General features: G+C 50.7%; 56 protein-coding genes (2 of these 56 cut by a window edge). 34 read left to right on the top strand and 22 right to left on the bottom strand.

Going from position 1 to position 57,671, the window contains the following annotated elements; genetic code table 11:
• The 7 genes from EHT25_RS22785 to EHT25_RS22755 all read left to right on the top strand — a co-directional run.
• Positions 1–358, top strand: partial view of a YheT family hydrolase gene (locus EHT25_RS22785; RefSeq protein ID WP_124877468.1) — the final stretch only. The gene continues 644 nt to the left of window position 1, outside the view; 358 of the gene's 1,002 nt are visible here — the last part of the coding sequence; the start codon falls outside the window, past its left edge; the stop codon is at positions 356–358.
• Between the two features lie 8 nt (positions 359–366).
• Positions 367–648 (top strand): nucleotidyltransferase family protein, encoded by a 282-nt coding sequence (locus EHT25_RS22780; protein ID WP_124877467.1) that lies wholly within the window; start codon positions 367–369, stop codon positions 646–648.
• 51 nt (positions 649–699) lie between these two features.
• Positions 700–990 (top strand): HepT-like ribonuclease domain-containing protein, encoded by a 291-nt coding sequence (locus tag EHT25_RS22775; RefSeq protein WP_374756170.1) that lies wholly within the window; start codon positions 700–702, stop codon positions 988–990.
• 9 nt (positions 991–999) lie between these two features.
• Entirely contained in the window at positions 1,000–2,904 is a 1,905-nt protein-coding gene (gene serA, locus EHT25_RS22770) for a phosphoglycerate dehydrogenase (RefSeq protein WP_124877465.1), read from the top strand.
• 115 nt (positions 2,905–3,019) lie between these two features.
• A complete protein-coding gene (locus EHT25_RS22765) occupies positions 3,020–3,355 on the top strand; it encodes a hypothetical protein (RefSeq protein ID WP_124877464.1) in 336 nt (111 codons plus the stop codon).
• Between the two features lie 6 nt (positions 3,356–3,361).
• Positions 3,362–4,438 (top strand): aminotransferase class V-fold PLP-dependent enzyme, encoded by a 1,077-nt coding sequence (locus EHT25_RS22760; RefSeq protein WP_124877463.1) that lies wholly within the window; start codon positions 3,362–3,364, stop codon positions 4,436–4,438.
• Positions 4,439–4,586: 148 nt separating this feature from the next.
• On the top strand, positions 4,587–5,243 hold the full coding sequence (locus tag EHT25_RS22755; RefSeq protein ID WP_124877462.1) for a putative outer membrane beta-barrel protein: 657 nt from the start codon (positions 4,587–4,589) through the stop codon (positions 5,241–5,243).
• Positions 5,244–5,309: 66 nt separating this feature from the next.
• On the opposite strand, the gene EHT25_RS22750 is transcribed toward EHT25_RS22755, so the two are convergent.
• Positions 5,310–5,723, bottom strand: coding sequence for a globin domain-containing protein (locus EHT25_RS22750; RefSeq protein WP_124877461.1), 414 nt, complete (start codon positions 5,721–5,723; stop codon positions 5,310–5,312).
• Between the two features lie 73 nt (positions 5,724–5,796).
• The gene (locus EHT25_RS22745; RefSeq protein ID WP_124877460.1) at positions 5,797–7,833 is read right to left on the bottom strand and encodes a M13 family metallopeptidase; all 2,037 of its coding nucleotides are present in this window, start codon (positions 7,831–7,833) and stop codon (positions 5,797–5,799) included.
• 333 nt (positions 7,834–8,166) lie between these two features.
• Between EHT25_RS22745 and EHT25_RS22740 the strand changes: the two genes are divergently transcribed.
• Entirely contained in the window at positions 8,167–8,715 is a 549-nt protein-coding gene (locus tag EHT25_RS22740; protein ID WP_124877459.1) for a GNAT family N-acetyltransferase, read from the top strand.
• On the opposite strand, the gene EHT25_RS22735 is transcribed toward EHT25_RS22740, so the two are convergent.
• Positions 8,706–9,053 carry a DoxX family protein gene (locus EHT25_RS22735; RefSeq protein WP_124877458.1) on the bottom strand — a complete coding sequence of 116 codons (348 nt, stop codon included), beginning with the start codon at positions 9,051–9,053 and terminating at the stop codon, positions 8,706–8,708. The genes EHT25_RS22740 and EHT25_RS22735 overlap by 10 nt on opposite strands.
• A gap of 158 nt (positions 9,054–9,211) precedes the next feature.
• Between EHT25_RS22735 and EHT25_RS22730 the strand changes: the two genes are divergently transcribed.
• Positions 9,212–10,009, top strand: a complete 798-nt coding sequence (locus EHT25_RS22730; RefSeq protein WP_124877457.1) for an SDR family oxidoreductase — start codon at positions 9,212–9,214, stop codon at positions 10,007–10,009.
• 25 nt (positions 10,010–10,034) lie between these two features.
• On the opposite strand, the gene EHT25_RS22725 is transcribed toward EHT25_RS22730, so the two are convergent.
• From EHT25_RS22725 to EHT25_RS22715, 3 genes are all read right to left on the bottom strand, one after another.
• On the bottom strand, positions 10,035–11,207 hold the full coding sequence (locus EHT25_RS22725) for a glutathionylspermidine synthase family protein (protein WP_124877456.1): 1,173 nt from the start codon (positions 11,205–11,207) through the stop codon (positions 10,035–10,037).
• Positions 11,208–11,276: 69 nt separating this feature from the next.
• Complete coding sequence (locus EHT25_RS22720) at positions 11,277–11,789, bottom strand: hypothetical protein (protein ID WP_124877455.1); 513 nt, start codon at positions 11,787–11,789, stop codon at positions 11,277–11,279.
• 90 nt (positions 11,790–11,879) lie between these two features.
• Positions 11,880–12,341 carry a cytochrome B gene (locus tag EHT25_RS22715; RefSeq protein WP_124877454.1) on the bottom strand — a complete coding sequence of 154 codons (462 nt, stop codon included), beginning with the start codon at positions 12,339–12,341 and terminating at the stop codon, positions 11,880–11,882.
• Positions 12,342–12,381: 40 nt separating this feature from the next.
• On the opposite strand from EHT25_RS22715, the gene EHT25_RS22710 reads away from it, so the two are divergent.
• On the top strand, positions 12,382–12,813 hold the full coding sequence (locus tag EHT25_RS22710) for a DUF4286 family protein (protein WP_124877453.1): 432 nt from the start codon (positions 12,382–12,384) through the stop codon (positions 12,811–12,813).
• Between the two features lie 30 nt (positions 12,814–12,843).
• On the opposite strand, the gene EHT25_RS22705 is transcribed toward EHT25_RS22710, so the two are convergent.
• Entirely contained in the window at positions 12,844–15,201 is a 2,358-nt protein-coding gene (locus EHT25_RS22705) for an efflux RND transporter permease subunit (RefSeq protein ID WP_124877452.1), read from the bottom strand.
• Between the two features lie 427 nt (positions 15,202–15,628).
• Here EHT25_RS22705 and EHT25_RS22700 point away from each other — a divergent pair, with 427 nt between their 5' ends.
• From EHT25_RS22700 to msrA, 7 genes are all read left to right on the top strand, one after another.
• Positions 15,629–17,929 carry a glycosyltransferase family 4 protein gene (locus EHT25_RS22700; protein WP_124877451.1) on the top strand — a complete coding sequence of 767 codons (2,301 nt, stop codon included), beginning with the start codon at positions 15,629–15,631 and terminating at the stop codon, positions 17,927–17,929.
• A gap of 95 nt (positions 17,930–18,024) precedes the next feature.
• Positions 18,025–19,515, top strand: a complete 1,491-nt coding sequence (locus tag EHT25_RS22695; protein WP_185731458.1) for a glycoside hydrolase family 130 protein — start codon at positions 18,025–18,027, stop codon at positions 19,513–19,515.
• A gap of 179 nt (positions 19,516–19,694) precedes the next feature.
• Positions 19,695–20,360 (top strand): caspase family protein, encoded by a 666-nt coding sequence (locus tag EHT25_RS22690; RefSeq protein ID WP_124877450.1) that lies wholly within the window; start codon positions 19,695–19,697, stop codon positions 20,358–20,360.
• 72 nt (positions 20,361–20,432) lie between these two features.
• Entirely contained in the window at positions 20,433–20,756 is a 324-nt protein-coding gene (locus tag EHT25_RS22680) for a hypothetical protein (protein ID WP_124877449.1), read from the top strand.
• Between the two features lie 799 nt (positions 20,757–21,555).
• A complete protein-coding gene (locus EHT25_RS22675; RefSeq protein ID WP_185731456.1) occupies positions 21,556–24,774 on the top strand; it encodes a SusC/RagA family TonB-linked outer membrane protein in 3,219 nt (1,072 codons plus the stop codon).
• 119 nt (positions 24,775–24,893) lie between these two features.
• Positions 24,894–26,450 carry a RagB/SusD family nutrient uptake outer membrane protein gene (locus EHT25_RS22670; protein ID WP_124877448.1) on the top strand — a complete coding sequence of 519 codons (1,557 nt, stop codon included), beginning with the start codon at positions 24,894–24,896 and terminating at the stop codon, positions 26,448–26,450.
• A 186-nt stretch (positions 26,451–26,636) separates the two neighbouring features.
• On the top strand, positions 26,637–27,302 hold the full coding sequence (msrA, locus tag EHT25_RS22665; protein ID WP_124877447.1) for a peptide-methionine (S)-S-oxide reductase MsrA: 666 nt from the start codon (positions 26,637–26,639) through the stop codon (positions 27,300–27,302).
• A 4-nt stretch (positions 27,303–27,306) separates the two neighbouring features.
• On the opposite strand, the gene EHT25_RS22660 is transcribed toward msrA, so the two are convergent.
• From EHT25_RS22660 to EHT25_RS22650, 3 genes are read right to left on the bottom strand one after another with little or no spacing between them, the layout of a single operon-like run.
• A complete protein-coding gene (locus EHT25_RS22660; RefSeq protein ID WP_124877446.1) occupies positions 27,307–27,582 on the bottom strand; it encodes a hypothetical protein in 276 nt (91 codons plus the stop codon).
• Positions 27,576–27,956, bottom strand: coding sequence for an outer membrane protein assembly factor BamD (locus tag EHT25_RS22655; RefSeq protein ID WP_124877445.1), 381 nt, complete (start codon positions 27,954–27,956; stop codon positions 27,576–27,578). Before EHT25_RS22655 ends, EHT25_RS22660 begins: the two co-directional genes overlap by 7 nt.
• A gap of 54 nt (positions 27,957–28,010) precedes the next feature.
• Complete coding sequence (locus EHT25_RS22650; RefSeq protein ID WP_124877444.1) at positions 28,011–29,012, bottom strand: carboxypeptidase-like regulatory domain-containing protein; 1,002 nt, start codon at positions 29,010–29,012, stop codon at positions 28,011–28,013.
• Positions 29,013–29,133: 121 nt separating this feature from the next.
• Here EHT25_RS22650 and EHT25_RS22645 point away from each other — a divergent pair, with 121 nt between their 5' ends.
• From EHT25_RS22645 to EHT25_RS22615, 7 genes are all read left to right on the top strand, one after another.
• The gene (locus tag EHT25_RS22645; RefSeq protein WP_124877443.1) at positions 29,134–29,523 is read left to right on the top strand and encodes a VOC family protein; all 390 of its coding nucleotides are present in this window, start codon (positions 29,134–29,136) and stop codon (positions 29,521–29,523) included.
• 71 nt (positions 29,524–29,594) lie between these two features.
• Positions 29,595–30,044 carry a hypothetical protein gene (locus EHT25_RS22640; RefSeq protein ID WP_124877442.1) on the top strand — a complete coding sequence of 150 codons (450 nt, stop codon included), beginning with the start codon at positions 29,595–29,597 and terminating at the stop codon, positions 30,042–30,044.
• An 18-nt stretch (positions 30,045–30,062) separates the two neighbouring features.
• Positions 30,063–30,416: a hypothetical protein gene (locus EHT25_RS22635; RefSeq protein WP_124877441.1), complete on the top strand. Its 354-nt coding sequence runs from the start codon at positions 30,063–30,065 to the stop codon at positions 30,414–30,416.
• A gap of 111 nt (positions 30,417–30,527) precedes the next feature.
• Entirely contained in the window at positions 30,528–32,159 is a 1,632-nt protein-coding gene (locus EHT25_RS22630) for an ArnT family glycosyltransferase (RefSeq protein WP_124877440.1), read from the top strand.
• Between the two features lie 50 nt (positions 32,160–32,209).
• Positions 32,210–33,154, top strand: coding sequence for a glycosyltransferase family 2 protein (locus EHT25_RS22625; RefSeq protein WP_229311747.1), 945 nt, complete (start codon positions 32,210–32,212; stop codon positions 33,152–33,154).
• A gap of 12 nt (positions 33,155–33,166) precedes the next feature.
• Positions 33,167–34,042 (top strand): lysylphosphatidylglycerol synthase transmembrane domain-containing protein, encoded by an 876-nt coding sequence (locus EHT25_RS22620; RefSeq protein WP_124877438.1) that lies wholly within the window; start codon positions 33,167–33,169, stop codon positions 34,040–34,042.
• A complete protein-coding gene (locus EHT25_RS22615) occupies positions 34,039–35,007 on the top strand; it encodes an SDR family NAD(P)-dependent oxidoreductase (RefSeq protein ID WP_124877437.1) in 969 nt (322 codons plus the stop codon). The genes EHT25_RS22620 and EHT25_RS22615 overlap by 4 nt, the downstream gene beginning before the upstream one ends.
• On the opposite strand, the gene meaB is transcribed toward EHT25_RS22615, so the two are convergent.
• From meaB to accC, 7 genes are all read right to left on the bottom strand, one after another.
• On the bottom strand, positions 35,008–35,982 hold the full coding sequence (gene meaB, locus EHT25_RS22610) for a methylmalonyl Co-A mutase-associated GTPase MeaB (RefSeq protein ID WP_124877436.1): 975 nt from the start codon (positions 35,980–35,982) through the stop codon (positions 35,008–35,010).
• 81 nt (positions 35,983–36,063) lie between these two features.
• Complete coding sequence (locus tag EHT25_RS22605; RefSeq protein ID WP_124877435.1) at positions 36,064–36,741, bottom strand: 2-C-methyl-D-erythritol 4-phosphate cytidylyltransferase; 678 nt, start codon at positions 36,739–36,741, stop codon at positions 36,064–36,066.
• Positions 36,742–36,822: 81 nt separating this feature from the next.
• The gene (gene queA / locus EHT25_RS22600; protein ID WP_124877434.1) at positions 36,823–37,866 is read right to left on the bottom strand and encodes a tRNA preQ1(34) S-adenosylmethionine ribosyltransferase-isomerase QueA; all 1,044 of its coding nucleotides are present in this window, start codon (positions 37,864–37,866) and stop codon (positions 36,823–36,825) included.
• A gap of 191 nt (positions 37,867–38,057) precedes the next feature.
• Positions 38,058–38,426, bottom strand: coding sequence for a hypothetical protein (locus EHT25_RS22595; protein ID WP_124877433.1), 369 nt, complete (start codon positions 38,424–38,426; stop codon positions 38,058–38,060).
• Positions 38,427–38,585: 159 nt separating this feature from the next.
• Positions 38,586–39,257: a 3-keto-disaccharide hydrolase gene (locus tag EHT25_RS22590; RefSeq protein ID WP_124877432.1), complete on the bottom strand. Its 672-nt coding sequence runs from the start codon at positions 39,255–39,257 to the stop codon at positions 38,586–38,588.
• A 112-nt stretch (positions 39,258–39,369) separates the two neighbouring features.
• The gene (locus EHT25_RS22585; protein ID WP_124877431.1) at positions 39,370–39,939 is read right to left on the bottom strand and encodes a hypothetical protein; all 570 of its coding nucleotides are present in this window, start codon (positions 39,937–39,939) and stop codon (positions 39,370–39,372) included.
• Between the two features lie 30 nt (positions 39,940–39,969).
• A complete protein-coding gene (gene accC, locus EHT25_RS22580) occupies positions 39,970–41,469 on the bottom strand; it encodes an acetyl-CoA carboxylase biotin carboxylase subunit (protein WP_124877430.1) in 1,500 nt (499 codons plus the stop codon).
• 224 nt (positions 41,470–41,693) lie between these two features.
• Between accC and EHT25_RS22575 the strand changes: the two genes are divergently transcribed.
• Both EHT25_RS22575 and EHT25_RS22570 read left to right on the top strand, forming a co-directional pair.
• Positions 41,694–43,004 (top strand): aminotransferase class I/II-fold pyridoxal phosphate-dependent enzyme, encoded by a 1,311-nt coding sequence (locus EHT25_RS22575; protein ID WP_124877429.1) that lies wholly within the window; start codon positions 41,694–41,696, stop codon positions 43,002–43,004.
• 154 nt (positions 43,005–43,158) lie between these two features.
• Positions 43,159–43,338 (top strand): BF3379 family histone-like protein, encoded by a 180-nt coding sequence (locus EHT25_RS22570; RefSeq protein WP_124877428.1) that lies wholly within the window; start codon positions 43,159–43,161, stop codon positions 43,336–43,338.
• A gap of 86 nt (positions 43,339–43,424) precedes the next feature.
• Here the strand turns inward: EHT25_RS22570 and EHT25_RS22565 are convergent, their stop codons facing one another.
• Both EHT25_RS22565 and EHT25_RS22560 read right to left on the bottom strand, forming a co-directional pair.
• A complete protein-coding gene (locus EHT25_RS22565) occupies positions 43,425–43,832 on the bottom strand; it encodes a MaoC family dehydratase (protein ID WP_124877427.1) in 408 nt (135 codons plus the stop codon).
• 15 nt (positions 43,833–43,847) lie between these two features.
• Positions 43,848–44,279 carry a YybH family protein gene (locus tag EHT25_RS22560; protein WP_124877426.1) on the bottom strand — a complete coding sequence of 144 codons (432 nt, stop codon included), beginning with the start codon at positions 44,277–44,279 and terminating at the stop codon, positions 43,848–43,850.
• A gap of 157 nt (positions 44,280–44,436) precedes the next feature.
• Between EHT25_RS22560 and EHT25_RS22555 the strand changes: the two genes are divergently transcribed.
• Positions 44,437–45,312 carry a diacylglycerol/lipid kinase family protein gene (locus EHT25_RS22555; RefSeq protein WP_124877425.1) on the top strand — a complete coding sequence of 292 codons (876 nt, stop codon included), beginning with the start codon at positions 44,437–44,439 and terminating at the stop codon, positions 45,310–45,312.
• Positions 45,313–45,358: 46 nt separating this feature from the next.
• A complete protein-coding gene (locus EHT25_RS22550) occupies positions 45,359–45,706 on the top strand; it encodes a translation initiation factor (RefSeq protein WP_124877424.1) in 348 nt (115 codons plus the stop codon).
• An 89-nt stretch (positions 45,707–45,795) separates the two neighbouring features.
• Here EHT25_RS22550 and EHT25_RS22545 read toward each other — a convergent pair whose 3' ends face one another.
• Both EHT25_RS22545 and EHT25_RS22540 read right to left on the bottom strand, forming a co-directional pair.
• Entirely contained in the window at positions 45,796–48,738 is a 2,943-nt protein-coding gene (locus EHT25_RS22545) for a M16 family metallopeptidase (protein WP_124877423.1), read from the bottom strand.
• An 86-nt stretch (positions 48,739–48,824) separates the two neighbouring features.
• Entirely contained in the window at positions 48,825–50,318 is a 1,494-nt protein-coding gene (locus tag EHT25_RS22540; RefSeq protein ID WP_124877422.1) for a peptide MFS transporter, read from the bottom strand.
• A gap of 135 nt (positions 50,319–50,453) precedes the next feature.
• Here EHT25_RS22540 and EHT25_RS22535 point away from each other — a divergent pair, with 135 nt between their 5' ends.
• Positions 50,454–51,092 (top strand): peptidoglycan DD-metalloendopeptidase family protein, encoded by a 639-nt coding sequence (locus EHT25_RS22535; protein WP_124877421.1) that lies wholly within the window; start codon positions 50,454–50,456, stop codon positions 51,090–51,092.
• 8 nt (positions 51,093–51,100) lie between these two features.
• Here EHT25_RS22535 and EHT25_RS22530 read toward each other — a convergent pair whose 3' ends face one another.
• Positions 51,101–51,685 (bottom strand): hypothetical protein, encoded by a 585-nt coding sequence (locus EHT25_RS22530; protein ID WP_124877420.1) that lies wholly within the window; start codon positions 51,683–51,685, stop codon positions 51,101–51,103.
• Between the two features lie 108 nt (positions 51,686–51,793).
• Between EHT25_RS22530 and EHT25_RS22525 the strand changes: the two genes are divergently transcribed.
• From EHT25_RS22525 to EHT25_RS22505, 5 genes are all read left to right on the top strand, one after another.
• On the top strand, positions 51,794–52,510 hold the full coding sequence (locus tag EHT25_RS22525; protein ID WP_124877419.1) for an SIMPL domain-containing protein: 717 nt from the start codon (positions 51,794–51,796) through the stop codon (positions 52,508–52,510).
• The gene (locus tag EHT25_RS22520; protein WP_185731455.1) at positions 52,507–53,454 is read left to right on the top strand and encodes a polysaccharide deacetylase family protein; all 948 of its coding nucleotides are present in this window, start codon (positions 52,507–52,509) and stop codon (positions 53,452–53,454) included. Before EHT25_RS22525 ends, EHT25_RS22520 begins: the two co-directional genes overlap by 4 nt.
• Before the next feature lie 135 nt (positions 53,455–53,589).
• Positions 53,590–56,061: a zinc-dependent metalloprotease gene (locus EHT25_RS22515; protein WP_124877418.1), complete on the top strand. Its 2,472-nt coding sequence runs from the start codon at positions 53,590–53,592 to the stop codon at positions 56,059–56,061.
• Between the two features lie 48 nt (positions 56,062–56,109).
• Entirely contained in the window at positions 56,110–56,526 is a 417-nt protein-coding gene (locus EHT25_RS22510; protein ID WP_124877417.1) for a VanZ family protein, read from the top strand.
• 204 nt (positions 56,527–56,730) lie between these two features.
• Positions 56,731–57,671, top strand: the 5' portion of a protein-coding gene (locus EHT25_RS22505) for a hypothetical protein (protein ID WP_185731454.1). 457 nt of this gene lie beyond the right edge of the window; the window shows 941 of its 1,398 coding nt (coding positions 1–941); it begins with the start codon at positions 56,731–56,733; the stop codon falls past the right edge of the window.

The following is a 57,671-nucleotide window of genomic DNA, read 5'->3' as shown; positions in this document are numbered from 1 at the left end:
CATGCCGGGGGCAATTCCGACGGAGGGATTGCAAAAAGTGCGAACTTTGCGGGAGTTTGACAATCTGTTTACATCCCAATTGCACGGTTTTCGCGACGCCGAAGATTATTACGAGCAGAGCAGCGCCTTGCAGTATCTGGATAAAATTGCGATTCCGACATTAATTGTTAATGCCAAAAATGACCCTTTTTTGTCGCGCGAATGTTTCCCGGAAGAATTGGCGCGTCAACTGCCCAACGTTTGGATGGAGTTTCCGACGCAGGGCGGTCATTGCGGTTTTCGACCAGCCGGTTCGAATCAAACGGTTTACTGGTCGGAAGAACGGGCCTTGCGGTTTTTGAAAGAACATTTGGACTGATCAAGAAAATGGAACAAGCCGTTATTCAGCAGTTTTTTTCGAATCAGCCTGTGCTACGAGCTTATCTGTTTGGTTCGGAAGCAAGGGGGGAAGCTCGCCCGGATAGTGATATCGATATTCTGGTTGAACTGGATGAACGCGTGGACATTTTCCAATTTGCGTCCATGAAAATTCAATTAGAAAGTTTGTTAAATCAGGAAGTTGATTTGGTTTCGACGGGCGGGTTGTCACCCTACGTACAGCCTTTTATTGACCAGGATAAGTTGCTGATTTATGAAAGGAAAAGTTAGCGAAAAGGCCCGGCTTTTGCATATGCTGGACGCTATTCAGCTGATTCAGGAATTCACAAACGGCCGGCGTATGAGCAATACATGGAAGACATAAAGCTTAGACTGGCGCTGGTTAAATTGCTGGAAATCATTGGCGAAGCCGCTAATTATGTTACAAAAGACACACAGGATAAATTTAACGAAGTAAAGTGGAATACGTTATATGTCGTGAGAAACATACTGGTTCATGAATACTTCGGAATAAATTATGATATCATTTGGCAGGCCATTATCGATAAAATTCCGGAATTGAAAGTTAAAGTAGAAAGTGTTTTACAGCAAATGTCAATTGACAGAGAGTAATCCTCCATTATGTTAACCAAAACGCTCGAACAGACGTATTTCGTCATTGATTTCGATAGCACCTTCACCAAAGTTGAGGCTTTGGATGTATTGGGTGAAATCTCATTGGCTGGTCACCGCGACCGGGAAGCCATTCTCGAAAAAATCAAGATCATTACCGACCGGGGCATGTCGGGTGAGATTTCATTGTCCAAGTCAATTGAACTCCGGTTGGAGTTACTGCACGCGCACCGCGACCACCTGCCGGCTTTGATTGAAACGCTGAAAACCGAAATTTCGGATTCGTTTCAGCGCAACCGCCAGTTTCTGACCGAAAACGCCGACCAGATTTACATCGTATCGAGCGGTTTTAAGGAGTTTATCGTTCCAATTGTTACTTCGCTGGGAATCAAGGAAGAAAATGTCTTTGCGAATACGTTTGTGTATGATGCCGACGGAAACATTGTCAGTTGCGACTGCGAAAATCCCCTGGCGACCGATAAAGGCAAGGTAAAACTGATCCGTGATCTGAAGCTGGAGGGTGATATTTACGTGATTGGCGACGGCTACACCGACTACGAAATCCGGGAATCCGGACTGGCAAACCGGTTTTACGCCTTTACCGAGAACGTACTGAGGCCGAAGGTCATTGAAAAAGCCGACCATATTGCGCCTTCCCTCGACGAATTTTTGTACCATAACAAGTTAAGCCGCAGTCAATCCTACCCCAAAAGCCGCATCAAGGTGCTGCTGCTGGAAAACGTTCATCCGGTTGCGGTGAAACTGTTTGAAAGCGAGGGGTTTAACGTCGAAATCCTGAAGGGAGCCCTCGACGAAGACGAGCTGATCGAGAAAATCCGGGACGTTTCCATTCTCGGTATTCGCTCAAAAACGCAGGTAACCAGCCGCGTACTCGAACACGCCAATAAACTGATGTGCATCGGGGCGTTCTGCATCGGAACCAACCAGATCGACCTGAAAACCTGTACCGAAAAAGGCATTGCGGTTTTCAATGCACCCTACAGCAACACCCGTTCGGTGGTGGAACTGGCCATCGGCGAGATCATCATGCTGGTGCGGAACATCGTCCCGAAGAGCAATAAAATGCACGAAGGCGTCTGGGATAAATCGGCCAAAAACAGCTTCGAGGTTCGCGGGAAAAAACTGGGGTTGGTGGGCTACGGTAACATCGGCACGCAACTTTCCGTGGTGGCCGAAGCGCTGGGCATGGAGGTGTATTTTTACGACATCGTGGACAAACTGGCACTCGGAAACGCCCGGAAATGCAAAACGCTGGACGAACTGCTTGCCATTGCTGACTTCATCAGTCTGCACACCGACGGGCGGGCCAGCAACAAGAACCTGATCGGCGCGCGGGAATTTGCACTGATGAAAGAAGGCGTTATTTTCCTGAACCTCTCGCGCGGTCACATCGTCGATATACCTTCGCTGGTGGAGGCCATTAAAAGTGGCCACGTAGCGGGTGCGGGGGTTGACGTATTTCCGTATGAACCGAAAACCAATAACGAGGAGTTTCTCAACGAGTTACGCGGTTTGCCCAACGTCATTCTGAGTCCGCACATCGGCGGCAGCACGGAAGAAGCGCAGGAAAACATCGGCAATTTTGTGCCCGGTAAGCTGTTGGAATACATCAACAACGGCAGCACCTACGGCAGCGTCAATTTCCCGGAGGTGCAATTGCCGCTCCTGAAAGATTCGCACCGATTGCTCCACATTCACGCGAATGTTCCGGGTATTCTGGCGAAAATCAACGCGATTTTTGCCAATTACCACATCAACATTCAGGGACAATACCTGAAAACAACCGAGCAGGTTGGTTACGTGATTACAGATATTGCCAAGGATTACTCGGACGAAGTGGTGAATGAGCTACGGAATATCGACAACACGATCAAATTCCGGTTGTTATATTAAGAGGAAAGAAAAAATGAGCGAGGAGATAAAAGGAAAACAAATGGATTGGCCCCCTTCGAAAGCCCTTCTGGTTGCTTTTATTCCTCTTGCGATTTTACTGGCTGCCGTACCTAAGATGTTTACCATCTACGAACGAAAGCAGATTCGGAAAAACAGTGCGATTACTATTGGTACAGTGGTCCGGTATGAATATGTCAGCACCAAATACCGGCAGTTTTACCGGGCTTGCGTTCAGTATTCGGTGGATGGAAAACCGTTTTCGGGCACGAGTAGGCTCAATCGCCGGTTAACGAAGCCCCAACTGAACGCGGTGCTGAATGAGAAGCTGCCGGTTATTTACGAGAAGGGCAATCCGGGCAATGGCGTCGTGCTTGCCAACGAGGAGCGGTTTGGAAATTTCGGGCTTATGTTTCCGGATAGTCTGCGCTGGACAGGACAATACTTTTATTGATCAACTATGAAACAAACCTACTTCACCGCCGGACCCGCGGAGTTATATCCGACCGTTTACCAACACCTGCAAACGGCGATGGATGAGCAGATTGGCTCGATTTCGCACCGGAGCGCCCGGTTTCGGAGTCTGTACCAGTTTTGCGACGAGCAACTGCGCGAGCTGTTGACAATTCCCGCATCCCACGGGATTTTCTTTACCGGCTCGGCTTCCGAAGTATGGGAGCGGATTCTGCTCAACTGCGTCGAACACGAAAGTTTCCATTTGGTGAACGGGTCGTTTTCGAAAAAATTCTGCGAATACGCGACTTCGCTTCAGAAATACGCCCACAAGCAGGAAAAACCGTTCGGCGAAGGGTTTGATTACGGCGAAATTGAGGTGCCGGAATATGCGGAATTGATTGCCGTGACGCACAACGAAACCAGCTCGGGCGTGCAGATCCGGCCGACGGATATTCATAAACTGAAACGCAGTAACGCCAAAAAGCTGATTGCGGTCGATATGGTTTCGTCAGCTCCGTTCCCGGATCTGGATTTCTCGCTGATCGACACGGCCTTTTTCTCCGTTCAGAAAGCGTTTGGCCTACCCGCCGGTCTGGGCGTTTGGATCGCCAATGAGAAGTGTCTCGAAAAGGCCGAAACCCTGAAGCATGGCGACCTGCACATTGGCGCGCACAACAACCTGCCGACTTTGTGGAAGAACTACAAAACCTACGAAACGCCCGCGACACCCAACGTGCTATTCATTTACCTGTTGGGGAAAATTGCGGAAGATTTCAACCGGATTGGCGTGGAAACCATTCGCCGGGAGACAGAAGAAAAGGCTAAAATGATTTATAAATTCGCTGAAAGTCACCCCGGGTTTTCACCATTCGTGAAAGAAGACCGCCATCGTTCGCGCACGGTGGTCGTGGCCAATACCCAGAAACCGTCTTCGGAAGTCATCAGCAAGGTGAAGGAATCCGGCATGGTGGTGGGGAGCGGCTACGGGCAATTCAAAGACACCCAGATTCGGATTGCGAACTTCCCCGCAACGAGTGCGGAGCAGGTTGCGCAGGTGATCGACGCGCTGGGAAAGGTTTAGTTTTTAGCGAATTCGTCGGAAAGAGCACCGGTTTTTACAGGGAAAAATCGCAAAACTGCGATGTGCCTTTGTAAAAACCGGTGCTTTTCCGTTGAAATAAACTTTATTCCTGCTGTCTGGTTTTAAGACTATATCTCAACGTACTCACATGAAAAGGCATATTCATCGGTTAATCAACGTATTGGCCATTTGTCTGCTAACAACCGTAGTTGTACAAGCTCAGGAAACGGATACCCTTCGGCGGGATGTTCCCCCAACTTCAGTACCCGATACCACGCAGCGAAAAGTAACAGCAACTTCCGACGATCAAAAATCCTACATCGACCGACCCGGCTCGCCCTGGTTCCAGCGCGGAGCAGCTCTGATTGGGGTTTCGCTGGGTTTTGCAACCGGAAAAGGGCAGGGCCTGTATACCGCTTTCAATCCCCGGGCGGCCATTTTTATCCAGCGGAGTCTGGCTCTCGGATTGCGGGGTGCGTTCGAAAGCCGGGCATCCACCAGTTACCGGGCCAATTCGGCGGGGGCCTTTGTCCGGTATTACCCGGTTCGAAATTCGTTTTACGTCTTTGGTGAAGGTGGTTTTAACATCGGGAAATTCCGTTCCAGCGACGTGGGGCCCAACGACCGACGCGGTTTTAGCAGCCTGAATATTGGGTTGGGGCTTGGCGTCAGGGCCACCGACCGCTTAGGAATCGAGTTGATGATCGAAAACAATTATTACGATAAAGCCCCGGCCTATGCAGGCAACAACCGGGGTCCTCAGATCAAACTCGGTGCGAACTTCCACATCAGCTCCCGCCGTTGATGTCCTCAGGTGTATCCATTTTGCCGACAGTTTAACCAACCGTCGGCAAAACAGCATACGGAAATGCTACAAACGAGATTTGAGACTATTCAGCATCAGTTGGGTAATCGTCCGATACAGATTTCGCCAGGCGATTTCCGTCTCGGGCGTCCACTGTTCTTGTAGCCTTTCGGCTAACGTCTTCATCAAGGCATCACCAACGGTATCGTAATCCACCGCAAGTACCCCATATTGGAAATGACGATGGGCCAGTGCCTTCAACTCCTTTTCGAGTCGATCGAACGGTTGCAGATTGTCGACTATGAACGTCATCATATCCATGAATTTGCGGATTTGCGGGCTTAAATTGGTACCAAACAAGAACCGCAGGGAAGGATCGTCCCAGAAAAGCGTTTGGTAAAAAAGGCCACCCGTTTCTTCCTTTTGAGGGAGGATGTGGTTCCAGGAGTGTTTAATCAATGAAATCTGACGTTCGTCCATTTCAATCCAATAAAAATAAAGTCTTCCGGTTTCCTTGAATTTCTACGAGAGAAACCAACGCATGAACCCATTTCTACCAGACGCGTGTCTGGTCCACTTCCGGCTTATACATTTTCTCGCCCGGTTTCACATTGAATGCCTGATAAAACGGCACAAAGTTGGTCAACGGGCCATTGACACGGTATTTGGCCGGCGAATGCGGGTCAATCTGGACGTAAGCCCGTTGCGTTTCGTCCCGGATTTTGATGCGCCAAACCTGCGCAAAGCCCAGGAAAAACCGCTGATTTGGCGTAAATCCGTCAATTTTAGTGTCAGATTTGCTCTGGTCAGTGAGTCTGAACGCGTCGAACGCAATGGCCAGACCGCCCAGATCGGCCAGGTTTTCGCCCAACGTCAGCCGTCCGTTTAGTTTCAGGTTATCCAGCACCGTGTAGCTGTTGTATTGATTGACCACCTGATCGGCTTTGGTGGTGAATTTGTCGGCATCCGATTTCTGCCACCAGTCGCGTAAATTGCCCTGCACATCGTACTGGCGGCCCTGATCATCGAAAAGGTGCGTCATTTCGTGTCCGATCACCATGCCGATGGAACCGTAATTGATGGCGTCGTCGGCGTCTTTGTCAAAGAACGGAAATTGCAGAATTCCGGCCGGAAACACGATTTCGTTGAACGACGGATTGGCGTACGCGTTGACTTCGGGCGGAGTCATCTGCCACTCACTGCGGTCGACGGTTTTGTTGATTTTGGCGAAATTCTCCTTCGTAGCGTGTTTGCGGGCACTCTGGACGTTTCCAAAATAATCATCGCGTTTGATGTCAACTTCCGAATAATCCTTCCATTTATCCGGATAACCGATTTTGTTCGTAACGCCGTCCAGCTTTTGCAAGGCAATCTTTTTCGTTTCCGGCGACATCCAGTCCAGCTTTTCAATGCGGTTACGGTACGCTTTCTGGAGATTGGTTACCAGCGTCAGCATCCGCTCTTTAGCTTCGGGAGTGAAGTACTTTTTTACCCACAATTGCCCCAGTAATTCGCCCAGATAGGTATCCGTATTTTGGGCAATCCGCTTCCAGCGCTCAGACTGAACGGGTTGGCCGTACAAGGTTTTGTTGTAGAAATCAAACCGGGCCTGCGCAAACGGTTTGCTCAGCAACGACGCGTTGAAGTCGATGTATCCAAATGCTGCTTTGTCTTTAATAACATCAATCGAAGTCGTTGGCAAAACCGCACTCAATGCCTGATAATATTCCGGCTGCCCCACCAAAACCGTATCTGTCTTCGCCGTCAGCGTTTCCAGAAATGATTTCCAGTCGATGTTGGGCGTCAGTTTAGTCAGTTCAGGTACCGACAGTTTGTGGTAGTTCTTGATCGGATCGCGCAGTTCGGCCGGGGCTTTGTGCGATTTGGCCAGCGTGGTTTCAAACGCCAGAATACCTTCGGCTTTTTTCCGAGCCGTCGTCGAATCCACGCCGGTCAACGTAAAAAGTTGGGTAATGTATTTCAGAAAAGCTGTTCGAACTTTCACCGTTTCGGCATCCGTCTTGAAATAATAGTCTTTTTCGGGCAAACTTAAACCGCTCTGAATAAAACTTAGCCGGTTGATGGTGCTCTGCCGGTCGTCGGGGCCGACGCCCATTCCGAACAAAACACCCCCCCGGTTAATTTCGTCGTCGGCCATGTAATGCAGGGCTTCTTTGTAATCTTTCAACCCGGCAATTTTCGCCAGTTCGGCTTTCAGGGGATCATAACCGCGTTTTTCGATGGTCACTGTATCCATTCCACTGGCGTAGAAATCGCCCACCTTTTGTTCGGTACTTCCTTTAGCGGCTCCGCTGGTGGCAGCTGCTTCCAGAATGGACTTGGTTTTTTTGTGATTCTCTTCGCTCAGTTCGTAGAAGGAGCCCCATCCGGTTTGGTCATCCGGGATTTTCGTGTTCTTGACCCAATTTCCGTTCGCGTAGGAAAAGAAATCATTGCCGGGAACGATGGTGGTATCCATGCCCGATTTATCAAAAAAAACCGTGCGGGTGGTTTCGTCTTTTTCGGTTTTACAGGCGGTGAATGATAGCATGCCGCCAACCGCCAGCAGGATCGAATGGGTGAATTTCATAGAAGGTTTGGTTCGTTGACTCTTACGGAAAAAAGTAAAAGTAGGATTTTTTGGAATTCGATCGATTACCGTAAAACGGGGGATATTGACCGTTGGTACAATTTCGGGAATTAAAAACCACCAAACGCTTTAACTCGACCGAATTAAGTTGATTTCTTAGTCGGTTATTTCTACTTTTAAGCCGGTTATAAAACAACTGCCTCTGTACATTTTGCTTCTTTCCGGCTCCTCGCCTGAACTGGTTTAACGATTGATGTTTCAGGACTGTCATCACTGAAAAAGGTGGTGCGGTTTTTTGTTGTCCTTATTTTCAATCGTTTATCAGTTACTTCAATGACTTCTCTGATTTCAAACCGCTTACAAATTATTCCACTTTCACATTCTGATCTCGAACAACTGTCCACCAGCCGGGCTGCGCTGGAAACCGCCCGGTGTCTGGATTTGTCCAACTTTGAACTCAATGCCGATGCCCGTTTTATGGCGGAATTTGAAGCGGCTCTCACACACTTTGTCATCCCGAATCTCGTCGCTCATCCCGACCAGTGGTTTTGGTTCACCCACTGGATTATTGTTCATCGTGACTTGAATTTGACGATTGGCGGCCTGGGAATGGCGGGTCCGCCGGATACCGCCGGTCAGGTGATGATTGGGTATTTTATGGACAAGAAATTCGAAGGAAATGGCTACGCAACCGAAGCTGTCAGCTGTTTTGTGGATTGGATTTTTCAACAACCCGACGTAAAAACCGTCATTGCGGATACGCTGAAGGAGTATAACGCGTCGCAGCGGGTGTTGCAGAAAACCGGTTTTACGTTCGTGGGCGAAGTGGAAGAAGGCGTCCGGTGGTTAAAAAAACGTCCGGCAAAACCGGTTCAGGTATAGCGCCACGCCCACCAGATCAAAACCAGTTGTAATGGGAGCCTGCCCCAGCGGACCCAGTTCGGTATGGAGGAAAATTTGTCGGCGGTTGCCATGTAAATATTGGCCGGAAAGATGGCGATTAGCAATAAAATCAGCCCCCAGGCTGCCAGCATCCGGGTGGCCGGAAACAGCAACCCAATGCCCAAAACCAATTCCGCAATGCCGCTCAGGACGACCATTAACGGGTGGAAAGGAATGTATGGGGGCATAATGCGGAGGTAGGGTTCGGGGCGGAACAAATGCAGGAAACCCGATACGATGTAAATCGCAGCTATACCGTAGAGACTCAGGCTGTTCATGGACGATCACACTGATTTTTGAAAGGAACAACCTGGGTTTTGAACGAATTCGGAAACGCTCATTTAATAGAGATTTTGAAAAGAAAAGACTGAATTTTCTAACAAAAAAGGCAGCGGATAGGTAGATAAGTCAGCAAGCGAACAAATCGGCTGACGATATGGCGAGTCAAGATAAGGAATTTACCGGAAAAGTAGCATTGGTAACCGGGGCAGGATCGGGAATTGGTAAAACTGCCGCACTTTTGCTGGCCCGAAAAGGGGCGAGATTGGCGGCATTGGGCCGGACGAACGACGAATTGCAGGAGACTGTCGGGCAGATTCGGCGGGAAGGAGGGGAAGCGATTGCCCTGTTGGCGGATATCTCGAAGCCCGCCGAAATGGAGAAAGCGTTTCGGGAAATTAAGAAGCAATTGGGCGGTTTGCACATCGTTTTTGCCAATGCCGGGATCAATGGCGTGTGGGCGCCCATTGAAGACCTGGAACCGGACGAGTGGGACAAAACCATTGAAATTAACCTGCGTGGTACATTTCTGACGGTGAAATACGCCATTCCGATGCTAAAAGAAAACGGCGGTTCAGTGATCATTACGGCTTCGGTCAACGGAACGCGCATTTTTAGCAACACGGGTGCCACGGCGTATTCGACCACCAAAGCCGGTCAACTGGCGTTTGCCAAAATGGCCGCACTTGAACTGGCGAAACACCGCATCCGGGTGAACGTCATTTGTCCCGGAGCCATCAAAACCGAGATTGACGACAGTACTCAAAAGCGCAAAATCGAGTCGGCCAAAGAACCGGTCGAATTTCCGGAAGGAGCCATTCCGCTGACCGACGGCCAACCGGGTACCAGCGAGCAGGTGGCGGAACTGGTGGTTTTTCTGGCATCCGATCGCGCAAACCACATCACCGGTACGCCCATCTGGATCGACGGCGGGGAGTCGCTGTTGATGGGGTAATGGGCTTGGTTAACCGCTGACGGGGCTATTCGACTACATGCCCCACAAACTGCGCGCCATTATCCAGAATGACGCCCCCGCGCCGGAAACCCAGCCCGCAGCCTTCACCCGCGAAAAACACGCCGGCCTGATACCGGTTTCCCGCGGCATCCTGCGGCAAGTCAACGTATTCCTGGTAGATTTTGGGATATTCGTCGTACTCGCCATCGGCTTGGGCTTTCACTTTTCCGTTTTCATCCATGATGCGAACGTTGGCTCCTTCCCGCCCGAATAACACCTTCTCCACGCACGGTCGGTCGGTCAGCGGTTTTGCTTCGGTCTGCAGCAGCAGCGGGTGATACGGATACAATTCCCAAAGCACTTTCAGGATGTATTTCGACTGAAACAGCAGCGAATAGGCTGGATTTAACACCAGTACTTTCCGCCGACGAATGGCTTCGGTCAGGATGTGGGCCAGATCGGGTTCTTCGTAACCGATGTATTCCCAGGGTAATAGTTTGAACCAGAAATCGAACCGGTCGAACTGTCCATTCTGGGGATTTTGTTTGAAAAGCCCTTCTTCGACCGAAAATTCAACCTTGTCGATGTATTCAAAATCAACCGTAAAACCGGCTTCGCGGGCAGCTTCTCCCAAAACCGCTACGTTACTGTCGTCTTCCGGAAAACCCCGCATGGCCGACAGCAGGAGGGTGGGTTGCAGGTCCTTATTCTGCTCCAGCACTTCGCGAAACTGTTCCACCAGCATTTCATATACGGTATTGAACTGGTGTTCTTCGTCGAGGCCATTGGCCCGCAAATGAGCGTATTGAACAACGGCGGTTTCGGGAATGCAGGTCGCCGTATCAGCGTTGAATTCGATCAGTTTAATGGGTTGGCCATCAATACCACCCGCAAGGTCAAAACGACCATACAGTTGGATGTGCCGGTCGTCGTTCCAGGAAAGCTTGATCAGATCAACCAGGTTTTGCGGAATTCCCAACTCATTGAACCGGTTCTGGTCGATGACCGTTTGCCCGGCTTCGACCAGCATTTCAAACAGTTGATTAGCCGCTTCGTAAAACGCGTCGGTTTCTTCTGGCTTCACAACCACCACTTCGTTGGTCAAATAAGGCACGGTATCGGTTCCGAGCATCCAGTTCCAGCCAACGTTCCGAAGTTGCTGATCCGGTGAAACGGGTAAAGAACGGGTCTTTATCATGAGGAGTGTGGTAACTGTATTCGGTTTACAGTTTACGGTACGATGGCTGATGCACGCAATTGGAACGCGTCAGCCACTGAATACCGTAAGCTGTAAACCGAATACCATAAACCGCTTAAAGAGTGAGGGTTTCGTAACGGTAAAGTAAATGGTTAAACCGGCTAAAAGCGCCGAAAGTCCATCACCAATGGGCCATTCGGGGGCAAAGAAAATCCGGTTCTGCTGCACGACGGCCTGGGTTTCGCCGTCGGTACTGCTCCAGAGCCAGCGGCTGCGGAAGACGTTCGAAGCATTGAACCGGAGCTCGCGACCGTCGTCGAACGTTACATAAAACCGCCCCCACAAACTGCTGCGAATCGTGGCGATGGTCGAACCGCCCAGGTCGGTGACCGCAATTGATCCCGACTTCGGCAGGCGCTGAATCTGGTAACTGCCAAAACGGGATTCGAGCGTAGCCTGAACGGGTCGGGTGATGGTTAAAACGGCCTGAGGTATTCCCAGTTCCGAATAAATCTCAAATCGTTCCGCCGGTGAAGGCTGAATCCAGTTCAGGACGGTTCGGTGTTGGGGCGCAGGTGGCATCGGAGGAACAAATAGCCGATCATTCAGCAGCGAACGAACCGTCCTGACGGAGAGTCTGTGGTACCTCACCAAGCCCGAAACCGCTCTTCATCAGAACCAGCCAGCGCCGGGAATGCGGAACGGCCACGGAATGGAAATCAGAATGGCCAGTAACCCCAACCCGTAAAACATGAAAACCGTCCGGTGTTTCTGAACCGGGCCGCTGAGTCGACGCGACTTGGACCGGCCGATGGTGATTAGCGCAACGGCAATCAGCATTCCAAAGATGTGCTCGATGGAATAAAACCGGTAAATAGCGGTCTTCATGATGGTGCCGACGTCAATTCCTTCCGCAAACCAGCCAACTTTGGGGCTCAGAAAATACAGAATCAGACCAATGGTAAATTGCGTGTGGGTCGCAATCAGAGCGAAGAGGTAAAGTTTGTTGTTACCGGGCGTGTATTCGTCGCGTCCCTGCCATTTGCGAAACGCCGTTACGATGGCTGCCAGCAATACGATCAATACAATCCAGCGGAGACCTGAGTGGGCGCGGACTAGTATAGTATAGAACATAGAGTGAGTAAGTTTTTCTGTTAGCAAAGAAACAACATTTGTGGCTAAGACGAGCGAGAATAGCCGCAAGATTCAGGACAAAAACGGCGAATTTACTGTTAATTTACTCGGCGGATGTATTTCGTTTCGTTCGATTCGTCCGTTATTTCCTTCATTCATCGATTCAAAAATGGTTCTTTACAATCTGACAATCAACATTGAAAAAACCGCTGAGCGGGCATGGCTAAACTGGATGCGGTTTGAACTCGTGCCACAATTTATGGCAACCGGTTTGCCGCTGGACTATAAAATTTTGCGGCTACTGACGGAGGTCGAAAATGGTGGGGAGACGTATACCTTTCAGTTTTCGTTCAAAGGGCGGATCGACTACTTCCGGTTTAATAAACTGCATGCCGACGAACTGCTAGCCAAGCTTCAACAGCAGTATTCGAATCAATACGTATTGTTTCAGAGCCTGCTGGAGGAGGTTTAAGAAAGTTTTGGGTTTTTGGTTTACGGTGGCTTACGCTGCACGTTCCTGCAACTCTTTCCGGTTTTGTCGTTTGTCGAGGGACAGCAGGAAGGCCGGGAGTAGAATCAGGTTGGCGGCCATGCCCATCAGCAGCGTGATCGACACCAGAACGCCGAGCGCAACGGTTCCCTGAAAGGTGGAAAACGCGAAAATGGCAAAACCGGCGAAAAGGATAAACGCCGTGTAAATCATGCTGATACCGGCCTGGTGAATGGTGTTGGTGATGGCTTTGGAAATGCCCAGCCCACGCCGGAGTTCTTCGCGATACCGGGCAATGAAGTAAATGGTCCCATCCGATGCAATTCCGAACGCTACGCTGAAAATCAGGATGGTAGACGGTTTTAACCGGATGCCGGCAAAGCCCATGATTCCCGCCGTGATGATCAGCGGGACAATGCGGGGCAGGGAACAAATAATGATGGTTCGGACGTCGCGGAGCAGGAGCGCCAGTAAGGCCGTTATCAGAACGACGGCCAGGTAAACGCTTTCCTTGAGGTTGTCGACCAGGTATTCGTTGCCTTTTGTAAAAATCGTGCTGCTTCCCGTAATGCGGACATCGTACATGTCGCCGTTGGAAACCCGTTTACCGGTTTCGCGATCGATGTTGAAAATGGAATCGACTTTGGGTTGCAGGGTAGTCAGCAAATGCCGGATGCGCACCGTTCCGACGTCGGCCATCTGGAAACTCACGCGGGTGTAGCGCCGGGTGCTGTCCAGAAAACCTTTAAAAACGTTCGACTGCCCTTTCATCTGCGGAGCGTAGCTGGCGAGTTTGGCCATTTCGAGCGCACCGGGGAGCACGTAATATTTCGGATCACCGCCACGGTAACCCTGGTACAGAAATTTGGCGGCTTCGACCACCGACAGCGGTCGCGTAAATTCCGGGTATTTTTCAAACTCACGCTGCAAAAGCCGCATTTTGGTCAGCGTTTGGGGTGTCAGCACCCGGCCCGGCTGGCGGGTATCGACGGACACTTCAAAGGGCAGAACCCCGCGAAAGCTTTGCTCAAAAAACTTCAGATCGGTATAAATCGGATCGTTTTTCGGCAAATCATCGACCACGTAGCCGACCGCTTTAATCTGCATGGCCCCGATCACACTGATGATCACCAACACGCCGATTAGGGCGTAAATCAGTCGGCGCCGGTGGTGAACAGTTCTATTGACCCAGTTCAGGAACGAAACCACCCAGCGGCTATCCATATGTCCCCGCTGCTTCGACGACGGCTCGGGTAAATACCCGAACACAATCGGAATCAGGACCAGACAAAGGGCGTACGTGACCACGACGCCCAGTGCCGCCACCAGACCAAATTGGGCGAGCATCGGACTGCTGGCGAAGTAAAACACGAAAAAACCGATGGCAGTGGTAACATTAGCGAAAAACGTCATTTCGCCAATTCGCTCGGTGGCGACGTTCAACGACCGGTTTTTGTCGCCGTGGATACTGAATTCCTCAAAATATTTATTAATCAGGAAAATCGTATTGGGAATGCCGATGACGATGATCAGGGGCGGGAGCAAACCGGTCAGCAGGGTAATTTTGTAGCCAAATAGGACCAGAAAGCCCAGCGACCAGACCACGCCAACCCCGACGATGCTGATGGCGGCCAAAACCGCCACAATGGATCGGAAGAAAAACAGCAGAATGACCGCCGTAACCCCGAACGCCAGCGCCATGAACAACACCATTTCGTTGCTTACCTTGGCCGTGAACTTGGTCCGAATGTAGGGCATACCGGACATGTGGACCGGAATATGGAATTGGGCTCCAAACGCCCGGACTTTTTTCTCAAGGTTCAGCACAATGCCAATCCGTTCCTTGGTATTCAGCTTTTTCTGATCGAAGGTAACGGCCATCAGGTGAGACCGACCGGCGCTGTCGGCAACGAAACCTTTGTAAAACGGCAACGAAGCCACAATTGACTGGATGCTGTCAACTTCGGCCTGGGTGGTGGGGGCGCGGGGCGCAAGGGGCAATACCTGAAATTGTTTGATGCTGTCGTTGCGAACAATCCGAAACAAACTGGCCGCCGACAGCACGGTTTGCACGCCCGGCGATTTTTTAATGTCCTGATTCAGCGCATACCAGCCGTTGAAAACCGGTAGCTTGTACAAATCCGGGGTTTCGATCCCGATCACCATGACGCTTCCGTCTTCGCCAAACCGCTTCTTAAACGTTTCGTACAGTTCAAAGTCAGGGTCGTTGGAAGGGAGAATCCGGGCAATTTCGTAGGAAAGCTGGATGCGGGTGACCTGATACGCCATAAAACCCGTTCCTACAAAAATAAAAATGAGCAGGAAAATGCGATTTTTTAAAATATAATCCGAAACGCGGTGCCAGAACATCAAGACAGAACTGAAGATGAAGGGTGCAAGGTACTAAATCGGGATAGTTTTTGAAAATGGACACTCAACCCCCCCGCCTGCTTCCTGTCCGGCTTGATTATGTACTATTTTTAAAAATTGGCTGAGAATCAACTGAATCGATTGGCTGCTGTCTGATAGTTTCGCTTTAGCCTTCCCAAAACCGGTCGCGGTTCCACTCATTTTAATGAAAGCGATCACCCAGAAAAACGGTCATACGATAACTAAATACACTCTGGTTCTAAACAACTGGGGATATTGCTGGTTTACCTTAGAGGATATACAGATTTACGGTCGTTCATTCTTTATTAAATAAAATCGGAAGCGCGTTGGACTGAATTCTTTACCATTATATCTTCGAATAGTTATGAATTATACTGCATTGCATAACCTAACCCCTAGCGTACACATGCCAACCAGTGTTGCCTTCATTGGCGATTACCTGCCCCGCAAGTGTGGAATTGCCACGTTTACTGCTGATTTGTACAAATCGTATACGACATTTTATCCGGAATCTTCGGCCATGGTAGTGTCGGTAAACGATGTACCGGAAGGCTACGATTATCCGGAAGAAGTTCGGTACGAATTTTATCAGCACGATCTGAACTCCTACAAAAAAGCCGCCGAGTTCCTGAATTCGATGAATACCGAAGTGGTGTGTTTGCAGCACGAATACGGTATTTACGGTGGAACAGCCGGAAATTACATTCTGACGCTGCTGCGGAATCTGACGATGCCGGTGGTAACAACTTTCCACACGGTTTTGCGGAATCCCGACCAGGACCAGCTGATGGTTTTGAAAACCATTGCCGACCTATCAGCGCGCGTGGTGGTGATGACTGAAAAAGGGCGGCAGTTCCTGAAAGATATTTACGATGTACCGGAAGATAAAATTGACGTCATTGCCCACGGAATTCCCGACATGCCGTTTGTCGACCCGCATTTTCACAAAGATCGGTTCGGCATCGAAGGCAAACAGGTGTTGCTGACGTTCGGGTTGCTGTCGCCTAACAAAGGCATTGAAAACGTCATCAAAGCATTGCCGCGAATCGTCGAAAAGTTTCCCAATACGGTTTATATTGTGTTGGGCGCCACACATCCGAACCTGGTTCGTGATCAGGGTGAAGTATATCGCGATAGTTTGAAAAAACTGGCTGCTGATTCAGGTGTTCAGAGTAATGTGTTGTTTTTCAACCAGTTTGTTGAGTTGGATAACTTGATGGAGTTTCTGGGGGCGGCTGATATTTACATCACTCCCTACCTGAATCCGGCCCAGATTACGTCAGGAACATTGTCGTACGCATTTGGCTGCGGGAAAGCCGTCGTTTCAACGCCCTACTGGCACGCTGAAGAATTACTGGCCGATGGTCGGGGTGTTCTGGTGCCGTTCAACGATTCGGAAGCCGTTGCTGATGCCATTATCAGCCTGATGAGCGACGAATCACTGCGACACGGCATGCGTAAAAAGGCCTATTTGCTGGGCCGAAGCATGATCTGGGAACGCGCCATGGAACACTATGTCAATGCATTTATCCGCGCGCGTCAACAGCCTATTGCGTTGCCGGGCAGCCCACTTGCGTTGCTGAATGGAAACGGAAATGGAACCTACAAGTTACCACCTATTCGGCTGGATCATCTGTACCGACTGACCGATTCGACCGGAATTATTCAACACGCCCGCTACCATTTGCCACACTACGAAGAGGGCTATTGCACCGACGACAACGCCCGGGCGCTGATCCTGACGGTGATGGTGGAAGAAGCCGGCCAAAGTGACCGGAAACTGGCCAAACTGGCTGATAATTTTGCGGCTTTTTTGAACTACGCCTTTATTCAGGGAAGGAGTCAGTTTCGCAATTTTATGAGTTATGACCGCCGTTGGCTCGAGGATATCGGCTCCGACGACAGCACGGGTCGCGCCATCTGGGCGCTGGGGTCCTGCGTCGGACGATCGTCGGATAAGAATCTGATTACCTGGGCAATGCCGATGTTACACCAGGCTTTGCCGACGCTGGTGGACTTGCCTTCGCCCCGTTCCTGGGCATTCGGAATCCTGGGAGCCTGTGAATACCTGAAGCGGTTTGGCAACGACCGGCTGGTCAAAACGATTTTGCAGCAGCTGGTCGATAAAATGATTGTTCGGTATAATGACGCTAAATCCAGGGATTGGCCGTGGTTTGAAGGCTACCTGACCTACGACAACGCCAAGTTGTCACACGCGCTGATCTGCGCCGGAGAGACCCTGAACGACGTAAAATTAACGGACATGGGTGTGCAGACCTTGAACTGGCTGATCGGTCTGCAGATGACCGGAAACGGCGTTACCACTACCGGTTATTTTCAGCCGATCGGTACAAACGGTTTTTATGTCAAAGGAGGAGAAAGGGCTTATTTTGATCAGCAACCTATTGAAGCTCAGGGGTCTGTATCGGCCTGTTTGGCGGCCTATCGCGTTACCCGCGAGGTTATCTGGTTAAAACGGGCCACGAAAATATTCAAATGGTTTACGGGCCATAACGACCTTGGTTTGTCGGTTTATGATCCCAATACGGGTGGTTGCCGCGATGGTTTGCACGTCGACCGCGTTAACCAGAACCAGGGAGCTGAATCCACGCTGGCTTATTTGATGGCTTTAACGGAACTTCATTTAACGCAAAAACAAATTTCCGATACCGAAGTCGCAAACACGGCACTAACATTGTTAGTTTAATCGTTGGAAGGGATAAATAATGAGGGGATGCAATGGACTTTTAGGAGCCATTCATTCCCTCATTGCTTAACTCTTCGTATTAACTTCAAGTAACCATGATAAAGGCAACCCGCACCGGTATTGTACTCCGCCCTGATCCCACCCGCGTTCTTTTTCGTCCGTTTGAAAGCAGCAGTTCGACGCGCACACTTAAAATAATTGCCCGGGTCAATGCGATGACCGAGGAAGAAGCTGAACGGAAACTGGGAGAAGTTATTCGCGAATTTGGCAGTCGACACTATAAACTGGAGCGGTTTTTTCTGAAACGCTTCAACCACATTAAATCCCAGTTACTCACCGACGAACCCCTCACACTCGAGCGAAAGCTGTTGCTGGGCGCTTATTTTACCATGGAATATTCGCTGGAGTCGGCGGCACTTTTCAATCCGTCGATGGTCTGGCATCCCGACCAAACCAACGTGCCGCCGGGTTTCAAGCGGTTTATTCTGAGCATGCGGGCAACGGGTGAAGGCCACATTTCATCGATCACGTTCCGGATGGGATACATCGATCAGGATAGCAAAATCATCCTGCGCAAACCGTCCCGCTATGTTACTTCCCCCGAAATTGTGCCGAATCACCGCTTCAACCGCCAGCAGTTTGAGCGGAAACTCTACGAACTCCGGCTGTCGAACCCCATTTCGGAAATGATGATGAGCGGTTTGGGCGAGGAGTTTGCGCTGGAAGAAATGGAGGACCGCTTAAAACGAGTGCTGAATCAATATCGGCACCACGCAGAATATGAGGCTATTGCGAGCAGTTTAAGGACTCTCGCCCGATCCAACTATGAGCTGGATTTTGAAGAGGATCAGAGCCTGGATGAACGCTGTATTTTTCCGACATCGCCCAACGAAACCAACGGAATTGAAGATGCCCGGTTCGTACGATTTGTGGAAGACGACGGCGAGGTGACGTATTATGCGACGTATACAGCCTACAACGGTCAGGTTACTTTTCCTCAATTACTACAAACCAAAGACTTTACGCATTTCAGTATCAGTACCTTAAATGGTGCCGAGGTGCAGAATAAAGGCATGGCATTGTTTCCCCGGAAAATCAACGGGCGGTATGTGATGCTTTCCCGGCAGGACGGGGAAAACATTTACATCATGTATTCGGACGATTTGTATTTCTGGCAAACCAAGGAAATACTGCTGAAACCGACTTACCACTGGGAGTTTGTTCAACTCGGCAATTGCGGTTCGCCCATCGAAACCGAGGCTGGCTGGCTCGTATTGAGTCATGGCGTTGGCCCCATGCGGAAATACGCGATCGGGGCCTTTTTACTCGATCTGGAAGATCCCGGAAAAGTGCTCGGTCGGTTGAAAGAACCGCTGCTGAGCCCGGACGAAAACGAGCGCGAAGGGTATGTTCCAAATGTGGTCTACAGTTGCGGGGGAGTGATCAACGGCAATGAACTCATTATTCCCTATGCCATGTCGGACTACGCCAGCAGCTTTGCTACCGTAAATGTGCAGGAACTTTTGGATGAACTGACGGGCAATCAGAAAGAAGTACCCGTCGATGCCGAAGAGCAAAGACTGTAGTTAGTTCACCGAATCGACCGCTCCAGTTTGAACTGGAGCGGTTTTTTTGTGTCGGCTGATGAGCGGTTTTTTGTGCATTTTGACTGATTACAAGAAGGATTGGTGTTATAAATGATTTTTTGTACCATTAAGCGGTGACAGAAAACCGGCCGTAATTTCACCTATGAAGCGTCAACGAATTGACAACCGGCTCCAGAAGTCAGGCTATTGGCTCTAATCCGTATCGATCGTGGACGCGTGGAACGGGCGCAACGGTTTTTGCCCCCGTTCAACCCGCCGTTGGTACGCGGATTATGTACGCCACCGAGCCGGGAAAAACCGCCTACGACGGCAACGAAGCCAACGGGCTGTTTACGAGCGAACTCGTCAAACACATCAGCCAGCCGAATGTCGATCGGTTTGACTTGGTCGACCGGATCGATCAGGGACTGGAAGAGATTCAAGCAGCCACCCTAACATTGAAGGGCCGTTACGGGGTGAATTCTACTTCAAAACGCAATGAGAAACCGCTTCGCCCGAAAAACGTACGGTTTTTGTTCCGTCGAATGCTGGCGGGAGCGGTTTTGCATTGGGTTATTGGGCTAACTCCAATCCAGGCTCAAACTTTTTACGCCATTTTGGTTGCGGATACGAACGACCCGGTTCTGGCCGATGTCTGTCAACCTGATCTGAATGTCATGCATCGACAAATGGTTCAAATGTCGGCCATTCACTATCAACTTACCGAACAGCGAATTACTTCGAATGATTTCGGTCAAAAAAACTGGAAGAGGTGTTGGAATCACTGCATCCCCAGCCTGACGATATCCTTTTCTTTTACTATTCCGGTCACGGGTACAACCTGAAAAACCGCCCGGGTCGGTTCCGATTGTGGATGCTCATAAAAAATGACGCGCGCGCGCGAGTAACCGGGCTTTTTGAGCATCCAAACCCGGGCTTCTGACGAAACGCTGGAACTGGCGGGGTATTCCGAAACCGCTATTTCATGGGAGAAGTTGCTTAGGGACACCCAGACGCAACTCTCGCAATACGGTCCGACCCGTTTCAAACAGTCGATCTATAAAGCCCGAATTTCCGAAACTACGATGTATTCTTCGCCCGATCGGCCATTGCCTATTCGCGACGGTAGGATGGAAAAAAATCTGCTCACGGGAAAGCAATTGCGAAATTTTCGGACGTTGACGGAACAAACAGTTACTGAATTTCACCGCTATCTTTTGGTAGTTGCCGATCCTGATTAGCAGGATAATATCCGGGAGTTGGCTATCGACAACTGAAACCGGGAAATTACCAGCAGGTTATAGCCGTTCAGGACACCCTTCGACAGAGTTCGAAAGCAGGGAAAAATCCGCTGGCTATTGAAATCAGAACCGACTAAGCCAAAGCTTTATCTCAGACTTGAAAATGGGTATACGGCGCTGGTGAATTCGTTAATGAATTTCCGCTCAGGTATAAAATGTACAGGTATTAAAACCGCAGTTACCGAAGACCGGATTCAACTGACTACCCGGGGAAATTAACCTAAGTATTTTAGTAAAAAGTGCTCAATGGTGCGCTTCAAATATCACGCGTAAACGGGCTTTAATTGTAAATAATACATTTATTATTTGACTCAAAAAGGTGCTAAATCATTCTGAATTCTCGTGAAGCTGAACAAAAATGCAACTATTTTTTTGGGAAAAATGATGTGCACAAACAATCGCATTTTAACTCCCAATGACTGTATTTTATTCGATGCTGAACTCCGTTAATAATAATTTAATTTGTTAATAAACTGATAATGAATGATTTATTGTTTTTTTACTTCAAAAACGGGCAAAAATCACATTAAAATTAAATTAAGGTCCTCGTGCGTTAATAAATAAAATTGGTTGATAAGTTCAAATAAAAAGAACATTATTAATATTTTTTACTAATTGTGGCCAATATTAGGAGAATTCAACCCAACATTTTATTAGTTTTACAAAAATTATTCATGTTCCCCCCCAACTAAATCTACCACTCTAAATTAAACTGCCGTTAAAACGGCCCAAAAAATCTATGGTAAAACTCTTACTACCGCAAGCCCGGCTTGTCAGGATGATGAGATTATCCATTCCTCAAATCCTGCTGGCTTCTGTCTGCATGAGTACTACCTTCGCTGCGAAGGACCCCAATTCGGGGACCAATTCCAAAACTGCTTTAGCCACCGCAACGGTAGACCGTACACTAACCGGGAAAGTAACTGATGAAACCAACTCGGCTTTGCCAGGGGTCAGCATTGTTATTAAGGGAACAACCCGTGGTACCGTAACGGATGCCAACGGCGCGTACAAAATTGAAGTACCCGAATCAGGCGCTACGCTGGTTTATTCATTTGTTGGTTATTTGTCTCAGGAAATTAATGTTGGTTCACGAAATTCGATCGACGTAAACCTGAAAGCCGACAATAAAGTACTGGAAGAAATCGTCGTCATCGGTTACGGTACAGCCAAGAAAAGTGACTTGACGGGTGCGGTCGGAACGGTCAAAGAAGCCGAACTGAAAGAACGTCCAGCCGCTTCGCTGACTCAGGCGCTGTCGGGCCGGATGCCGGGTGTGCAGGTCAACACCAACTCGGGTCGCCCGGGCGGTCGGACCACCATCCGCGTACGTGGTTTTAGCTCGATCAACTCCTCGAACAACCCGCTCTATGTAGTTGACGGCGTGATGTTGCCTCAAGGGAACGGAGCACAGTTTAGCTCCGCCATCGACTACATCAACCCCAACGACATCGTTTCAGTTGAAGTGCTGAAGGATGCCTCTTCGACGGCCATTTACGGAGCCAGAGGTGCTAACGGGGTGGTGCTGGTGACGACCAAAAAAGGAAAATCGGGCGAAGGTCAGGTGACTTATAATGTCGATTTCAGTGTCAACACCATTGGGCCCAATCGTCCCCACGTGCTGAACACAAAGGAATACATGGCCACGGAAGATCTGGCATGGGCGAACATGGCCAAATACGATCCCGTCGGCTGGGCCGCTGGTAAATGGGCGTATCTGAACCCGAAACTGCGCCGGATTGATCCGCGCGTGTGGAACTCCGACGGCAGCCCGAAATACGATACCGACTGGCTGAAAGAATCAAGTCAGAACAAATTGTCACAAAACCACCAGCTGGGTTTCAGTGGGGGTAACGACCGGACTCAGTACTCGATTTCACTGGGCTATCGTGATGATCAGGGCTTGATCAAAACCTCGTATCTGAAACGCTATTCAGGCCGCTTTACGATCGACGATCAGGTCAAAAAGTGGTTGAAAATCGGGGGTACGCTGAGCTACAACAACCAGTCGGAAAACATTGTGGATCAGGGTGATGCCGTCGCTCGTCAGATCGTGGAAGACTTCCCGTTCCTGCCGGTGAAATACGAAGACGGAACCTATGCCAACAACCGTGATTTCCCCTATGCAGAGGGAACGATGAGCTCGGTGCACCGTTTGATGGATACCAAATACATCCTGAATACGCAGACGACTTTAGGTAGTTTGTATTCAAACATCACCTTCGCGAAAGGACTGGAAATGCGCACCATTCTGGGGGCCAACATCCAGACCCAGGAGTTCAACAACTCGGTGACCCGGACGCTGAACATTGGTGGTAACGGTAACGCATCGACTGATAACCGGAAAGAATCGTTCTGGTCACTGGAAAACTATTTGACCTACAACAAGCAGATCAACGAAAAACACGCCGTCAACGCCCTGCTGGGGATTTCATGGCAGGAAACGAACGTGTTCAACATGGGGGGTAGTGTAAGCGGTTTTGCGACGGACTACTTCGGGTTCAACAACCTCGGTGCCGGTGCCACCAACCCCAGTGTACGTTCAGGTGCATCGCGGTTTGCGTTCAACTCGTACTTCGGCCGGATCAACTACAACCTGATGGAGAAATACCTGTTGACGGTGACGGGTCGGGTCGATGGTTCGTCGAAATTCGGGGAAAACCACAAGTTTGCTTTCTTCCCCTCGGCAGCTCTGGCCTGGCGGGCATCGGAAGAAGAGTTCCTGAAAGGCAACCCAGTGATCTCGAATTTGAAAGTTCGGACCAGCTTCGGTCTGACGGGTAACTCCGAAATTCCGGCGTACACCTCCCTGTCGCTGCTGAGCTCGAACTACGCCACTATTTATGGTGATGCCCGTGTATCAGGAACGGGGATCAGCCGGTTGGCCAACCCGGATTTGCGCTGGGAAAAAACCGCTCAGACCGACGTGGGTATCGAATTGGGCTTGTTGAAAGGCCGCATCAATCTGGAAGCGGATTATTATTACCGCAAAACGACCGACATGCTGCTGGATGCGCCGGTACCTCGTACAAGTGGTTACGCCACCATCCGCCGGAACGTGGGTTCGATGCAGAACCGTGGGTTTGAATTTGGTTTGAATACAGTGAACATCGACGCGGGCGGTTTCCAGTGGAGCACGACCTTCAACATTTCATTCAACCGCAACAAGGTATTGTCGCTGGCAACGCCTTCGGATATTTTCAACGTCGGTGGTCCGAACTTTACCAACCCAACGAACATCATTCGCATCGGCGAACCAGTCGGTTCGTTCTGGGGTCTGACCCGCGTGGGTGTCTGGAGCGAAGCGGAACGCGAAGAAGCCGCCAAATTCACCAGCTACCGAAACGGGTTGACGATTCTGCCGGGTGACATCAAGTACCTGGATGTCAACGGTGACAAAGCCATCACGGATGCCGACCGGAGCATCATCGGCAACGGTAGCCCGAAAGGCTGGGGTGCCTTCACCAACAGCTTCCGCTACAAGAACTTCGATTTGACGTTTGAGACCCAGTTCTCCTACGGCAACGACGTGATGATGATGAACCTGCACGCCAGTGAAGACCGTCAGGCTTTGGCCAACAGCTACACTTCGGTGTTGAATGCCTGGACGCCGACCAACCAGAGCAGTATGATCGCCGAGATTCGCGACACGCGGGCGGGTTACGTAACGAACGTGGACAGCCACTGGATCAAAGACGGATCGTTCCTGCGCGGTAAAAACCTGTTGCTGGGGTACACCTTCCCGAGCCTGGTGACCAGCAAACTGAAACTGAATCGTCTGCGGGCTTATGTATCTGTGCAAAACTTCTTCCTGCTGGTGGATGATCCAATCATCGGTGACCCGGAAGTAACGCCGACCAACCAGGGCGATGGCAACAGCGCATTCTCACAAGGGATGATGTGGCACAACTACCCCAAACCGACCACCTATATGTTCGGTTTGCAGATCGGTTTATAAGTTTATGGTATATGGTTTTCGGTTAGCTGACGCATTCATGTAGCGTGCGTCAGCAACCAAATACCGAAAACGGAAAGCCGCAGACCCTCATCAAGTACTCAAAAAACGATTTTACAATAATGAAACATATAGTGAATAAAGTGAGCAAAGTAGCCCTGCTGGGAGCTATTCTGCTGGGTCCGGTCGGTTGCAAGGATTTCCTCGATGAGCAGGCTCCTTCCAACCTGACGCCCGACAATTTTTACACCATCCCCGACCACGCCGAAGCCGCCCTGGCTTCGGTCTACGCCGACATGCGATTTATGGGCGATGGGGCCGGGATTTTCTCGTCGAACTGGCAATTGCTGGAAGCTCTGACCGGAACATCCACGACGGAAACCGCCCAGAACTCCGATTTGAACAACCTGTACGGGTTGGTACACGACGGCAACACGGTTCACGTGGTCAACTACTGGAACGGACTTTACAAAGTGATCGCGCAGGCCAATCAGGTACTCGACCGTGTGCCGGGCATCACACCGATGGATGCGGCTCAAAAAACCAAAATTCTGGGGGAAGCCCGGTTTTTGCGGGCTAATGCGTATTTCGCAGCGGTTCGGCTTTGGGGTGATATTCCCCTGATTACCAAGCCGCAAACGGCGACATCGGAAGATTTCCAACCTTCACGGACTCCGCAGGATGCGATTTACAAGCAAATCGTGGATGATCTGGTGGCGGCTGAAGCGGCCGGTTTGGCCTGGACGGATGTGTCGGGCCGCGTGAATCTGGCGGCTGTGAAAACGCTGCTGTCGAAAGTGTACCTGACGATGGCCGGTTTTCCGCTGAGCAAAGGGGCCACCCACTACAAACTGGCGGCTGATAAGGCCTTCGAAGTGATCACCTACGCCAATGCGAACCCGACGGCGATCGGACTGTTTTCGTCGCTGGAAGACGTGCATAAGGAAAGCACTGAAAACCGCCTGGAGCATTTGTTCATGCTGCAATACAACACGCTGGTGGCCGGAAATCCGATGGACAACATGTATCCCAACTTCAAACCGGTGACGTACAACGGTCCTGGGGGAACAGGTAGTACGGTACCGGTGCCTTCGTTCTATGCTTCCTACGAAGCTGGTGACTTGCGGGCGAAAGATCAGGGCTATTTCTACTCGACCTACTTCACCAATGGCAGTGGAGCTCCGTTCTCATTGGGTGCTAACTACGTCTTCAAACACTTCAACCGGACGTCAAATGGAACCTCGGGTGTACCAGGTACGCGCCAAAACAACCTGAACGTGCCGCAAATCCGGTATGCCGAAACACTGCTGATCTATGCCGAAGCGCAAAACGAAGTGGGCGCTCCGACGCAGGCGGCTTACGATGCCCTGAAGAAAGTTCGGGATCGGGCGGGTCTGACGACACCGGCTCTGGGAACCTATACGCAGGCAACGTTCCGCGAAGCCGTCTGGCGGGAGCGGTGGCACGAACTGTGCTACGAGCAGATCACCTGGTATGACATGGTGCGGCTGCGGAAAGTGTACAACGACAAAACGAATGGGTTCGACAACTTTGTGGGTCACGTCAACCCGAGTTCGAACCAGCCGTTGCAGGAAAAACATTTGCTGCTGCCGTTGGGCAAGCAGGAAATGCTGAACAACCCGAACCTGAAAACGCAGAATCCGGGTTATCCGAACTAATCTGTTTCAGAGTCAATAGAAAACGTCCCGATTGCATCGTCAGTCGGGACGTTTTTTTGTTGAAATAATCGACCGGTTTTGGTCATGGAAACTGATTTTGAGATCAAGCAACAATCCAGCCCGGCTTTGCGTTGATGAAGGAACGGGCCACTTGCCGCTGAAAGACTCTGAAAAAAACTTCGAATCATGAAAACCATACTTACGTTCCTGCTCATTATCGGGCAGTTTGCTGCGAATGGTGTGCAGGCACAATTGTTGGGTGCCAGCACTAGTTTTGCCAAACTCCCGACGCCAAAACCGGGTGAGGCCGTGGCCACCTTTGCGGGCGGCTGCTTCTGGGCACAGGAAGAAGCATTCGATCAGTTGAAAGGTGTTCGGGAAGTGATTTCGGGCTATTCGGGCGGAAACCTGCGGAACCCGACGTACGAACAGGTTGGCACGGACGAAACCGGCCACGCCGAGTCGGTGCAAGTGTATTACGATCCAAACGTGATCAGTTACAGTGAGTTGCTGGATGCCTTTTTTGCCGCTCATGATCCTACCACGCTCAACCGCCAGGGCCCCGATGTCGGGCGCGATTACCGCTCCATTGCTTTTTACCGAAATCCGACGGAGAAAAAGGCCATCGAAGAAGCCATTCAACGGGTGAATGAATCGAAGCATTATCCGAATAAGGTGGTGACGGAAGTAGTTCAGTTTTCGGTGTTTTACCCTGCTGAAACCTACCATCAGAATTATTGTAAACTGCACCCCAACCAGCCGTATATTCAGAATGTTTCCCTCCCCAAAGTGGAGAAGTTGCGGAAGGCAATGGCGGGCAAATTGAAGAAAGAAGGCAAATACACAATTTGATTTGCTACAAAACCGCCGGTTTTTGCTGGGTGATTTTAAAACCATAGCGGGTAAACCGGACTAAGTCCGCATAGCTTATCCAGCAAAATCCCTGACCACCCCAGCCTTTTCCAAAGCTATTGACTACCCGGAAAGCCCCACCGTACTCGGTATCGTCGTAACCACTGATGCAAAGGGCATGTCCACAGAATCGATTGTCGGCGGGGGCATCGTCTGCTGCTGGTTTCCAGCCTTTTCCGGCGAAATAAAATGAGGGCGGAACGACTGTCCCAATCACCACCGGCCCGTCGTCAGCGCGTGTTTTTTTAGGTTATAAATTTTCTTCCCGGCGGTTTCCTCCAGACCAAAAAGGCGTTCGTAGCCGGCAACCCGGAATCGGGCCGCCGTGGCATCGAAGGCTTCGGTTTTCTGTCCGCAGGACGGATACCGAAAGGTAGAGAACATTTTTTGCGCTTCCAGACGTTGCCCTGATTTTAGATAAGCCAATGCCAGGTACCACTGAGCGGCAGCCGTCCAATGGCCCGGCTGGTGTTGGGCAATGGCCGCGAGTTGACTAATCGCCGTTCGGGCGTCCCGTTGTTGCAAGCGGGTAATCGCATCGGCCAGAAGAACCGAATCTGAACTGGTTTGGGCCGAATGGGATGGTGCAGCCACCCGGTCAGGATCAAGCTAATGCCTGGCACAGCCTGTCGATTCGGGCTGTGCGACTTAATTCATTCGCTCGACTTTAATCTGAAGCGAGCCCCAGTTGCCCCGATTGGGCAGCGTCAGCGAATTGCCGGATTGGGTATCGGGCGTAAAAAGCAGTTTCGCCGAACCCGTCGCCGTTCCCGGCTTCATCCCAAAATTTGGATACAAATTGGCGTACCGTCCAACGGCTTCCATCCGCAGCGGTTTTCCGTCTTTCAGTTTCGCAGCGATGGTATACCGGCCTACCGGAATGTTCATGATGAGGAAATTATAGTTCTGAAGGCTCGCTTTTTTAGTGACCACAAACGTTTTGGTTTCGCCGTAAAAACCGGGCTCGTCCGGCGTGAGCGTTACCTGAATTTCAGCATTTTCGGGAATGTAGGTATCTGGATTATAGACGCTTGACGCATCGGCCACGTTGTAGGTGATGTAAAATGAACCACCCGCGTAATTGGTCGGGTCTTTGGGTTTCTGACTCACCAGATCTTTGTTATAGACGCCATACGACAACAAAACGAAGTTTTTTACCAGCCCATCCGCCGACGGAAAATTACCGAGTTTGCCGTCGGCCGCTCCCAGACTCATCACGGCACGGCCCTCGCCGTAATCAATTGTGTAACCGGCGGCATAAAATTCAGTAGCACCCCAGGGAATCGTAATTTCGTAGTAGCCGTTGGCATCGGTTTCGTCGGAAGCGCCGGAATACGAACCGCCCGTCGCCGTGGACCGAACGCCAATGTATGCTCCCTGCAACGGTTTTCCACTTAAATCAGCAACATAGCCCCGGACAATTCCCGGTTTTACCTTGAGTTCGGGAAAGTTAGGCATGCGGGGAACGGTATTTCCCATGACACTCACGTAATCGTCGGCGGCATTGAGTGTAAACGTCGATTGCCCGCTGACGACCGGCAGGGCGGGCTGATCACCCCAATTCGTCTTTTCGCCCCCGTTGACGGCATCTGGATCTTTGGAGCAACTGGCAACGAAAAAGGCTGCGATGTAAAGCCATTTGGAATTCATGAATAAGACTCGGTTATTGTCGAAGGCACAAAGCTAGCGCCGGACCCAGGTTCGCCGAAGACCTCTTATGTCAACACCGAGTCTGATTATTTAAGCAGCAGATTACTGATTTAAACTTCGAATGAAACAGAACATTGCCCAACTCGCGCTGGTCGTTGATGATTACGACGAAGCAATCCGGTTTTATACCGAAAAATTAAACTTCACACTCATCGAGGATACGGTTTTGTCGGAAACCAAACGGTGGGTCGTTATCGCTCCGGCGGGTTCGACGGGTTGCCGGTTGTTATTGGCCAAAGCCGCTAACGAATTGCAAAAAAGCCGGGTCGGTAATCAGACCGGCGGCCGGGTTTTTCTTTTCCTGCATACCGACGATTTCTGGCGTGATTATAAACAACTGGTTGAGAATGAAGTGGTTTTTGTGCGAGATCCGTCGAAAGAAGTATACGGAACCGTGGCGGTTTTTGAGGATTTGTACGGAAATCTATGGGATTTAATCGGGCCGGAATAGCATAAAATCATAACCTTTTTCCGGCTTGCTGGTTATAGCAGAGTGATTCTTATTAAAGCCGGTTCAACGTTATGGAAAAAGATAAAGGAATTGATGAACGGGACATTGCCGCGAAAGACAACCGCAATCGTCCGGAACAGGAAAATTCGGCCAACGGACTGGATAGCCTGGAGGTAACGGGTAGCGAGAATGGCCGGAATGACCGGTTTATCGGCAGCACCGATATGGACAGTGCGAATGGACTACTGCGGTTTAATGACCAGGATGATAAAAACCCGGCCGACGATGTAACGGAAGCGGGGCAGGAGAGCATTGCCGGAACAAAAACCAATACAAATACCGTGGATGTTACCACGCATGGCCCCGATGATTATGCATCGGCCGGGGAGGTTCCGACGCCAAAAGCGCAGAAAGAAGCCAAAAAACAGGACAAGGTGAGTAAAGCCGATCAGGCGCAGGAAAAGACCGAGGAGGATGTTGCCCATACCGGCACATCGACGGAGCACAAACCAGTTTATTAATTTTAACTCAACCACGTTATGAGCGTTTCAAGCAATTCACGAAAAGAAAGTACCGAATCATATGCCGCCCAGCAAATGGGTAATACCATGGGCGTTGCGCCGGAACTGAGTCAGTTATCAAAAACGGACCGTCCTGGTACTCAACTTCCTTCAGAAGCCAACAAGTCCAGCGATGTTGAGCTGGAGGATGTCGAACCGGTTGAAGCCCAGGCCAATCAGGTGAAAAATGATTCTACGGAATGGAGCGACGTCTCCGACGACGCGCTGGCCCGGGATGAGGACTCGAACTTACCGGATTCGACCTGGAAGAAAGACCGCGTTCCCGGTGCCGACTGGAACCGAGATACGGAGGAAGAAATCGGTCATTCGTAAAATCATATTTTGTATTTTTTAAAGCCCACACCTGGTGGGCTTTTTTGTTGGACGGCTATTATTCCCGGTGATTGGTATCGGCGGATTGCAAATCCGTTCTACCTTTACAGCATGCAAAGTCCTATCTACCAGCGACCGGTTTTCTGGCAACTGCTCAGTGTTGGCTTGTTGATTCCGGCTCTTTTCTCGTACCTCGGTTTTCTACCGCTCGACACCGGAACGGATGAACCCCGACGGGCATTGGTGGCGCTGGAGATGATATTATCGGGTGATTACCTCACACCGACGCTGAACGGGGAGTTGTATTTTAATAAACCACCCCTGTATAACTGGCTGATTGCGTCGTCTTTCCACCTCTTCGGCAATTACTCGTCCTTTGCCTTACGGTTTCCAATGGCGGTGTCGCTGGTGTTGTATGGTCTGACAATTTACCTGCTGGTGAAGCAGCATCTGGGTTCGCGGATTGCCTTCGCGGCTGCGTTGATGCTCGTGACCAATACCCGGATTTTATTGTACGATTCCATGTTGGGCCTGATCGATATCACCTTCTCATGGCTGACCTATACCGCATTTATTCTGGTCTATCATTTTGATCGAAAACGCAATTACTGGGCATTGTTTCTAGGCACATACCTGCTGACGGCGCTGGGGTTCATGATGAAAGGACTACCGTCGCTCGTTTTTCAGGGACTGACCTTGCTCGCCTATTTTCTCTACACTAAGCAGTTTCGGAAGCTATTCAGTCCGGCGCATTTTGCCGGTATTGGGCTTTTTCTGTTAATCGTTGGGAGTTATTACCTGGCGTATTTTGACCGTAACAGCATTTCGCCGGAAAAAATCATGACGGTTTTGTTCGACGAAAGTGCCAAACGGACGGTGGTGCAATTCGGGATTAAGGAAACCCTGCTCCACATGCTGACGTTTCCGTTCGAGATGCTGTATCACTACGCGCCCTGGATGTTCATGGTGATTCTGCTGGTTCGGAAAGGCGTCTTTAAGCGGTCAAAAGGGGAAGATAGAGATACAGGTGAAAAACCGCTCATTACCGGACATCCGTTTGTTCTTTTTAACGCCGTTGTTTTTGCCGTAAACTTCGTCATCTACTGGTCGTCTCCACAGGTTTATGCCCGGTATCTGCTCATGTTGCTGCCGTTGGTTTTTACCGTTTTTGCCTATGTCTATTACGAAAAAACCGCCCCGACCGACTGGCGACGCCGGGGCTGGGAAAGTTTTCTGGGGTTTATGCTGGTTGTGGTGACCATCGGAGCCTGGGTGCCGTTTTTTCACCCGGAAACGAAGGTGATACCCGGTTTGTGGTGGAAATGCGGACTCTTGTTTGCGGTTCTGGCGTTTATCGTTTACCACTACATCCGGCAACCGGAACACCGGCTGATCATTTTGATTGCCTTTCTGGCCATGTTCCGAAACGGTTTCAACTGGCTGGTTATTCCGCCCCGGCTGGCCCACCGCCAGGAATACAAGGATTCGTCGGAACGGATCGCCAGACAATCACTCGGACATCCTTTATACGGGTATAAACAGACAATCGGGAGCGACGGACAGACCGATGTGAACAGTTTTCATATTGAAGTAATACGGGGTGAAATTCTTCGAAGAACAGACAAAAAACTGCCCAATGCGCTGTATATCGCCGATTCGGTCAGTTTGGGCAATGAGAAGTACCGGACCCTGGCGGAATTTAACCTGTATGACACGCATCCCGCTAAACTAATTCGATTTTGAATCGTTCTGATTATCAGAGCTTTAGCATTGAGTTGAAAAAAATAATGTCTATGCAACCGTACCTTTCAATCGTAATCTGTGTCTACAACGAAGAGGGGAATATTTTTCCGATGATCGACCAGGTCGAGCGGGCGTTGATGGGGTATGATTTTGAAATTGTATACGTCAACGATGGGTCTTCCGACCGGACGCTGGCTGAACTGAAAGCCGTCCACAACGATCGGTTGGTGGTAGTTGACCTGCAAACGAATTATGGGCAGAGTCTGGCATTGGCCGCCGGTATCGACGTGGCAAAGGGGCAATTCATTGTTACCATGGATGGGGATCTGCAAAACGATCCCGCCGACATTCCCATGATGGTTCGGCTGGCCGAAGAGGGCGACTATGACCTGGTGGCCGGTATTCGGGCGAACCGGCAGGATGGCGCGTTGCTGCGTAAACTTCCCAGCCGGATCGCCAACTGGATCATCCGGCAGACATCGGGCGTTCACCTGAAAGATTACGGCTGTGCCCTGAAGGTATTCCGGGCTGATCTGGCCAAAAATCTCGGTCTATATGGCGAACTGCACCGGTTTATTCCGGTGTTGGCCCGGTTGGAAGGCGCACGGATGACGCAAACCGACGTACAACACCACCCGCGTCGAATCGGTCAATCGAAATACGGCCTGGGGCGGACTCTCAAAGTAGTCAGCGATTTGATTCTGATGCTGTTCATGAAAAAATACCTCCGAAAACCGATGCACCTATTCGGTAACTGGGGGCTTATTTCATTGATGGCGGGTTTGTTGATCAACGGATATTTGCTCATTCTGAAACTCATGGGCAACGACATCTGGGGACGGCCATTGCTGATTCTGGGAACTATACTCGTTCTGGCGGGTATTCAGTTGATTACCTTCGGGATCATGACTGAATTGCAAATGCGAACATACTATGAATCTCAGGATAAAAAACCGTACAAAATTCGGCGGATTTACAAATCTGAGTTGGTTTAATGAAATGAAGTAATGCCGGGCTATCTAAAAACCGCCCTTAAAATTGGGTTATCGGTATTGTCGTTCTGGCTGGTTTTTCGAAAAGTTGAACCAGAGCGGGTTTGGGAAGTCCTTGTTCGGGCCGATGTATGCTGGCTGGTGTTGGCAACGGTTTTATTCGTTTTGTCAAAAGTCGCATCGGCGGAGCGGTTACGGGTATTGTTCCAACGGGTCGATCTTCGGTTGCGTCGGTGGCCTAACCTGAAACTGTACTGGCTGGGCATGTATTACAATCTTTTTCTGCCGGGCGGCATCGGTGGCGACGGCTATAAGGTTTTTTTATTGAACCGTCTGACCGGAACATCGGTTAAGGTATTGATTAGTGCAACGCTAATTGACCGACTGATTGGTTTGTTGCCGCTGGTCTACGCACTGATTGTGTTTGTGGTGCTGGTTCCGGAAGTATCGCAATGGCTCGAATGGCAGATTGGCTGGTTATGGCTGTTGTCCATCCCGGTTTTGCATTTCGGCGCCAAAAGCCTGATGAAGCGGTTTATGCCGCTCTTTTACCCGGCTTTTGAACGTTCGATCGATTGGTCCGGGGTGGTTCAGGGGCTTCAAATGCTGGAAATTCTGGCTTTGTTGCAGGCAATTGATGCCCAGGGAAAACCGGAAACGTATGTGTTGCTCTTTTTGATTTCATCGATTGTTGCCACCATTCCATTCACGATTGGCGGGGCGGGGGCGCGGGAACTGACGTTTTTAATGGGCGCGCAGGCGTTGCATGTGCCCGCCGATGCGGCTGTTTCCGTTAGTTTATTGTTTTACCTGATCACGGCGGTTGTTTCGCTCACGGGTCATGTATACAGTTTTCAATCATCAACATTAACGAAAGACCTAAGTTCATGAACATTCTACTAACTGGTGGGGCGGGTTTTATTGGTTCTAACTTAGCCAAACAACTTCTGGAGGAAGGTCATCGGGTGATTTGTCTCGACAATCTGGATGGTTATTATGATCCGGATATCAAATGGCGGAATGTTCAGCAATCGCTGAATGAGCTGAATTACCATTTCCACGAAGGGGACATTCGGGATGCGGAACTGATCGATATGCTGTTTCGGCTCTATTCGATTGACGCGGTGGTTCATCTGGCCGCGCGGGCGGGTGTCCGGCCCTCGGTTCAGGACCCGGCTTTGTATTACGATGTGAACGTAACTGGAACCCTGACGGTGTTGCAGGCCATGCAGCGCTGGAACGTAAAAAAAATGGTATTTGCGTCGTCTTCATCCGTTTATGGCGATTCTCCCAACGTTCCTTTTGCCGAAACAGATACGGCAGACCGACCTTTGTCGCCGTATGCGGCTTCCAAACGGGCGGCCGAGTTGTTGTGCCACACATTCCACCACCTCTACGGTTTTGACATCTTTTGCCTGCGTTTTTTTACGGTTTATGGCCCCCAGCAACGTCCGGAAATGGCCATTAGCCAGTTTACGGACAGCATTCTGAAGGGGCGGCCAATCAATGTTTTTGGGGATGGCTCAACGGCCCGGGATTATACGTATGTCGAAGACATTGTCAGCGGCATTATTCAATCGCTTGATAACCTGAAGGGCTACGAGGTGCTGAATATCGGTGGTTCCGATCCGATTTCGCTGGCAAATCTGATCAAGTTAATTGAACAGTCGATCGGTGAACAAGCCCGGATTAATCGCTTGCCCATGCAGGCCGGCGACGTGCAGCAGACCTACGCCGATATAACGAAAGCGTCGCAATTGATTGGTTATCAGCCAGCCATTCAGATTGAAGAAGGCGTCCGGCGGTTTGTCGAATGGTACCGGTCGCAGTTGGACGTCTGCCTGGCTACGCATTAATTAAAAAGAGGCCAGCAAATGCTGTGCGCCTTGTAAGGGAAGCATCTCACCTTTCCGGACGGCGTCTTCAATCTGCACGAGTTTTTCCCGCCTGTCCGGCGGATTGTAAAACCGGCTTTCCAGTCGCTGGCGGATGGTACTGTGCAACCAATCCAGGTTTTGCTGCTGCCGGTTCCGATCCCGAAAACCGCTTTGCAGGCCCAACTGCTGGTGCTCGGAAATGATTTGCCAGAGTTCCGAAATTCCCCGTTGCTGGAGCGCCGAGCAGGTCAAAACCGGTGGGGCCCAGTTCGTGGGTGCGGGGGGAAAGAGGTGCAGGGCATTTTGGTATTCCAAACGGGCACGTTCGGCTGCGGTGGCATTTTCGCCATCGGCTTTTGTGATGGCAATGGCGTCGGCCAGTTCCATGATGCCTCGTTTCATGCCCTGAAGTTCGTCGCCCGCTCCCGCCAGCATCAACAGCAGAAAGAAATCAACCATGCCGTAGACCAGCGTTTCGGACTGCCCTACGCCAACGGTTTCGATCAAAACTACCTCAAAACCAGCCGCTTCGCACAACAGCATCGTTTCGCGGGTTTTGTTGGCAACTCCGCCCAGCGAACCGCCTGACGGGCTGGGCCGGATATAGGCCAGCGGGTCCGTCGACAAGGTTTCCATGCGGGTTTTATCGCCCAGAATACTGCCGTGTGACCGTTGACTGGTGGGGTCAATGGCTAAAACCGCTACTTTTTTGCCGGACTTGGTCAGGTGTTTCCCGAATGCTTCAATAAAGGTACTTTTGCCAACGCCCGGCACACCGGTTATGCCGATCCGAACCGATCGACCGGTTTGGGGTAAAACCTGTTCCAAAACCGCCAACGCTAATTCCTGGTCGCTCTCCAGCTGACTTTCCACCAGCGTAATGGCCCGGCTGAGCACCAGCCGGTCGCCGGCGCGGATGCCGGAAATGTAGTGGTCGGGCGGAAGTCGGCGCATTGGGTGAGAATAAAGAGGAGCGATGTGAGACAAGAGAAAACCTTTTAGAGCATCATTAGCTCTTTGGCTTACTTCTCAAATCTATTTTAAGCGTAATTTATGCTCTGAAATTTCTAAATCTTCCGGCGTCGTGATTTTAATATTGTCGTAGGAACCGTCGATGAGCGTGATCGGAAAACCGGCATGTTCGACCACGCTGGCGCAGTCGGTAAAGAAAGGTTGCTCAACGGTCTGGAAAGCGGTTTTGAAAAGCGCCAATTGAAAGGTCTGGGGCGTTTGAATCAAGCGGTAATTGGCCCGCTCAACGGCCTGGCTGCTGCCGTCGGGCTGAACCAGCCGAACGGAATCTTTCAGGGCCACACAGGTAACGGCGCTGCCCAAACGTTCGGCGGTTTCGAAACCGGTACGAATGATATCGGTCGTCACAAACGGGCGAACACCATCGTGAACTGTCACCAGGCCGTCATCGTTCAGAATCTGCGCCAGTCCATTCTGAACACTTTGAAACCGCGTTGCCCCCCCCGGCACAACCACAATCGGTTCCAAAAACCGGTACTGACGACAAAGCGCTTCCCAAACCGGTATCTGTATCTCCGGTAAAACGACAATAATTTGTAAATCGGCCGAATACGAACGAAACCGTCGGATGGTGTGCATCAAAATGGGCAAACCGCCAATCGGCAGAAACTGCTTCGGCGAATCCAGGCCCATCCGGCTGCCACTTCCTCCGGCTACAATGATGGCGAAACGGGTTATCATGGAAAGAGAGTAAAGAAAAAAGACAAGAGAATAAAGACTTTTCTGCAGTCTCTACTCTCTTGTCCAACATCTCTTGTCTATTTAAAGAATCAACATCGCATCGCCGTAACTGAAGAATTTGTATTTCTCCTGAATGGCAATGTCGTAGGCTTGTTTGACCAGATCGTATCCACCAAACGCACTCGTCATCATGATCAGAATGGATTCCGGCAGGTGGAAATTGGTCAATAGCGAGTTGGCGATTTTAAAATCGTAGGGCGGAAAAATAAACCGGTCCGTCCAGCCATCAACTGATTTCAGGCGACCATTGGCCGAAACCGATGACTCGATGGCTTTCAGTGACGTGGTGCCAACGGCGCAAACCCGTTTGTTGTTATCCAGAGCTTCATTGACAATGGCGGCTGCCGAATCCTGAATCGAATAATTTTCCGAGTCGGTTTTATGCTTGGTCAGATCCTCCACGTCAACCGTCCGGAACGTTCCCAGACCCACGTGGAGCGTGATCGGCGCAAAATGAATGCCCTTGATTTCCATGCGCTTCATGATGGTTTTTGTGAAGTGCATACCGGCTGTCGGAGCGGCAACGGCTCCAACGTGCTGGGCAAAGATGGTTTGGTACCGATCGCGGTCGGAATCTTCGGTTTTGCGTTTGATTTCGCGCGGCAGGGGTGTTTCCCCCAACTCGTCGATGGCCTTCATGAATTCTTCGTGCGAGCCTTCAAACAAAAACCGGATGGTACGTCCGCGCGAAGTCGTGTTGTCGATGACCTCTGCAACCAGATCGCTATCCCCAAAATACAATTTATTGCCAACGCGGATTTTCCGGGCGGGATCGACCAGAACGTCCCACAACCGCATTTCACGGTTTAGTTCGCGCAGCAGAAATACTTCGATTTTGGCACCGGTTTTTTCTTTGTTACCGTAAAGCCTTGCAGGGAACACCTTGGTGTTGTTGATCACCATCACGTCGCCGTCACCAAAATAATTCAGGATGTCGGAGAACTGTTTGTGTTCGATGGTTTTTGTTTTACGATCAACAACCATCAGCCGCGCTTCCCCACGTTCGGGCGGATACAAGGCAACAAGACTTTGGGGTAAGTCAAACCTAAATTCGGACAGCTTCATACGGTCAAGAAAAAAACAGCTCTTGTAAAAGAGCGCAAAATTAGCAAAAAACAGTTAGCAGTTGATGGTGAACCGTTTACATTTCGCGGGTTTTTCCGGGAAAAATCCAGTAGTTGCAGGCGAGTCACCGGCAAATATACATTGCGCGGGGGGGCGATTGCAAGTAATTCGTGTAAACGGCTCGTAGCTAACTAGTCGTTTGCCTCCAGTCCAAGCGCGTGAATGGGCTTTACAGCGCCTTCCGTGTTGGTTTCGGCTCGTTCGGCCATCGAAAATTTTTGCATTAATTCGGGCGTTACTTCATTGGCATAGGTGCCCTGGGCCGACACAAACACGCCTTTCATGTCGTTGGTCGTCGAAATGGCGTACAATGTCATCTCATCGCCGGGATCAGACGTGCCTTCAAACCGGTGAAATTCATCGACATTGATTTCTTCGCTTTTTAATTTTAAACCGGTGCCGGTTTCTTCCAGATAATCCCGTTTGGGTTTGAAGTCGTGCGTGTAGCCGCGTTCCCGCAGACTCTCCATCGCTTCCGTGAGGGTTTCGAAATGATGCATGGTGTTTCTCGTTATTGGTTACCTAAGAAACCCGGAAGCACGCAAGATGTTTTGAAAAAGAGAATAGAGTAGAGACAGGAGCGTAACGATAAAAAAGGGCTCCTTCTTTTTATCGTTACGCTCCTGTCTCTACTCTATTCTCTTTATTCTAAACTAAACTCAATCCGGCAACACTTTCACCATGATGTCTTTGTAGTACACTTTGCTTTTAGGATCGTGGGCCTGCAGGGCGAACGTTCCGCTGCCGATTTTGCGTTCGGCCATGTCTTTCGGCCGGTCGACGCCTTCCGGTTCGGTGTATTCGTTCACCACCTTGTCGTTAATTTTGATGGTTACTTTTTTGCCCTGAACCATGATTTCTTCGGTATACCACTCATTGTCTTTCACGTACGTTTCTTTTACGTCCTGAATGGCGTACAGGCTGGCGGTCCGGCGCCAGTCGGTGTGTGAGTTGTTCACCTGTACTTCAAAGCCTTTTTTGGGCCAGCTTTCTTCCTGATACTGCGTGTGAAAATACATACCGGAGTTCGAACCGGGCAACGTCATCACTTTGGCCTTGAACTGAAAGTTTTTGAAGTTGTGATCTTTCACCGAACCCATGTAGAAAAGGTGACCAACGGGGCCATTGACCGCAATGGCGCCATCTTCAATTTTAAACGAGTCGGCATTCTTGCCCACTTTCCAGCCGTCGAACGATTTGCCATCGAACAGACTGATCCAGCCTTTTTCCGGTTTGGCGGCTTTTCCACCAGATGCGGTTTTTGTTGTTGATGATTTTGAGCAGGCACCAGCCAGGAGCGCCACACACAGAATAACTACCAGGTTTTTCATAGGGTTTATTGGAGTCTGTTTTATTTCCGACGCTAAGTTACACATCCGTCTTAATTACTTCATTTCTTACCCTCCGATTGTTCTATTTTTTTGTGGAAAGAAGATGGACCGGTTATTTCAACTGGCCAATTAATTGAAGCAGAACGTTCTCCAGGATGAAAATCAGAACTGCCAGCACCAGCGCGATCACGATTGTCTTTACCCGTTCGCGCACAACCATTTTTTCGGATACCGGTTTTTGCCAGAGTAGTGCGAAGAGGGCTCGCACGGTGGATTGGTTCAATGCCAAAACCAGCAGAAGAAGCAGTAAACAGGTTAAGGCAATGAGCATAGCGCCGAATGCTACTTCAAAGCAAATATCGACAATGACGATGTTTAGCAAAACCGGGAGGAGAATGGCAATGCCGATCAATTTCGTTTTGTCCCAGAGTAATAACCAGGCCCCAATGACCTGCGAGAGGCCGATCACTAAAATATAAGACGTCGAATGCCCAAAAAAGGCCCAGGCCAGCTCAAAACCACTGGCTTCGGCTAGCGGAATTTGGGCTGCCTTCTCCGGGAAATGTCCGGGTCGAAAAAACTGATTTCCCGCCATTTTTGCCCAGCCGTATAGATTAAGTATCAGAAATACGTAAAACCGGGCTGCGAGTTCGAGGTAAAACCGTATGTTTTGCGTAAACATCGTAGAGCTCTTTGTCTGGAACCGCAGCGGCTACCGGAACCGTCGTTCTTTCCACTTGCTGCTTCGTTGTGCGGAAACAACTCCACCGGTTTCCGGTTTGGGCTGGCTATTCTGAAATAACCAGGCCGCCAGAACGCCCGCCAATTGCGTTTCCTCCGCCGACGTCTCCGGACTCAGTTGGTCGGGCGTAAAATAATGGTTGACAAAGTGCGTGTCGAACTGACCGGAACGGAAAGCCTCGTGCTGCATCACAAACCGGCAAAAAGGCAGCGTCGTCTGAACACCCGTGATCCGGTATTCGTCGATGGCCCGGATCATTTTTTCAATGGCTTCGGCGCGGGTGGCACCGGTAGCAACCAGTTTGGCGATCATTGGGTCGTAATAAATCGGAATCGCCATGCCCTGCTCAAAACCGTCATCGACCCGAATCCCGTTGCCCTGGGGCCGAACATAGGTCTCCAGCGTACCGACGTCGGGCAAAAAGTTGTTGGCGGGATCTTCGGCGTAGACGCGGATTTCGATGGCGTGACCGTTGATTTTCAGATCTTCCTGTTTAATCTCCAGCGGTTTTCCTTCCGCAATATAAATCATCTGTTTGACCAGATCGATGCCCGTAATCTGCTCCGTTACCGGGTGTTCGACCTGAAGCCGGGTGTTCATTTCCAGGAAATAAAAATTCAGTTGATCGTCGACGATGAACTCCACCGTTCCGGCACCGTAATACCCGCAGGCCCGCGCCACTTCGACCGCACAACGCCCCATTTCGGACCGAATTTCCGGCGTTAGCACCGACGACGGGGCTTCTTCCACCACTTTCTGGTGTCGGCGCTGAACGGAACATTCGCGCTCGAACAAATGGATGATATTGCCGTGCTGGTCGCCCAACACCTGGATTTCCACGTGTCGGGGCGAGGTAACGTATTTCTCAATAAAAACCGAGCCGTCGCCGAAAGCCGAGGTTGCTTCACTCACCGCCCGGTTCATGCCTTCATCAAAATCGGCTTCCTGTTCCACAATCCGCATGCCTTTCCCACCCCCGCCCGCGCTGGCTTTGATCAGAATCGGGTAGCCAATTTGGGCCGACGTTTTCTTGGCTTCCTCGCGGTCCGTAATGGCTTCGGGCGTGCCGGGCACCATCGGAATGTTGTACGATGCCACGGCCGCTTTGGCGGCCAGCTTGCTGCCCATGATTTCGATCGATTCCGGCGACGGGCCGACAAAGATCAAGCCGGCGTTCCGGACTGCCCGCGCAAAATTGGCGTTCTCCGACAAAAAACCGTAACCCGGATGGATGGCGTTTGCTCCGGTTTTTTGACAGGCTTCGATAATGGCATCGATTTTTAGGTACGACTCCGAGGAGGGGGGCGGGCCCACGCAAACCGCTTCGTCGGCATACCGGACGTGGAGGGATTGCCGATCGGCTTCGCTATATATGGCGACGGTCGGAATGCCCATTTCGCGGGCCGTCCGCATGATTCGCAGGGCAATTTCACCCCGATTGGCAACGAGAAGTTTCTGAATTTTAGTCATGGATTGGGAGACATGAGTCGTTCTTTTTCGGCATAAATCGGGCAACCCGGCGACTTAAGACGGAAAAGGAATGCATTCACAAAAATATACTTCTCATTGCCCGCTCCTAATTTCCGGCGGTTATTTCTAAAACCGAACCCTGCTTGGCGGTTGGCGGATTTTAATTTACTTTTGTACTTATGTGGTTAATAAACTCATTATAAACCGGTAAATAGCGCAATAAAGTGGATTTATTTGAGAAATTACGCACCAACCTCGGGCCCATCGGTTCGTCCTCGCGGGAGTTTAACGCGCACCATTATTTTGCATTTCCGAAGCTGGAAGGCGAATTAGGTCCGCACATGAGGTTTCGGGGCAAAGAAATGCTCAATTGGAGTTTGAATAATTATTTGGGACTGGCCAATCACCCGGAAGTTCGGAAAGCCGATGCGGAAGCCGCAACCGAATGGGGATTGGCGTATCCGATGGGTGCCCGGATGATGTCGGGAAATTCGGATCTTCACGAAGAATTAGAAAAACAACTGGCCGAATTTGTCGGTAAACAGGATTCGTTTCTGCTCAATTACGGCTATCAGGGCGTGATGTCGGCCATCGAAGCCGTGGTCGATTACCGCGATGTGATTGTGTACGACGCCGAGTGTCATGCGTGTCTGATCGACGGTATTCGGTTACACAAAGCCAAGATGGGCGAATACTACAAGTTCAACCACAATGACATAGATAGTCTGGAGAAAAATTTACAGCGGGCTACCAAAAAAGCGGCCGAAAAGGGCGGTGGAATTCTGGTGATTACCGAAGGCGTGTTCGGCATGTCGGGGAAAGTCGGCAATCTGAAAGACATCGTGGCGCTGAAGGAAAAATATGATTTTAAATTGCTGGTCGATGATGCGCACGGTTTTGGAACGATGGGCGCAACGGGAGCCGGTGTTGGTGAGTTGCAGGGGTGTCAGGACGGCATCGATCTGTACTTCTCAACGTTTGCCAAGTCGATGGCGGCCATTGGCGCCTTCATTGCCGGTGACCATGACATCATTATGTACCTGAAATACAATATGCGTTCACAAACGTACGCGAAAGCCCTGCCAATGCCTTACGTTGTGGGCGGAATGAAGCGACTTGAACTCATCAAAAACCATCCCGAGTTGCGCGAAAAACTGTGGGAGAACGTGCGGGCCATGCAGAACGGTTTGCGGGCGCGCGGTTTGAACATTGGCGACACGACTTCCCCCGTAACTCCGGTTTTTCTGCAAAGCGAAGGTGGGGTTTCGGAAGCGGGTGTTCTGGTTCGCGATCTGCGCGAAAACATGGGCGTTTTCTGTTCGATTGTCGTTTATCCGGTAGTGCCGAAAGGTGTCATCATGCTGCGGATTATACCCACGGCGGCCCATTCGCTCGAAGACGTGGAATATACCCTGAATGCCTTCAGTGCCGTGTCTGAAAAACTGAATTCGGGCTATTATCGTGAAAATGCCCACCAGGTGGTGATTGAAGACGCTTTATTGCCCTCAGAAGTGGCAAAAACAGCCGCAGAGTAACCGTTTAGTAAGGAAACGTGCTTTATTTGGACTTTTCCAACGTTTTTTTTTGCCGATTTCTTGCGTGGAATAATAGTTTGCGTATATTTCGTCAAAAACGCGGTTTTTGAGCGTTTTAGGGCATTTTTCACAACTTAAACCCCATACTTCTGTTATGGCACGCTTCGATGAAATAAAAAATTTGGTCACCTCTCTGGAAAGCGATTTCGAGAAATTTTACGAAAAAGGCAACCAGGCAGCAGGTACGCGAGTACGTAAAGGCATGCAGGATCTGAAGACGCTGGCTCAGGAGATTCGTTCTGAAGTTCAAGGTCAGAAAAATGCCAAGGAGTAAACAACAAGTTACTCTTTATCGAACAAGCCCGGCGAATTTCGTCGGGCTTGTTTGGTTACTGGGAAACCGATTTTTCGATCGCAGATTTATCCTTTTTTGTACATCAGCGTTGCCACTCCCCGCGTCGTCAGTTTCCCGGTTTGGAGGTCTTTGAGGTCGGCTGAAACTTCAAACGTGTGTTTATCCGGATTGGCCGAAATTACCGTAAAAATCGCTTCGTAATCGGTATCTACGAACATCGGCCGGAGAAACTCGAGCGTTTGCTTCAGATAGACCGAACCGAACCCCGGAAACTCCGTGCCCAGCACTTTGGTAAAAACACTGGCACCCAGCATTCCGTGGATAATGGGTCGTTTGAAAGGCGTCTGGGCGGCAAAAACCGGATCGAGGTGCAGCGGATTATTGTCGCCGGTAACGCGGGCAAACGCTTCCACGTCGGCCTGGGAAAATCGAAACGTATGCCGGTAAACGGCGTTTAACTCAAAAGTTGTCATAAAATCACTGGCAGATTAGCTGGAATGATCACTGATGATGACCCATTTCCCGTTCATTTTACGCCAAAGTAAGGTAAAATATCCTTCCGCATCGCCGACTTTGGGGCGCGTCAGGTGAAATTTCCCGATCACATACGCCACCGTCGGGGCCTGAAATTCCAGTTTTAGAATCGTAAACTTCAACGTTCCCATCGAAGCCCGGTCGGGATACCGCCGTTTGTAATTGCTCAGGGTCGCTTCATACCCGTACGTCACGCCGACTTTGCCAATAAACGTCAGCGAATCCGACTGCCAGTAGCCGTTCATAAAAGCCGTGGTGTTGCCGGCATTCCAGTCGGCGGTTTGGCGATCCAGAATAGCGAGAATGGCCTTGCGGTCGGCCGCTGTCTGGGCCTGCGATTCAATGATCACGAACAAAAAGAGAAACAGGCTACCTAGTTTTTTCATTTTATACCGTACTTTGATGGCGTTTAATTCCCCCAATACTAATGAATAAAATCCGCAAATTTTACCAGGAATACAAGCCCTACATCTTTTCGGATGGCTGGTACTATGTTTTTATCATTTTGTTCATTCTGTTTCTGTTCATTTTCTTTTCCTGACTGTGGCACAACCAACTTTGCTGGCAATCGTCAATCCGTTGTCGGGAACGGCTACCAGGCAGGATAAACAGAACTGGATTGACTTTTTGCTGAAAAAAGCCGTTGGCGCCGGTTTTACGCCCGAAGCGGTTTTTACGGAGCACGCCGGGCACGCGACGGAACTGGCCGCCGAAGCCATGCAGAAAGGCATTCGAAGAGTCGTGATTATCGGGGGCGACGGCTCGGTCAACGAAACCGCCCGGGCGCTATTGAATTCCCCGACGGCTTTGGGAATTGTGCCGGTAGGCTCGGGAAACGGGTTGGCGCGGCACCTGGGTTTATCGCTCAATCCCAAAAAAGCCATCGAGCAGGCCGTTGACGGTCGGCCGGTGGTGATCGATTCCGGACGAATCAACGAACATCCTTTTTTCTGTACGACCGGTATCGGTTTCGATGCACACGTCGCCCATGCGTTTGCCCGCCAGCCGGTTCGGGGTTTGCCGACGTACATCCGAACGGCTTATCAGGCTTTCTGGACGTATAAACCGGCAACGTATGAGATTGATCAGCAAAGCCACCAACTGTTTTCGCTGACGGTTGCCAATGCCGGGCAGTTTGGGAACAACGCCTGGATTGCACCTAAAGCGAATGTGTCCGACGGTTTGCTGGATGTTTGCTACCTGAAACCGTTTCCGGCCAGTGCGGTTACGATGCTGGCGTGGCGGCTCTTTAACAAAACGCTCGACCAGTCGAATTACCTGACCGTCCGAACCGCCCGCTCCGTTGTCGTTAAAGGAACAGAACCGATGCTGATTCACGTCGACGGCGAGCCGGTTTTGCTGGACACCGACACCGCAACGGTGCAGGTGTTGCCGTCGAGTTTACTGGTGATTCGGTAGGAGCGGTTTTTGTTAATGAATTACGTAGAGAATTTTGACCAGAACCATGAGCAAGAAAAACACCACCGATAAAGCCCGCTTCGGAATCGTGTATTCCACCGATCCGAATTATGCCTATCAGTCCGAATCATCCGAAGCCGAAACATTGAAACCCGAACAGCAAAACCTAAAAATCTGGCTCGACCGCAAGGGTGGGGGCAAAGTCGTTACCGCCGTCCGGGATTTTATCGGTACCGATGCGGATTTAACCGAAGTTGCCAAACAATTAAAAACCGCCTGCGGCTCCGGCGGTTCCGCCAAAGACGGCGAAATCCTGATTCAGGGCGACCACCGCGACAAAGTCCTGGCGTGGCTGACGGGAAAAGGGTATAAGGCGAAGAAAGCGGGCGGGTGAGTCAAGAATTAAGAGTTATGAGGGAAGAGTTGGCTGACGCATTTTACAGCGTGCGTCAGCCAACTCTTCACTCATAACTCTTCCCTCCTTTAATATCCAAAGATTTCCTCCAGCGAAAGTTTGGTTACTTTTCCGTATTTGTTCAAATCGGCGGGATTGACGCGTTTTTCGGAGGCTACAATGCAATAGGTATACGGTTTATTCGCTAAATATTCGTCGCTGAACTTCTTCAGGTCGGTGTAGCTAAGTTGGTCCAGTGAGTCGTAAATTTTCTGGCGTTCGTCATAATCAAGCCCTTTTTCTTCGGCGGACAGGTAATTGTAAATGACGGCATCCTGCAAAATTCGCTCCGTTTCGTAGCCTTTTTTCATCCCCTTTTTGGCGGCTTCCAGCGCCACGGGCGATTCCGGCAGTGCATTCAGAAGTTCATTCATTCCGGCAACGGCTTCGGGGAGTTTGTCGGCCTGGCTGCCAATGTAACCAATGAGTGTATATTGATGGTCTTTTTTGGTGGGGGTATTGTAATAGGCATACGTTGAATACGCCAGTGCTTTCGATTCGCGGAGCGTCTGAAAAACCACCGAAGCCATACCGCCCCCGAAATAGTTGTTGTAAAACTCAACGATGGGCGTCTGCGCCGGATCGAACACGGTCGTATTGCGCACCCACGAAATCTCGGACTGCACCATGTCGTAGTCCGCAAACAGCACCTGGTTTTCCGGTTGCGATACCTGTTTGAAGACCTGAATTTTTGGAACGGCGGCAAAAGCGGTCGGGAGTTTGTGTAAGGTTACAATCTGTTTCTCGAAAACCGCCAGCGGTTCCGGGCCATAATAGATGATCGAATGCGGCAGTTCGATCAAACCGTGGATAAACGCCACCAGATCCGCAGCCGTTACCTGTTGGAGTTCGTCGTTGGTCAACTGGTTGTTGAAGGGGTTTTTCGGGCCATATTCTGCGTATTGCATTAGGCCCTGCATGATCGATTGCTTACTCAATTTGGTGTCGGCACGCTGTTTCAGAATCCGCCCCTTGAGTTCTTCCAGGGCTTTTTCGTCGGGCTTACAGGAACGAATCAGGGTTTCGAGAAGTTTCACGGCAGGCGCAAAGTTTTCCTGTAAACCGCTCAGCCGGATCGTCGTATAATCGGTATTGGCCTGAATCGAATAGCTGCAGGCCAGGTTATAAAACTCGGTGCTGACCTGTTCGGCGCTCAGTTTATCCGTACTCAAAAACGACAGGTATTGCGTCGCCAGGCCCAGCAGTTTACTGTGGTAAGTGCCCATTTTCAGCCGGTAGCCCAGTCGGAAAATCTGGTTTTCAACGTTGGCGGCATACAAAACATCCGTAATTCCGGCTTTCCCGCGTTTTACATCCTTCTTGTAATCAAGCCAGACCGGTTTGACCGGGGCCATCGGTATGTCGTTGACGGTTTGTAGAAAAGGCGACTGCTTGTCGGTGTTGGTAGCAACGGGCGTAATGGTCGGTTTGTCTACTTTCTGAATGCTCTTGTCCTCGCCTTTGCGTTTGTAAACAATCACATAATTATCTTTAAACCACTGATTGGCAAAATCGACGACTTCTTTTTTGGTGATTTTACTCATGTCGTTCAGCCGCCGGGTGTAGCTGACCCAGCTTTCACCTTTGTCGTTGACGAACGCATCCAGCAACGGAGTCACCCGGCTGTAGTTGTTTTCCAGCGCGCGAATGGCGTTGAGTTTGTAGTTATTGATGATGGCCCGCAGGATTTTTTCGTCAAACTCTCCGCGTTTCAACTTTTCCACCTGACCAATCAGCAGGTCTTTGACTTCTTCGAGCGACTGGCCTTTTTTGGGACGCCCCGAGAGCGACCAGACCGAATAATCTTTCAGTTTTTCGAGCGTCGAGCCACCCCCCAGTATTTTCTGCTGCTTGTTCAGGTTCAGGTCGATCAAACCGGCCGCTGAATTCGACATAATTTCGTCGGCCAGCGTCGCCAGCAGCGACGATTTGACGTCGAGCGCACCGGGAATTCGGTATCCAATCCGAACGTTATCGGGCGTCGGGCCAAATACTTCGCGGGTTTGGATCTGCGTCAGCGGGGCTTCGGGAGCGGGTTTGTATAACTGAACTTCTTTTGGTTGCCAGAAACTGAATTTCTGATCAATTTTCTTGATGACTTCGTCCGGATTCAGGTCGCCCGCCAAAATGATCGCCATGTTGTTGGGCACGTAGTACCGGGAAAAGTAATTGCGGATTTCGACCAGTGACGGATTTTTCAGGTGTTCAACGGTCCCAATCGTGGTTTGCTGACCATAGTTATGCACCGGAAACAAAGCCGCCATCAGCACTTCTTCTACCTTCCAGGGATCGTTGTCGAGGCTCCGGTTTTTTTCTTCGTAAACCGCTTCCAGTTCCGTATGAAAAATGCGCAAAACTGGCTGGCGGAACCGTTCGGCCTGGAGTGTCAGGTAGCGATCGAGGGCGTTGGCGGGAATGTCTTCCAGGTAACACGTCACCTCATAACTCGTAAACGCGTTGGAGTTTTGCCCGCCCATGCTGGCGATCATTTTATCGTATTCATTGGCAATCGCAAATTGGGCCGCTTCCCCCGATTTTTGATCGATTTCCCGGTAAATGGCCTTCCGCTGAACCGTATCGGTCGTTTTATTATACCGCTCATACAGGGCATCGATCTGGTCGAGAAGCGGTTTTTCCTTCGCCCAGTCCAGGCTGCCGTATTTGTCGGTGCCCTTGAAAAGCATGTGTTCGAGGTAATGTGCCAGACCGGTATTGGAGCGTGGATCGGTATTGGAGCCCGCGCGCGTCGGCATAAACGAGAAAATCCGCGGCTCTTTTTTATTGACACTCAGAATGACCGTCAACCCGTTTTTGAGCGTATAAAACCGGGCCTTCATCGGATCATTCGCCACGTAACGGTAGGCGTATCCATTGCTGGTCGCCGTTTTCCATTCCGGAACCGCACCCGGTTTTTGGGCAGTTACCAGATTGACCAGAAACAGCCAACCAAATAGAGATAAGAAGGTCTTCATGTTTATGAGGAAATTACGATGAGTAATGAATAATTAACAATGAACAGATGCGTCAGCCATTCATTATACATTGTTAAGTGTGCCTTCTATTTAACCCCGCCCAGCCAGCTTTTCAGCGGTTTGGAGAAGATGAGAATCAGGAATGCGAACCCGAAACTGAAGTAAACGACACTCATGAACAGTTCGGGCATTTGCTGGACATTGCTTTCATCAAAACCGCCCGCGAACAAACCAGCAATGAGATTACCGAGCGAGGTGCCCACAAACCAGACCCCCATTAACTGGCTCAAATACCGCTTCGGCGCTAATTTGGTGAAGGAACTCAGCCCCACCGGACTCAGGCAAAGCTCGCCCAGCGTATGAAATAAGTAGGTGAAAGTCAGGAAAAGCGGTGACGTAAGCTGGCCGGTCAACGCAATTTTGGAGGCTACCACCATAACCAAATAACCGAGGCCCAGCAGCAGCAGGGCAACGGCAAACTTGAGGTGGGGTGGAGGATTCAGGTTGCGCTTTCCCAGGTAAATCCAGAGAGCAGCCAGAACGGGTGAGAAAATCAGAATGAAAGCCGGATTGAAGTTCTGGAACCAGCTCGATGGAATCTGCCAGCCCAGCACATTCAGATCCGTATACCGATCGGAGAAAATCTGAAACGAGGAGCCCTGTTGTTCAAAACCGGCCCAGAAAATGGCTGAGGCCGCAAAGAAAACGAACAGAACACCCACGCGTTTTTTCTCGACGAGCGTCAGACCGCCCAGCAGCAGAATAAACAAAAAGTAACCGACGGCGGTGAGCGTGATGATGATGCCTGCACCTTTGGCTAATCCCTGCGCGGTGGTCAGATCCAGAACGCCAGCAAACTGTAAAATGAGCAGCAGAGCGATCAGGCCAATGAGAAAGAACAGACTGCGGTTTTGCGTACCATTTTCGGCCACTTTTTCGGATTTGGCCGGAACATTTCCATAGTCACTGAGGTATTTTTGACCTAAAATCCGAAAGACGATCAGACCAAACAACATGCCGACGGCAGCGGCCCCAAAACCGTAATGCCAGCCGACTTTCTGACCCAGGTAACCAACCACGGTGATGCCCAGAAACGAGCCCATGTTGATGCCCATGTAGAAAATGGAAAAAGCCGCATCGCGCCGGGCACCGCCCTCCGGATACAATTCGCCAACGATGGAACTGATGTTGGGTTTAAGCAATCCGGTTCCGAGTGCAACCGTTATCAGGCCCATAAAAAACAACGCATTACCGGCCGGAATGGCCAGCAGAATGTGACCGAACATGATGATAAAACCGCCGTACCAGATCGACTTCCGCTGCCCCAGAATATTGTCGGCAATCCAGCCGCCGGGTAGCGACAGCAGGTAGCCCGAAGCCGTGTAAAGACCGTAAATAGCGGCTCCTTCCATTTCGCTGAGACCCATGCCGCCCCGAACGTTGTCGATCAGAAAGAGCAGCAGAATGGCCCGCATGCCGTAGTAACTAAACCGCTCCCACATTTCGGTTAAAAACAGGACATATAATCCCGGTGGGTGTTTCGCTGAAGTGACTGTAGGGGATGAAACGGTAGCTTCCATTCGGTTGGTTTAGTTGATGACGGGTATAAAACGAAAAACCGCTATTTTTCGGTAAAAAGGACATTAAATATAACCGTTACGCCGGAATCTCCCAAAAGTTGATTGGTTATTAACGAAACCGCCTTACTTTATCACATGATTTTGCCATTCGATTTTCAGACCGATCGATACCTGATTCTGGATTTTACGGTTAACAATCCGGATCTTACCGCCGTGGATCTCACGGATACTTCGGTGTTTACAGATTACGTTTTTGGTAAACTTCAACGGAATGGAGCAGTTGTTGGCGTTGGTGGCTACAATGAACACCGGGTTATTTACCGGCGCAGTCCGCATTTCAACCAAACCGAGGAACCTCGCTGTGTCCATTTGGGAATTGACCTCTGGGCGGTTGCCGGAACGCCGGTTTTTGCCCCGCTCGATGGCGTGGTGCATAGTTTTCAGGACAACAACCACTTTGGCGATTATGGACCGACCATCATTCTCGAACACGGGTGGGAAGAAAAACCGCTTTATTCGCTGTATGGCCACCTGAGTCGCCCGTCGCTGAGGGGTTTGCACGTTGGAATGCCCGTCAAAACCGGTCAGAAAATCGCTGAAATCGGTCCGTTTCCGGAGAATGGAGATTGGCCACCGCACCTGCATTTCCAACTGATGACCGATTTGCTGGGTCATACCGGAGACTTTCCGGGCGTTTGTTCGCTGACGGATCGGGAGCGGTTTCTGGAAATTTGCCCGAATCCGAACCGGTTTTTACAGATTCCGGGCTTGTAATTTGGGATTTATTTTTCCGTAATTGAAATCGTGATCGTGTGAGGAGCGGTTTCGTCACCGCCAAAATAGGGGTAAAGCCGGTAGCGTTTGTTGCTTTCCACCGTTGTGCAGCCGCGGGCAATGACGGTTTCTTTGCCCTTGAACGTAAACACATAGTTACCGCCGACGATGCTGAGCTGGTAATCGGTCGGTTTGTTCAGCTCAACGGTTCCGAGCTCTTCCGAAACCCGTTGGCCGTTGCGGTAACAGTACGCATAGATTCGAAGGGCATTGTCCCGCCAGTTCCAGCCAAAACGCGCACTGGCCGTGTTGTGTTGGGCGTCGCAATCGGAAAAACCGTAGAGCTTATTGATATCATGCTGGTTTTCGGGAATTTTACTGGTATAAATGGCAGAATTGTCGAAAATAACGCTGAAAGACAGGGTCGTTTTGGCTGTAAACGCTAAATCATTATGATCGGCATAATTATCGCCGGCTTTGATCGTATAAACCGTTGTAACCGGTGAAGTGGGATCAACGGGTTTTCCGGATGGAACCTCACAACTGTGAAGGCCAAACAGACCCAAAAAAACCAGAATGATTAAATAGCGCATTAAACAGTTGATTCAAAGAATCGTAAGGTGTGTATATGTTAAATAGTTGAAAACAACAATTTGGTCACTTTTTCAAAAACGATTAATAACGGGTAATCTTTTATATCCATGAAGAAACTTAGTTTTATTTTAGTCAGTCTGGTAACTCTTTTCTCACCGGCAATTGCTCAGACGCCCGACCTGCCGGTGAACCGGATTGTGGTGATCGGCGAAGCGGAACTCGAACTGCCCGCCGATCAGGTACGGGTAACGGTAACCCTGCAATATTCGGACCCAATTGACGCCCGGAAGGCATACACTGCGCATCAGGCAGCCGAAAAACGGTTGGTGAAGTTACTGAAAGATTACCAGATTGAAGAAAAAGACATTCGGTATACCTTACTGAATGTACAAAAAAATGATAATGGTATTTACCAACCCGGTGAACGGAAGCAGGAAATTGTCACGATGCAACAGGTTATTTTTGAACTGAAAAAACCGGAACGCTATCCGGATCTGCAACTGGCGTTGATCAGTGCCGGTTTTAACCGGTTTCAGGCGAGTTACCGGTCAACCAAGCAGGAGGAAAGCAAAAATAGCGTGCTGGAAAAAGCCGTGGATGTAGCCCGGGCAAAAGCCGTTGTGCTGGCCAAAGCCGCCGGACGGACGTTGGGCCCGGTGCTGAGCGTTCGGGATACGGAAGAAACCGACCCGGTTTTGCAGCGACGCTTTGGGGCGGAGATGGATGTCATGTCGGCGCGGGTCGGATACGGCGGCAACCTGCTCGATATTCCGCAAACCATCCGGATTCCGGCGCAGGTTAAAGTGACGTTTGAATTGAAATGAGCCGGATTGTTCTCTTCTGGCTGGTATTTTCGGTACCGGTTTTTGGGCAGTTATCTTCATACAAAGTCTTTTTCGGAATCACCGCCGATCAGCAGGTTCTGCTTCGCCAATGGCAGCAAAACGGCCGGGCGCAGTACCTGGCCGTTAATCCGCAATCGCTGGAAACCGCCATTGTGAGCCTTTCTTCGGATAAAGTTCGGGCCGCAACCTGGGCCGAAATCGAGCAGCGGTTTTTGAAAACACCGTACGTTCGGGCGTTGCAGGTAGAGAAAAACCGCGACGGCTCGTTGCAGGACGCGGGCATCGAGCGGGCCGATACCACCGAACGCGGATTTAGCCTGACGATCGATCTGTGTCCGTCCACGAAACCCCTGACGCGGGCGGTTTTTGACCAATTGATTGCAGCTTTTGAACCGGAAGAAAAACCGATTCCGGTGACCATCACTATCACCGGTTTATGGATGCAAAGCCACCCGCAGGATCTGGCGTACCTGAAAAACCTTGTCAAGCGGGGCGATCTGGCCATTACGTGGGTCAATCATTCGTTCCATCATCGCTACGACCCGAAACGGCCGTTGCCCATCAATTTCTTGCTGGAACCGGCCACGAACCTCACCGGCGAAATACTGATGAACGAACAGGCCATGATCCGGAATGGATTGCTACCGTCCATTTTCTTCCGCTTTCCGGGACTGGTTTCCGATAAAACCGTCTTCGACCGGGTGCTGGCGTTTGGCCTGTTGCCGATCGGGAGCGATGCCTGGCTGGCCAAAAATCAGCAACCGAAGCAGGGCAGTCTGGTGTTGATCCACGCCAATGGCAATGAACCGCTGGGCATTACGGATTTCATCCGTTTGATTCGCCGGAAAGCGGTTTCGATTCGGAACAAAACGTGGCTGCTTTACGAACTGCCGGCCAGTGTGGCGAATGCCGAACAAAAATAAGTAGGGATGCGGTTTGGTCGGAGATTTCATGATTATGTACCCGCCACTCAGGGAATTTAAGGGATCCACGGATTAAAGTCCGTGGGTACGTAATGGTACTTTTTAGTATGTTTAGGTAACAAACGAGCTGAACCGATGAAATACCGTTTACTCCTTTTTTGCCTCCTGTTTTTTATTCGATTAGTACCAGCCCAAACGCCCGGCGGTGCGGTTCCAACCATCACCTCGTTTACCAGCGGGATGGAAAAACAACCTGGTTTTATGACCTTTTACTGGGATGCAAAAAAAGGAAAGATCTGGCTCGAAATTGACAAATTCGATACCGAACTGCTCTATTATCCGTCGCTGGCGTCGGGCGTCGGTTCCAACGACATTGGGCTGGATCGCGGGCGTTTGGGGCAGGAACACGTCGTTAAATTTCAACGAATCGGCCCTAAAGTATTGCTGGTAGAACCTAATTTTCGCTACCGGGCCATCAGCAGCGATCCGCTCGAACGACGGGCGGTTGAAGAATCGTTTGCGCAATCGGTACACTGGGGTTTTGAGATTGTGGCTGAGGAAGGAAACCGTGTTTTGGTGGATCTGACGCCATTCCTGATGCTCGATGCCGTGGGGGCGATTCCGGATATTAGCCAGACCCGTCAGGGGAATTTCAAGCTTGATCCGAGTCGTTGTGCTATTTATCTGCCTCATTCCAAAGCCTTTCCGAAAAATACGGAATTTGAAGTGACCATCACATTGACCGGCGATAACCCCGGGCCCTACCTGCGGTCAGTAGTGCCAACGCCGACCGCCGTCACGATGCGCCAGCATCATTCCTTTATTCAATTGCCCGAACCGGGTTACAAAGCCCGGGAGTTTGATCCGCGTATTGGGTACGGCGGTATTGAATATTTCGATTATTCGACGCCCGTTAGCCAGCCCATCATGAAACGGTATATTTCGCGGCACCGGCTGGAGAAGAAAGACCCGAAAGCCGCCTTCAGCGAAGCCGTTAAACCGATTGTCTATTACCTTGATCCCGGTACGCCCGAACCGATTCGCTCGGCCCTGATGGAAGGGGCGACCTGGTGGAATCAGGCGTTTGAAGCTGCCGGGTACCGGAATGCGTTTCAGGTAAAATTGTTGCCCGCCGATGCCGACCCGATGGACATTCGGTATAATCTTGTGCAGTGGGTGCACCGCTCGACGCGCGGCTGGTCGTACGGAGCCAGCATCATCGACCCCCGAACGGGCGAAATTATCAAGGGAAAAGTAACATTAGGTTCACTGCGGGTTCGGCAGGATTACCTGATTGCGCAGGGTTTGGTGGGAACGTTCGATACCGATACCTCACATGTGGCCGAAATGATGCAGATGTCGCTCGACCGGTTGCGGCAATTGTCGGCCCACGAAATCGGGCATACACTCGGTTTGCCGCACAACTACATTGCCAGCACGCAAAATCGGGCTTCGGTGATGGATTATCCCACAATGGTTGCCAAAATCAAGGGAGCGAGCATTGATTTGTCGGATGCCTATACCAAAAGCATCGGCGATTACGATAAGTGGAGCATCATCTGGGGATATCAGGATTTTCCGGCCGGAACGAATGAGAAGCAGGAATTAAATAAAATCGTCCAGCAAATGCACGCCAGGGGGCTGACGTTCCTGACCGATCAGGATGCTCGTCCCGAAGGTAGCGCCCACCCGGCCACGCATTTGTGGGACAATGGCAGCAATGCCGTCGACGAACTCAAGCGAACCACCGAGGTCCGTCGGATTGCGCTGGATAATTTTTCGGAAAAGAAAATACCGGCCGGAACGCCCATGGCAACGCTGGAAGAAGTTTTTGTGCCGATGTATCTGTTTCACCGCTACCAGACCGAAGCTGCGGCCAAGGTGTTGGGCGGACAGACCTACACCAACGCGCTGCGGGGGGATGGACAGCCGGTTTTGTCGACGGTGCCGGTGGACGAACAGCGCCGGGCACTGGATGCGTTGCTGAGTACGCTCAACCCGGTTTTTCTGTCCGTGCCGCCGTACCTGTTAAAGTCCATTCCACCGCGTCCATTCCGGTACAATGCCAACCCGCGTGAAGTATTCAAACGGCGCACGGGCATGACGTTCGATCCGCTCGGGCCGCCCGAAGCCGCGGTCAGTATGACCCTGCGGATGTTGCTGAATCCGGAGCGGTGTGCGCGGCTGGCGTATCAGAAAATGTTCTACCCGAACCAGCTGGGATTGGAGGAGGTGTTGGATCAACTCATTAAAACCGTTTACAAACGCCCCGTCGACAAGACCTATATCGGAACGATCAACCAGATGACCGGCCTGAAAGTGGCGGAACAACTGATTGCGCTGGCCCAAAACAAAGACGCCGACGCAACCACCCGTGACCTGGCACACCGCTCCCTTTTACGAATCAAAACGATGGTCGAGCCCGCCCTGGCCAACCAGCTCTCTAATTATGGATTGATTACGCACCTGATCCGGCAATACGAACAAAACCCCACTCAGGTACCGCAGCCAGCGGTTTTGGTACCGCCCGACGGAGCGCCCATCGATACCGGTCAGGAGTGGCTGGAATCGTTGCTGGGCGAACCGGCCTGCGAGTGGAAACAATAAGCCGGATACTCAACCGTTTGAAGATTGCTTTTCCTTTCATTCCGACCAATGCGCTTTTCGTTTCTTCTGCTTATTGTCCTGGGCATTTCGCTGGTGTTTTACCTGAGCTGGGTTCCCAGTCCTTACATGCGGGTGGTGTGGTTTTTGCCGGGCTGGGTGGCCCGCTGGGCCGACGTCGGCAAAAATGCTGATCTGCGCACCGCCGTACCGTTTGTCTTTCTGGGATTCTGCAGCGGTTTCATGCTGTTTCGTTCGCAAGCCGCCTGGTTTTGGTGGTTGTTCGCCTGTTTCGGGCTGACATTGGTGGCGGTCATTGCAGAAGTGGGTCAACTGGCTTTACCCCACCGCCATTTTAGCTGGACCGACATCCAGTGGGGAGCCGCCGGTTCCGTGCTGGGCATGATGGGGGCCTTGATCGTTGGTTTCGTTAGTCGCCAATTCCGCATCGGGAACCCGTCGGAATAAGGGCAAAAACCGCCTTACAAACGGATTGCTGTTGGCGTAAGCGAGGCTACATGCCAGGTCGTAGTGAATCCGTTTGGCTGGTGCTGAACAAAGGCAGAACTGGCTCGAATGATGAAAAAAGGAGATAAGTTGGATCGGCACCGGGTAAATAGGTGACCATTTTTTCTCTTATTGTCACGATCTTATCCACTTAGTCGACCTGACATGAGAAAAATAGTGCTTATCTTTTGCTGCCTGGGCAGCCAGTTTGCGCACGCCCAAACCACGGATTCCTCCACTTCTGCGAAATCCACTTCCGATAAAACCGAGTTGAAATACAACCTGAACGAGTCGGGTTCCCATTTTTTTAAGGCTACCTTTCTCAATCAGACGTGGTTGCGGTTCAACCAGAGCAATCCGGGTACAACGGTGGTTGGTGATCCGAAAGACAACACCTTCGATATTGGCCTGCGCCGAACCCGGATTCAACTGTTTGGCCAGCTCAACGACCGGGTGTTGTTGTACTTCCAGTTCGGGATGAACAACTTCAATTTCCTGAATGCGTCGCCGGGATTCAATACCACGGGAACCATTTCAAACCGGAAAATTCAGGCGTTTTTCCACGATGCGGTGGCCGAATACCTCGTTTTCAAAGACAAAGATTACCTGAAAATTGGGGGCGGTTTGACCATTGTCAACGGGTTATCGCGCTTCACGCAGCCCGGTGTCAGCAACATTATGTCGATGGATGTACCGGTTTTTGCCCAGGCAACCGTTGACCAGACCGACGAATTTGCGCGGAAACTGAGCATTTATGCCCGGGGCCAGGTGGGCCCGTTCGATTACCGTGTCGCCATCAGTGACCCGTTTCCGATCCAGACCAACGGGGCTGCTCCCCCGGCACTCGGCCCCAATGCCAGCTTTGCGTTGAAAGGCCACACCAAGCAGTTTCAGGGCATGTTGCTCTATTCGTTTTTCGACAAGGAATCGAACCAGACACCAGGCTATATGACGGGCACATATCTGGGTAAAAAGAAAATCCTGAACCTCGAGGCCGGGTTGATTTCCCAGAAAAAGGCGGTTTGGTATACCGGAGCCACCGCTTCCGACACGGTGTATCACCCGATGAATCTCTGGTCGGTGGCGGCCTTTCTGGACATGCCAAC

This window comes from Larkinella rosea (assembly GCF_003858635.1).
Classification (GTDB): domain Bacteria; phylum Bacteroidota; class Bacteroidia; order Cytophagales; family Spirosomataceae; genus Larkinella; species Larkinella rosea.
The sequence above is the reverse complement of the archived record's forward strand: the minus strand, read 5'-3'. Positions and strand labels throughout refer to the sequence as shown.

Coding starts and splice junctions, on each gene's coding strand:
- EHT25_RS22530 (WP_124877420.1), bottom strand. CDS start 51,685: ATGCGCTATTTAATCATTCTGGTTTTTTTGGGTCTGTTTGGCCTTCAC.
- EHT25_RS22515 (WP_124877418.1), top strand. CDS start 53,590: ATGAAATACCGTTTACTCCTTTTTTGCCTCCTGTTTTTTATTCGATTA.
- EHT25_RS22615 (WP_124877437.1), top strand. CDS start 34,039: ATGAACATTCTACTAACTGGTGGGGCGGGTTTTATTGGTTCTAACTTA.
- queA (WP_124877434.1), bottom strand. CDS start 37,866: ATGAAGCTGTCCGAATTTAGGTTTGACTTACCCCAAAGTCTTGTTGCC.
- EHT25_RS22715 (WP_124877454.1), bottom strand. CDS start 12,341: ATGTTCTATACTATACTAGTCCGCGCCCACTCAGGTCTCCGCTGGATT.
- EHT25_RS22640 (WP_124877442.1), top strand. CDS start 29,595: ATGGAAAAAGATAAAGGAATTGATGAACGGGACATTGCCGCGAAAGAC.
- EHT25_RS22585 (WP_124877431.1), bottom strand. CDS start 39,939: ATGTTTACGCAAAACATACGGTTTTACCTCGAACTCGCAGCCCGGTTT.
- EHT25_RS22720 (WP_124877455.1), bottom strand. CDS start 11,789: ATGCCACCTGCGCCCCAACACCGAACCGTCCTGAACTGGATTCAGCCT.
- EHT25_RS22725 (WP_124877456.1), bottom strand. CDS start 11,207: ATGATAAAGACCCGTTCTTTACCCGTTTCACCGGATCAGCAACTTCGG.
- EHT25_RS22510 (WP_124877417.1), top strand. CDS start 56,110: ATGCGCTTTTCGTTTCTTCTGCTTATTGTCCTGGGCATTTCGCTGGTG.
- EHT25_RS22605 (WP_124877435.1), bottom strand. CDS start 36,741: ATGATAACCCGTTTCGCCATCATTGTAGCCGGAGGAAGTGGCAGCCGG.
- msrA (WP_124877447.1), top strand. CDS start 26,637: ATGAAAACCATACTTACGTTCCTGCTCATTATCGGGCAGTTTGCTGCG.
- EHT25_RS22755 (WP_124877462.1), top strand. CDS start 4,587: ATGAAAAGGCATATTCATCGGTTAATCAACGTATTGGCCATTTGTCTG.
- EHT25_RS22595 (WP_124877433.1), bottom strand. CDS start 38,426: ATGCATCATTTCGAAACCCTCACGGAAGCGATGGAGAGTCTGCGGGAA.
- EHT25_RS22635 (WP_124877441.1), top strand. CDS start 30,063: ATGAGCGTTTCAAGCAATTCACGAAAAGAAAGTACCGAATCATATGCC.
- EHT25_RS22645 (WP_124877443.1), top strand. CDS start 29,134: ATGAAACAGAACATTGCCCAACTCGCGCTGGTCGTTGATGATTACGAC.
- EHT25_RS22675 (WP_185731456.1), top strand. CDS start 21,556: ATGGTAAAACTCTTACTACCGCAAGCCCGGCTTGTCAGGATGATGAGA.
- meaB (WP_124877436.1), bottom strand. CDS start 35,982: ATGCGCCGACTTCCGCCCGACCACTACATTTCCGGCATCCGCGCCGGC.
- EHT25_RS22740 (WP_124877459.1), top strand. CDS start 8,167: ATGACTTCTCTGATTTCAAACCGCTTACAAATTATTCCACTTTCACAT.
- EHT25_RS22780 (WP_124877467.1), top strand. CDS start 367: ATGGAACAAGCCGTTATTCAGCAGTTTTTTTCGAATCAGCCTGTGCTA.
- EHT25_RS22525 (WP_124877419.1), top strand. CDS start 51,794: ATGAAGAAACTTAGTTTTATTTTAGTCAGTCTGGTAACTCTTTTCTCA.
- EHT25_RS22730 (WP_124877457.1), top strand. CDS start 9,212: ATGGCGAGTCAAGATAAGGAATTTACCGGAAAAGTAGCATTGGTAACC.
- EHT25_RS22570 (WP_124877428.1), top strand. CDS start 43,159: ATGGCACGCTTCGATGAAATAAAAAATTTGGTCACCTCTCTGGAAAGC.
- EHT25_RS22700 (WP_124877451.1), top strand. CDS start 15,629: ATGCCAACCAGTGTTGCCTTCATTGGCGATTACCTGCCCCGCAAGTGT.
- EHT25_RS22520 (WP_185731455.1), top strand. CDS start 52,507: ATGAGCCGGATTGTTCTCTTCTGGCTGGTATTTTCGGTACCGGTTTTT.
- EHT25_RS22750 (WP_124877461.1), bottom strand. CDS start 5,723: ATGGACGAACGTCAGATTTCATTGATTAAACACTCCTGGAACCACATC.
- EHT25_RS22535 (WP_124877421.1), top strand. CDS start 50,454: ATGATTTTGCCATTCGATTTTCAGACCGATCGATACCTGATTCTGGAT.
- EHT25_RS22590 (WP_124877432.1), bottom strand. CDS start 39,257: ATGAAAAACCTGGTAGTTATTCTGTGTGTGGCGCTCCTGGCTGGTGCC.
- EHT25_RS22560 (WP_124877426.1), bottom strand. CDS start 44,279: ATGAAAAAACTAGGTAGCCTGTTTCTCTTTTTGTTCGTGATCATTGAA.
- EHT25_RS22745 (WP_124877460.1), bottom strand. CDS start 7,833: ATGAAATTCACCCATTCGATCCTGCTGGCGGTTGGCGGCATGCTATCA.
- EHT25_RS22630 (WP_124877440.1), top strand. CDS start 30,528: ATGCAAAGTCCTATCTACCAGCGACCGGTTTTCTGGCAACTGCTCAGT.
- EHT25_RS22705 (WP_124877452.1), bottom strand. CDS start 15,201: ATGTTCTGGCACCGCGTTTCGGATTATATTTTAAAAAATCGCATTTTC.
- EHT25_RS22760 (WP_124877463.1), top strand. CDS start 3,362: ATGAAACAAACCTACTTCACCGCCGGACCCGCGGAGTTATATCCGACC.
- EHT25_RS22650 (WP_124877444.1), bottom strand. CDS start 29,012: ATGAATTCCAAATGGCTTTACATCGCAGCCTTTTTCGTTGCCAGTTGC.
- EHT25_RS22735 (WP_124877458.1), bottom strand. CDS start 9,053: ATGAACAGCCTGAGTCTCTACGGTATAGCTGCGATTTACATCGTATCG.
- EHT25_RS22670 (WP_124877448.1), top strand. CDS start 24,894: ATGAAACATATAGTGAATAAAGTGAGCAAAGTAGCCCTGCTGGGAGCT.
- EHT25_RS22565 (WP_124877427.1), bottom strand. CDS start 43,832: ATGACAACTTTTGAGTTAAACGCCGTTTACCGGCATACGTTTCGATTT.
- serA (WP_124877465.1), top strand. CDS start 1,000: ATGTTAACCAAAACGCTCGAACAGACGTATTTCGTCATTGATTTCGAT.
- EHT25_RS22695 (WP_185731458.1), top strand. CDS start 18,025: ATGATAAAGGCAACCCGCACCGGTATTGTACTCCGCCCTGATCCCACC.
- EHT25_RS22620 (WP_124877438.1), top strand. CDS start 33,167: ATGCCGGGCTATCTAAAAACCGCCCTTAAAATTGGGTTATCGGTATTG.
- EHT25_RS22625 (WP_229311747.1), top strand. CDS start 32,210: ATGCAACCGTACCTTTCAATCGTAATCTGTGTCTACAACGAAGAGGGG.
- accC (WP_124877430.1), bottom strand. CDS start 41,469: ATGACTAAAATTCAGAAACTTCTCGTTGCCAATCGGGGTGAAATTGCC.
- EHT25_RS22540 (WP_124877422.1), bottom strand. CDS start 50,318: ATGGAAGCTACCGTTTCATCCCCTACAGTCACTTCAGCGAAACACCCA.
- EHT25_RS22545 (WP_124877423.1), bottom strand. CDS start 48,738: ATGAAGACCTTCTTATCTCTATTTGGTTGGCTGTTTCTGGTCAATCTG.
- EHT25_RS22550 (WP_124877424.1), top strand. CDS start 45,359: ATGAGCAAGAAAAACACCACCGATAAAGCCCGCTTCGGAATCGTGTAT.
- EHT25_RS22765 (WP_124877464.1), top strand. CDS start 3,020: ATGTTTACCATCTACGAACGAAAGCAGATTCGGAAAAACAGTGCGATT.